At 68.1% G+C, this 56,987-nt stretch carries 50 protein-coding genes (1 of these 50 running past the window's edge); 22 read left to right on the top strand and 28 right to left on the bottom strand.

Features of this window, described 5'->3' with window-relative positions; translation table 11 throughout:
* Positions 1-934 carry the 5' portion of a serine hydroxymethyltransferase gene (locus tag H0X95_RS15435; RefSeq protein WP_006488995.1) on the bottom strand. Its footprint begins 341 nt before the window's first position, so the window shows 934 of its 1,275 coding nt (coding positions 1-934); its start codon is at positions 932-934; its stop codon lies beyond the left edge, outside the window.
* A 356-nt stretch (positions 935-1,290) separates the two neighbouring features.
* On the opposite strand from H0X95_RS15435, the gene H0X95_RS15430 reads away from it, so the two are divergent.
* The gene (locus tag H0X95_RS15430) at positions 1,291-2,406 is read left to right on the top strand and encodes a GlxA family transcriptional regulator (protein ID WP_077175816.1); all 1,116 of its coding nucleotides are present in this window, start codon (positions 1,291-1,293) and stop codon (positions 2,404-2,406) included.
* A gap of 60 nt (positions 2,407-2,466) precedes the next feature.
* Here the strand turns inward: H0X95_RS15430 and H0X95_RS15425 are convergent, their stop codons facing one another.
* Positions 2,467-3,876 (bottom strand): discoidin domain-containing protein, encoded by a 1,410-nt coding sequence (locus H0X95_RS15425; RefSeq protein ID WP_006498743.1) that lies wholly within the window; start codon positions 3,874-3,876, stop codon positions 2,467-2,469.
* A gap of 275 nt (positions 3,877-4,151) precedes the next feature.
* Between H0X95_RS15425 and H0X95_RS15420 the strand changes: the two genes are divergently transcribed.
* Positions 4,152-5,573 (top strand): aminotransferase-like domain-containing protein, encoded by a 1,422-nt coding sequence (locus tag H0X95_RS15420; RefSeq protein WP_006498742.1) that lies wholly within the window; start codon positions 4,152-4,154, stop codon positions 5,571-5,573.
* On the opposite strand, the gene H0X95_RS35960 is transcribed toward H0X95_RS15420, so the two are convergent.
* Positions 5,570-5,920, bottom strand: coding sequence for a hypothetical protein (locus tag H0X95_RS35960; protein ID WP_230878217.1), 351 nt, complete (start codon positions 5,918-5,920; stop codon positions 5,570-5,572). The two genes, H0X95_RS15420 and H0X95_RS35960, sit on opposite strands and share 4 nt — an antisense overlap.
* Here H0X95_RS35960 and H0X95_RS15415 point away from each other — a divergent pair.
* Both H0X95_RS15415 and H0X95_RS15410 read left to right on the top strand, forming a co-directional pair.
* A complete protein-coding gene (locus H0X95_RS15415) occupies positions 5,897-6,556 on the top strand; it encodes a hypothetical protein (RefSeq protein ID WP_264832967.1) in 660 nt (219 codons plus the stop codon). The genes H0X95_RS35960 and H0X95_RS15415 overlap by 24 nt on opposite strands.
* A 163-nt stretch (positions 6,557-6,719) precedes the next feature.
* Entirely contained in the window at positions 6,720-7,607 is an 888-nt protein-coding gene (locus H0X95_RS15410) for a DMT family transporter (protein ID WP_196446099.1), read from the top strand.
* Here the strand turns inward: H0X95_RS15410 and H0X95_RS15405 are convergent.
* The 9 genes from H0X95_RS15405 to H0X95_RS15365 all read right to left on the bottom strand — a co-directional run bounded on the left by H0X95_RS15405 (position 7,596) and on the right by H0X95_RS15365 (position 18,535).
* Positions 7,596-8,510 (bottom strand): LysR substrate-binding domain-containing protein, encoded by a 915-nt coding sequence (locus H0X95_RS15405; RefSeq protein ID WP_006488990.1) that lies wholly within the window; start codon positions 8,508-8,510, stop codon positions 7,596-7,598. The two genes, H0X95_RS15410 and H0X95_RS15405, sit on opposite strands and share 12 nt — an antisense overlap.
* A 153-nt stretch (positions 8,511-8,663) precedes the next feature.
* Positions 8,664-9,860 carry a formaldehyde dehydrogenase, glutathione-independent gene (gene fdhA, locus H0X95_RS15400; protein WP_006488979.1) on the bottom strand — a complete coding sequence of 399 codons (1,197 nt, stop codon included), beginning with the start codon at positions 9,858-9,860 and terminating at the stop codon, positions 8,664-8,666.
* A gap of 226 nt (positions 9,861-10,086) precedes the next feature.
* Positions 10,087-11,277, bottom strand: a complete 1,191-nt coding sequence (locus tag H0X95_RS15395; RefSeq protein WP_059721826.1) for an HlyD family secretion protein — start codon at positions 11,275-11,277, stop codon at positions 10,087-10,089.
* Positions 11,277-13,139: an efflux transporter outer membrane subunit gene (locus H0X95_RS15390; RefSeq protein ID WP_059721824.1), complete on the bottom strand. Its 1,863-nt coding sequence runs from the start codon at positions 13,137-13,139 to the stop codon at positions 11,277-11,279. Before H0X95_RS15390 ends, H0X95_RS15395 begins: the two co-directional genes overlap by 1 nt.
* A 2-nt stretch (positions 13,140-13,141) precedes the next feature.
* The gene (locus H0X95_RS15385) at positions 13,142-14,080 is read right to left on the bottom strand and encodes a glycosyltransferase family 2 protein (RefSeq protein ID WP_006482184.1); all 939 of its coding nucleotides are present in this window, start codon (positions 14,078-14,080) and stop codon (positions 13,142-13,144) included.
* Between the two features lie 10 nt (positions 14,081-14,090).
* Positions 14,091-15,698 (bottom strand): DHA2 family efflux MFS transporter permease subunit, encoded by a 1,608-nt coding sequence (locus tag H0X95_RS15380; RefSeq protein WP_059721823.1) that lies wholly within the window; start codon positions 15,696-15,698, stop codon positions 14,091-14,093.
* Positions 15,695-16,978, bottom strand: a complete 1,284-nt coding sequence (locus H0X95_RS15375) for a glycosyltransferase (RefSeq protein WP_196446098.1) — start codon at positions 16,976-16,978, stop codon at positions 15,695-15,697. Before H0X95_RS15375 ends, H0X95_RS15380 begins: the two co-directional genes overlap by 4 nt.
* A 17-nt stretch (positions 16,979-16,995) precedes the next feature.
* A complete protein-coding gene (locus tag H0X95_RS15370) occupies positions 16,996-17,565 on the bottom strand; it encodes a methyltransferase family protein (protein WP_006482692.1) in 570 nt (189 codons plus the stop codon).
* A gap of 67 nt (positions 17,566-17,632) precedes the next feature.
* Positions 17,633-18,535, bottom strand: coding sequence for an alpha/beta fold hydrolase (locus H0X95_RS15365; protein WP_006498732.1), 903 nt, complete (start codon positions 18,533-18,535; stop codon positions 17,633-17,635).
* A 721-nt stretch (positions 18,536-19,256) separates the two neighbouring features.
* Here H0X95_RS15365 and betI point away from each other — a divergent pair.
* From betI to betA, 3 genes are read left to right on the top strand one after another with little or no spacing between them, the layout of a single operon-like run.
* Positions 19,257-19,841 carry a transcriptional regulator BetI gene (gene betI, locus H0X95_RS15360; RefSeq protein WP_006482690.1) on the top strand — a complete coding sequence of 195 codons (585 nt, stop codon included), beginning with the start codon at positions 19,257-19,259 and terminating at the stop codon, positions 19,839-19,841.
* 32 nt (positions 19,842-19,873) lie between these two features.
* Complete coding sequence (gene betB, locus H0X95_RS15355; RefSeq protein WP_058903467.1) at positions 19,874-21,343, top strand: betaine-aldehyde dehydrogenase; 1,470 nt, start codon at positions 19,874-19,876, stop codon at positions 21,341-21,343.
* 16 nt (positions 21,344-21,359) lie between these two features.
* Positions 21,360-23,060 (top strand): choline dehydrogenase, encoded by a 1,701-nt coding sequence (gene betA / locus H0X95_RS15350; protein ID WP_006498730.1) that lies wholly within the window; start codon positions 21,360-21,362, stop codon positions 23,058-23,060.
* Positions 23,061-23,133: 73 nt separating this feature from the next.
* Here the strand turns inward: betA and H0X95_RS15345 are convergent, their stop codons facing one another.
* The 6 genes from H0X95_RS15345 to H0X95_RS15320 form a co-directional block, all read right to left on the bottom strand.
* Entirely contained in the window at positions 23,134-24,237 is a 1,104-nt protein-coding gene (locus H0X95_RS15345) for a hypothetical protein (protein WP_059721820.1), read from the bottom strand.
* 413 nt (positions 24,238-24,650) lie between these two features.
* A complete protein-coding gene (locus tag H0X95_RS15340; RefSeq protein ID WP_006480638.1) occupies positions 24,651-25,154 on the bottom strand; it encodes a hypothetical protein in 504 nt (167 codons plus the stop codon).
* Between the two features lie 121 nt (positions 25,155-25,275).
* On the bottom strand, positions 25,276-26,100 hold the full coding sequence (locus tag H0X95_RS15335; protein WP_006482693.1) for an OmpW/AlkL family protein: 825 nt from the start codon (positions 26,098-26,100) through the stop codon (positions 25,276-25,278).
* A 73-nt stretch (positions 26,101-26,173) separates the two neighbouring features.
* Positions 26,174-27,427, bottom strand: a complete 1,254-nt coding sequence (locus H0X95_RS15330) for a DUF2957 domain-containing protein (RefSeq protein WP_006482703.1) — start codon at positions 27,425-27,427, stop codon at positions 26,174-26,176.
* A 71-nt stretch (positions 27,428-27,498) separates the two neighbouring features.
* Entirely contained in the window at positions 27,499-29,097 is a 1,599-nt protein-coding gene (locus H0X95_RS15325) for a DUF2957 domain-containing protein (protein WP_059721818.1), read from the bottom strand.
* A gap of 629 nt (positions 29,098-29,726) precedes the next feature.
* Positions 29,727-30,023, bottom strand: coding sequence for a cupin domain-containing protein (locus H0X95_RS15320; RefSeq protein ID WP_006482698.1), 297 nt, complete (start codon positions 30,021-30,023; stop codon positions 29,727-29,729).
* A gap of 424 nt (positions 30,024-30,447) precedes the next feature.
* Here H0X95_RS15320 and H0X95_RS15315 point away from each other — a divergent pair, with 424 nt between their 5' ends.
* The 3 genes from H0X95_RS15315 to H0X95_RS15305 all read left to right on the top strand — a co-directional run bounded on the left by H0X95_RS15315 (position 30,448) and on the right by H0X95_RS15305 (position 33,741).
* Complete coding sequence (locus tag H0X95_RS15315) at positions 30,448-31,392, top strand: ABC transporter ATP-binding protein (protein WP_006481959.1); 945 nt, start codon at positions 30,448-30,450, stop codon at positions 31,390-31,392.
* A gap of 3 nt (positions 31,393-31,395) precedes the next feature.
* Positions 31,396-32,157: an ABC transporter permease gene (locus tag H0X95_RS15310; RefSeq protein ID WP_006481964.1), complete on the top strand. Its 762-nt coding sequence runs from the start codon at positions 31,396-31,398 to the stop codon at positions 32,155-32,157.
* Between the two features lie 159 nt (positions 32,158-32,316).
* Complete coding sequence (locus tag H0X95_RS15305) at positions 32,317-33,741, top strand: MFS transporter (RefSeq protein WP_059721816.1); 1,425 nt, start codon at positions 32,317-32,319, stop codon at positions 33,739-33,741.
* Positions 33,742-34,068: 327 nt separating this feature from the next.
* Here H0X95_RS15305 and H0X95_RS15300 read toward each other — a convergent pair whose 3' ends face one another.
* Positions 34,069-34,299, bottom strand: coding sequence for a hypothetical protein (locus tag H0X95_RS15300; protein ID WP_006481962.1), 231 nt, complete (start codon positions 34,297-34,299; stop codon positions 34,069-34,071).
* A 155-nt stretch (positions 34,300-34,454) separates the two neighbouring features.
* Between H0X95_RS15300 and H0X95_RS15295 the strand changes: the two genes are divergently transcribed.
* The 5 genes from H0X95_RS15295 to H0X95_RS15275 all read left to right on the top strand — a co-directional run bounded on the left by H0X95_RS15295 (position 34,455) and on the right by H0X95_RS15275 (position 39,435).
* Positions 34,455-36,221: an ATP-binding protein gene (locus H0X95_RS15295; protein ID WP_006481958.1), complete on the top strand. Its 1,767-nt coding sequence runs from the start codon at positions 34,455-34,457 to the stop codon at positions 36,219-36,221.
* Positions 36,222-36,381: 160 nt separating this feature from the next.
* Positions 36,382-36,813: a YciI family protein gene (locus H0X95_RS15290; protein ID WP_006481960.1), complete on the top strand. Its 432-nt coding sequence runs from the start codon at positions 36,382-36,384 to the stop codon at positions 36,811-36,813.
* 109 nt (positions 36,814-36,922) lie between these two features.
* Positions 36,923-37,729: a DinB family protein gene (locus tag H0X95_RS15285; RefSeq protein WP_059721814.1), complete on the top strand. Its 807-nt coding sequence runs from the start codon at positions 36,923-36,925 to the stop codon at positions 37,727-37,729.
* Positions 37,726-38,466, top strand: coding sequence for an alpha/beta fold hydrolase (locus H0X95_RS15280; protein WP_059721813.1), 741 nt, complete (start codon positions 37,726-37,728; stop codon positions 38,464-38,466). Before H0X95_RS15285 ends, H0X95_RS15280 begins: the two co-directional genes overlap by 4 nt.
* A gap of 108 nt (positions 38,467-38,574) precedes the next feature.
* The gene (locus tag H0X95_RS15275; RefSeq protein ID WP_006498721.1) at positions 38,575-39,435 is read left to right on the top strand and encodes an alpha/beta hydrolase; all 861 of its coding nucleotides are present in this window, start codon (positions 38,575-38,577) and stop codon (positions 39,433-39,435) included.
* 155 nt (positions 39,436-39,590) lie between these two features.
* Here H0X95_RS15275 and H0X95_RS15270 read toward each other — a convergent pair whose 3' ends face one another.
* On the bottom strand, positions 39,591-39,821 hold the full coding sequence (locus tag H0X95_RS15270; protein WP_006498720.1) for a hypothetical protein: 231 nt from the start codon (positions 39,819-39,821) through the stop codon (positions 39,591-39,593).
* Positions 39,822-40,028: 207 nt separating this feature from the next.
* Positions 40,029-40,928 (bottom strand): hypothetical protein, encoded by a 900-nt coding sequence (locus H0X95_RS15265; RefSeq protein WP_006485430.1) that lies wholly within the window; start codon positions 40,926-40,928, stop codon positions 40,029-40,031.
* A 78-nt stretch (positions 40,929-41,006) separates the two neighbouring features.
* On the opposite strand from H0X95_RS15265, the gene H0X95_RS15260 reads away from it, so the two are divergent.
* A complete protein-coding gene (locus H0X95_RS15260) occupies positions 41,007-41,345 on the top strand; it encodes a helix-turn-helix domain-containing protein (RefSeq protein WP_006493567.1) in 339 nt (112 codons plus the stop codon).
* 210 nt (positions 41,346-41,555) lie between these two features.
* Here the strand turns inward: H0X95_RS15260 and pqqE are convergent, their stop codons facing one another.
* The 6 genes from pqqE to H0X95_RS15230 all read right to left on the bottom strand — a co-directional run bounded on the left by pqqE (position 41,556) and on the right by H0X95_RS15230 (position 47,102).
* Positions 41,556-42,695 carry a pyrroloquinoline quinone biosynthesis protein PqqE gene (pqqE, locus tag H0X95_RS15255; RefSeq protein ID WP_059721811.1) on the bottom strand — a complete coding sequence of 380 codons (1,140 nt, stop codon included), beginning with the start codon at positions 42,693-42,695 and terminating at the stop codon, positions 41,556-41,558.
* A 1-nt stretch (position 42,696) separates the two neighbouring features.
* Positions 42,697-42,978 carry a pyrroloquinoline quinone biosynthesis peptide chaperone PqqD gene (gene pqqD, locus H0X95_RS15250; protein ID WP_006480620.1) on the bottom strand — a complete coding sequence of 94 codons (282 nt, stop codon included), beginning with the start codon at positions 42,976-42,978 and terminating at the stop codon, positions 42,697-42,699.
* Complete coding sequence (gene pqqC / locus H0X95_RS15245) at positions 42,978-43,694, bottom strand: pyrroloquinoline-quinone synthase PqqC (protein WP_043206078.1); 717 nt, start codon at positions 43,692-43,694, stop codon at positions 42,978-42,980. Before pqqC ends, pqqD begins: the two co-directional genes overlap by 1 nt.
* Positions 43,695-43,696: 2 nt before the next feature.
* Positions 43,697-44,620, bottom strand: coding sequence for a pyrroloquinoline quinone biosynthesis protein PqqB (gene pqqB, locus H0X95_RS15240; protein ID WP_006498717.1), 924 nt, complete (start codon positions 44,618-44,620; stop codon positions 43,697-43,699).
* Positions 44,621-44,681: 61 nt separating this feature from the next.
* Positions 44,682-44,756, bottom strand: a complete 75-nt coding sequence (gene pqqA, locus H0X95_RS15235; protein ID WP_006485436.1) for a pyrroloquinoline quinone precursor peptide PqqA — start codon at positions 44,754-44,756, stop codon at positions 44,682-44,684.
* Between the two features lie 315 nt (positions 44,757-45,071).
* Positions 45,072-47,102, bottom strand: coding sequence for a sigma-54-dependent Fis family transcriptional regulator (locus H0X95_RS15230; RefSeq protein ID WP_006498714.1), 2,031 nt, complete (start codon positions 47,100-47,102; stop codon positions 45,072-45,074).
* A gap of 305 nt (positions 47,103-47,407) precedes the next feature.
* Between H0X95_RS15230 and H0X95_RS15225 the strand changes: the two genes are divergently transcribed.
* Positions 47,408-48,424: an alpha/beta fold hydrolase gene (locus H0X95_RS15225; protein WP_059721809.1), complete on the top strand. Its 1,017-nt coding sequence runs from the start codon at positions 47,408-47,410 to the stop codon at positions 48,422-48,424.
* Positions 48,425-48,493: 69 nt separating this feature from the next.
* Here H0X95_RS15225 and H0X95_RS15220 read toward each other — a convergent pair whose 3' ends face one another.
* Positions 48,494-50,827 carry a TonB-dependent receptor gene (locus H0X95_RS15220; protein ID WP_059721807.1) on the bottom strand — a complete coding sequence of 778 codons (2,334 nt, stop codon included), beginning with the start codon at positions 50,825-50,827 and terminating at the stop codon, positions 48,494-48,496.
* Positions 50,828-51,258: 431 nt separating this feature from the next.
* Between H0X95_RS15220 and H0X95_RS15215 the strand changes: the two genes are divergently transcribed.
* The 5 genes from H0X95_RS15215 to H0X95_RS15195 form a co-directional block, all read left to right on the top strand.
* Positions 51,259-52,980 carry a methanol/ethanol family PQQ-dependent dehydrogenase gene (locus H0X95_RS15215; protein WP_059721806.1) on the top strand — a complete coding sequence of 574 codons (1,722 nt, stop codon included), beginning with the start codon at positions 51,259-51,261 and terminating at the stop codon, positions 52,978-52,980.
* An 80-nt stretch (positions 52,981-53,060) separates the two neighbouring features.
* Positions 53,061-54,257 carry a c-type cytochrome gene (locus H0X95_RS15210; protein WP_059721804.1) on the top strand — a complete coding sequence of 399 codons (1,197 nt, stop codon included), beginning with the start codon at positions 53,061-53,063 and terminating at the stop codon, positions 54,255-54,257.
* Between the two features lie 97 nt (positions 54,258-54,354).
* On the top strand, positions 54,355-54,669 hold the full coding sequence (locus tag H0X95_RS15205) for a high-potential iron-sulfur protein (RefSeq protein ID WP_006486122.1): 315 nt from the start codon (positions 54,355-54,357) through the stop codon (positions 54,667-54,669).
* Positions 54,653-56,539 carry a sigma-70 family RNA polymerase sigma factor gene (locus H0X95_RS15200; RefSeq protein WP_196446097.1) on the top strand — a complete coding sequence of 629 codons (1,887 nt, stop codon included), beginning with the start codon at positions 54,653-54,655 and terminating at the stop codon, positions 56,537-56,539. Before H0X95_RS15205 ends, H0X95_RS15200 begins: the two co-directional genes overlap by 17 nt.
* 248 nt (positions 56,540-56,787) lie before the next feature.
* The coding region (locus H0X95_RS15195) for an acetyl-coenzyme A synthetase N-terminal domain-containing protein (protein ID WP_321162007.1) at positions 56,788-56,987 on the top strand (200 nt) is incomplete at its 3' end.

The following is a 56,987-nucleotide window of genomic DNA, read 5'->3' as shown; positions in this document are numbered from 1 at the left end:
GATCGACGCCGCCGGCCTTCAGCACTTCGCCGAGCGCCTGCGCGTTCGCGAGCACGTTGTCGATGTAGGTCTTGAAGTCCGCGTGCAGCACCTCGCCGAACGCCACCGCCTTGCCGGCGATCACGTGCATCAGCGGGCCGCCTTGCAGGCCGGGGAACACGGCCGAGTTGATCTTCTTCGCGATCTCCTCGTCGTTGGTCAGCACGAAGCCGCCGCGCGGGCCGCGCAGCGTCTTGTGCGTGGTCGACGTGACGACGTGCGCGTGCTCGACCGGGTTCGCGTGGCGGCCCGCGGCGATCACGCCCGCGATGTGCGCCATGTCGACCATCAACTTCGCGCCGACGCTGTCGGCGATCGCACGAAAGCGTGCGAAGTCGAGCGCGCGCGGGTACGCCGAAAAGCCGGCGATGATGAGGTTCGGCTTGTGCTCGTGCGCGAGCGCCTCGACCTGGTCGTAATCGATCCGCATCGTGTCGCGGTTCACGCCGTACTGGACCGCGTTGAACCACTTGCCCGACAGCGCCGGCTTCGCGCCGTGCGTCAGGTGACCACCCGCGTCGAGCGACATGCCGAGCACCGTGTCGCCCGGCTTCGCCAGCGCGAGCATCACCGAGCCGTTCGCCTGCGCGCCCGAGTGCGGCTGTACGTTCGCATAGCCGGCGTTGAAGATCTGCTTCACGCGGTCGATCGCGAGCGCCTCGACTTCATCGGCGAATTCGCAGCCGCCGTAGTAGCGCTTGCCGGGATAGCCTTCCGCGTACTTGTTGGTCAGTACCGAGCCCTGCGCCTCGAGCACGGCGCGCGACACGATGTTTTCCGACGCGATCAGCTCGACCTGCGACTGCTGACGCTCGAGTTCCTTCAGGATGGCGCTGCGCACCGGCGCGTCGCGCTCGGCAAGGGGCTGCGAGAAGAAAGGCTGGGTGTTCGACATAGTGCGTCCGTGACGAAGAATAAAGGGCTGTAACCGAAGCTCAAGGCCCGCCGTGCCTGGGTTTCCCGCTCGTCCAGTGCAAGGCTGCCGACGGCTCTATTCTTGTCGTTCGGATTTTCGGCGGATTGATGAATTTAGACGCGTTCTTTGCCTTTTCCGCCATGCACGTCCGTTTTATACAAGTGACCGGTCGTGCTTTTCGGGATGACCTGCCGAAACGGTATCGATGATTCACCTATGGACACGCACACCGGCAGTGCGTTTGCCGCTCATTCGGGGTGCGGCTTGTCCCGGATACGGTGCAGTGCAGCATCGGCCTTACGCCCAGACAACGTATGGAGCTAGGGTTTAGCCGTATGGCACGCTTGTTGCGCTCGCTCACACAATACCGCAGCCCGATCCGTGCCCCGGGCGAAAAGCTATTAGAGATTCAAGGAACGCTCCCCATGTCGCCCGACCGCACAGCGTCGCTGTCCCACTTCGCGTTCATGCCTTTACCGAACTTCACGATGATCGCGTTCACCAATGCGATCGAGGTGCTTCGGATGGCGAACTACCTGAGCGGCCAGCCGCTCTACCGCTGGTCGGTGATCAGTCCGGACGGCGGCCCGGTCACGGCGAGCAACGGCCTCACGGTCGATACGGGCCCGGCCGAATGCGCGGGGCAACCCGACATCGTGTTCGTCTGCGGCGGCGTCGACGTGCAGCGTGCGACCACGCCTGCCCATCTTTCGACCCTGCGCCGCTTCGCGCGCGCGGGCATCCCGCTCGGCAGCCTGTGCACGGGCACCTATGCGCTCGCGAAGTCGGGGCTGCTCGCGGGCTACGCATGCGCGATCCACTGGGAGAACATGTCGGCGCTGAAGGAGGAGTTTCCGGACACGCGCTTCCTGAAGGAACTGTTCGTGATCGACCGCGACCGCATCACGTGCACGGGCGGCGTCGCGCCGCTCGACATGATGCTGAACCTGATCGCCGCGCGCGTCGGCACCGCACGCGTCACGCAGATCGCCGAGCAGTTCATCGTCGAACACGTGCGCGACACGAGCGCGCAGCAGCGCATGCCGCTCGTCGCGCGCCTCGGCTCGGCAAACAAGTCGTTGTTCGAAGTGATCGCGCTGATGGAGAACAACATCGAGGAGCCGCTGTCGCGCGAGGAACTCGCGCGGCTCGCGAACATGTCGCAGCGGCAGTTGCAGCGCCTCTTCCGCGAGCATCTCGGGATGACGCCGACGCACTACTACCTGACGTTGCGGCTGCGCCGCGCGCGCGAGCTGCTGCTGCAGACCGACATGTCGATCATGCACATCACGATGGCGTGCGGGTTCCAGTCGGCATGCCACTTCAGCAAGAGCTATCGCGACGCGTTCGGCGTCGCGCCGACGCGCGAGCGCCGCAAGCAGGTCGCGCCGCTCGCGCAGGGGGCGGCGAGTGCAGCGCCGGCGTTTCCGGCGCATGTGCTGCATGCGTGAAGCGGGCAGCATTTGAAGCAAAAAAAGCGGCCTTCAATCAAGGCCGCTTTTTGCTGGTACTTACGATCCCCACACCTGCATTTCATCGAGCGAGTACCCCCACTGCGTCGCCCGCTTCGTGCCGAGCATCCGCACGTAACGGCCCTGCCCGTTCAGGTTCGGCAGCGTCACATGGCCGTACGACACGCCGTTGCTCGTCGAGTAGATCGTCGTCCAGTTCGCATTGTCGTTCGACGTCTGGATCTGGTAGACGAGCGCGCCCGCGTCCCAGTACAGATCGATGCTGCTGATCGTCTTCGTCGCGCCGAGATCGACGGAGATCCACTGCGGATCGACGCCCGCGCCTTCCGGCGAATCCCAGCGCGTGCTCGTCGTGTTGCCGTCGAATGCCTTGTCCGGCGTGAGCGACGCGTTGTAGCTCGCCGACGCCGCGGCCGGCCGCCCCTGCGACAGCAGCGTGCGCGCCGCGGCCGGGCCGCCGTAGTAGTTCGCCCCGAGCTTCGCCTTCGTCGCATCCGCATTCACGCCGAACTGCGACAGGCTCCAGCGCTGGCCGGTCGACACGTCGCCGACGTAGAGCTGATAGCCGCCCGCCGTCGTCGACGAGAAGAACAGGTAGTTCGTACCACTGACAGGCGCCGGGTCCGAGTTGTTGCTCATGCAGTCGTTGAGCGCCAGCGCGCTCGGCGTCGACGCCGGGTCGGCCGTCTTCGCGTAGATCTGGTCGGCCCCGCCGCTGTCCTTCCAGCGCGCGTAGTACACCATGCCGTCCGCACGCACGGTCGGGTAGTACGTCTGCAGCCCGGCCGGACGATCGAACACGGCGGTGACGCCGGTCGCGATCGTGCGCTTCATCAGCCCCATGTTCGAGCCGGTGCCGGTCGCGTAGTACACGGCGCTCGCGTCCGGCGCGAGGAACGGCATCGAGTATTCGGCGCCGGCCGGCGCGTTCGTCAGGCTCACGATCGACGTGAACACCGGGCCCGCGCTCGTGTACGACAGCGTCGCCTGCTTGACGTCGCCGTTCTGCTTGAACACGAGCGTCTTGCCGTCCGCGCTGAACTTCGGGTCTTCGTTGCGCGTGGCGCCCGTGCTGTGCGTCATGTTGACGGGCGGCGTGCCGGCGCCGAGCTGCAGCATGAACACGTTCCATGCGCCGTTGCTGATCCCCATGAACGCGAGCCACTTGCCGTCGGGACTGAACACGCCGTTCATCGGATCGGTGATGCCCCACGCGCTCTTGCTGAGTTGCGTCAGCGTGCGGGCCGAGAAATCGTAGAGGAACAGCTGGCTCGTGCCGTCGCCGTACTTGACGTAGCTGTGATAGACGAGCTTGCCGGTCAGCGCGGCGGGGAACGTCGCATTCGGCTGGGCGGCGGGATTGTTGACGCAGGCTGCGGCTGCCACGCCGCTGAACAGGTTGAGGGCGAGGCCGGCCACGAGGCCCGCGACGAGGGTCTTCAATTTCACGCTGGATACTTCCGGGTAAGGTAAGGACTAGGACGGCCGCAGAAAAGGACCCGCGCGGAAAGCGCGGGCGCCACGGATCCGCCGTCGGGCAGCGTGAATTCCGTATCGGTCGGACATCGGGAACAAAACTTGCGGGAGTGTGCCTTCTGGTCAGACGAAAGAAAAGGATCAGAGGACGCCTGAAACATACGGATCAGCGATTTGGGGCGCGCTTGCACGTGACGGCTGCCGTACTACTCTTTGTCATCGAGGCCCGATCGGCCCGGGGGACAGGCATGAAGCGCTATGCGGTGCTGGCACAGACGATCGCCGACGCCATCCGGCGCGGCGACCTCGCGGCCGGCGCGCGCATCCCGACCGTGCGAGCGGCATGCCGCGCGTATCGCGTGAGTCCGTCCACCGTGTTTCGCGCGTACTACGCGCTCGAAAGCGAGGGCCTGATCGTCGCGCGGGCGCGCTCCGGCTATTTCGTGGCGAACCTGGCCGACAAGCACGTGCGGTTCGGCCACGATCCGCCGCGCAAGCCAGGTGCGGCACAAACCGGCGACGACGACGCGTTGTTCCGCCTGCTCGACTCGCTCAAATGCGACGACGTCGTGCCGCTCGGCTCGGCATTCGCGAGCTATTCGCTGTTCCCGATGAGCAGCCTGTGGCGTCACGTCGCGTCGGCCGCCCGCAACATGGACCGCGGCAAGCTATTGGCGGGCTTGCCGCCCGGCTACGACGCGCTGCGCCGCCAGATCGCGTTGCGTTACCTGAATGCGGGCGCGTCGCTGCCGCTGGAGGAGATCGTCATCACGACGGGAGCGATCGAGGCACTGACGCTCAGCCTGCAGGCGCTGACGCGCCCGGGCGACATCGTCGCGATCGAACGGCCGGCATTCCACGCGGTGCTGCAGGTCGTCCAGTGCCTGCACCTGAAGGCCGTCGAGATTCCGGTCGACCCGCGCACGGGGCTCGATCTCGACGCGCTCGCCGAAGCGCTCGACACGCATCCGGTGCGCGCGTGCTGGTTCATGACGTCGTTCCACAATCCGACCGGCGCGACGCTGACCGACGAGCGCAAGCGCGCGCTGATCGAGCTGCTCGCGTCGCGCGGCGTGCCGCTGATCGAGGACGACGTGTATGGCGAACTGCAGTTCGGCACGGCCCCCACGCGCCCCGCGAAACTGTATGACGACAGCGGGCTCGTCCTGCATTGCGGGTCGTTCTCGAAATGTCTCGCGCCCGGGTTCCGGATCGGCTGGGTCGCGGCCGGCCGCTTCGTGCGGCAGATCCGTCAGGCCAAAGGCGCGAGCGGGCCGGCCGCCGACGTACCCGCGCAGATGGCGATTTCGAGTTACCTGCGCGACGGCGCATACGACCGGTTCCTGCGCAAGCTGCGACGCAATCTCGCCGCGCACCAGGCTCAGATGCTGTCGGCCGTGCGCGCGTATTTTCCGGCTGACACCGAAGTGTTCGCGCCGCGCGGCGGATATTTTCTGTGGATCGAACTGCCGCCGCACATGGATGCGATGCACCTGTTCGACGACGCGATGGAGAGCGGTGTCAGCATCGCGCCCGGGCCGATCTTCTCCGCGACCGGCGGCTTTCGCCGCTATCTGCGGCTCAACTACGGGCGGCCGTGGACACCGGCCGTCGAGCGCGCGCTGGAGACGCTCGGCACGCTCGCGTCCCGGCAACGGCACGGCGGCTAGCACGAGACGGGCGGCACGAAATGTGCGGCACGCGACGCGCGACATGCGCCTTGCGTTTCACGCGCGAACGACCAAGAATGAAGCGGCAGGCAGCCGCGGACGAACGGGTTCCACGCGTCCGATGTTATGGAGAATGACATGAACACCGCATGCGAACGACCGCCGATGTGTAACCCGACGATGGCGCGCGCCGGTCGCTGACGATGCGCGTCCTGCCCAACCGGCGTGTCCGCGCGCGCGATGCCTGGCGGGCCGTGCTGAACACGCGCGCCGAATCGCGGCACGCCGCTTGCTGCCGCTGCCGCTGCCGCGAATGCGGTTTCGTGGCGTTCCGCGCGCTCGAGCATTGCCCCGTCTGCGGTCAGTGGAACTGGCCGTTCGAGTCGATTGGCCACACACCGGCCGACGCGCGTGCCGCGCATGCGCCGCGGTCGTTCCATACATGGTCGTCGCGCGTCGCCCGAGCGCTGCGCAACGCGGCTTTCCAGCGGCCGCGCGCATCGAGCGCGCCAATCCTGAGCATACTGACGCTCGTGCTGCTGGTCGGCGGCTACGTGATGGTCGACCAGACCTGCGAGGCCGATCCCGTCTGTCGGGGCTCCGGTGTGCCGGGCGCCGTCGCGACCGGAGCCGTACTTCAAGCGTCGAACGAGCCATTGATACCGGTCGTGCCGGCACCCGTCTACCCGTTTCATTCGACCGATGAAACGGCGGTGGCAGCCCGTCCGCCACTGGCCAATCCGCCACAGGACGCCCCGCTCGCCGGCAAACCCGCGCGCCGGATGGCGGTTGCACAGGCCGCGCCGTCGTTGCGCGCGCCTGACCGGACGCGCACCGGCGCGGTCCGCGTCGCCGACTGGAAAGGCAACCGCGACACCGCCCATCGCACGCGTGCGATCCGCCGCGTCAGCCTGCACACCGGGCGGACACGTCGCGCCGCGGCCAGCAACGCCGAACTCGCGAAGCTCTATCGCGGCCACTGAGCGCGCGATCCGGGCCCGCGTGCCCGTCGATTCAATTTTCTAAACCGCCCCTCACGAAACCTCGTTTGTGCCGCGACGGACGCATGACGTTCAATGGGTCATTCGCCCGCGCCGGCGCGTATCGCACGCCGGCGCAGTCCGATCCACCGAACGGAGTCTGTCGATGAATGCACTGCAGCTCGTGACCCTGGCTGCCATCTGGAGCGCGTCCTTCCTGTTCATGCGCATGGGCGCGCCGGAATTCGGCGTCGTCCCGCTGATCGCATTGCGCGTCGCGATCGCGGCCGTGCTGTTGTCCCCGGTGCTGCGCGATGCGCAAGCGCGGCACGAATTCCGCGCGCACGTCGTGCCGCTGTTCGTCGTCGGCATCGCGAACTCGGCGCTGCCATTCTGCCTGCTGACCTATGCGGCCCTGTTCGTGACGGCCGGCACCGATTCGATCCTGAATGCAACGACCCCGCTGTGGACCGCGATCGTCGCGTACGTGTGGCTGCGCGCGCCGCTGACGAAACCGCAGGCGATCGGCCTCGCGCTCGGCTTCGCCGGGGTCGTCGTGCTCGCCGGTTCGGCGCTCGGCACCGGCACGCCCGGCGCGCCGAGCGCGATCGCCGCCGCGATGCTCGCGACGCTGTCGTACGGGTTCGCGGCGCATTACTCGAAGCGCAAGCTCGCGAACGTGCGGCCGTTCGTGTCCGCGTTCGGCAGCCAGTTGTTCGCGGCCGTCGCACTCGTGCCGCTCGCGCTGCCGATGTGGCCGCACGGTCCCGTGCATGCGTCCGCATGGATCGCGGTGGTGTTGCTCGGCGCGATCTGCACGGCGGTGGCCTACCTGCTGTATTTCGGGCTGCTTCGCAGTGCGGGCGCGCAATACGCGGCGTCGGTCACGTTCCTGATTCCGGTCTTCGGCGTGGTGTGGGGCGCGATCTTCCTGCACGAGACGATCACCGTGCAGACGGTCGCCGGGTGCGCGATCATCCTGCTCGGCACGGCGCTCGCGACCGGCAAGCTCAAGGGCTTCGCCTCGGCTGCCGTGCGCGGGTCAAGCCAGTAGATCGGAGGCGTCGCGCTCGTCGCGGCCGATCTCCCGCGCCAGCCAGTCGCGGAACGCGGCGATCTTCCACTCGTGCTGGCGCACTTCGCTGCATACGACGTAATAAGAAAACTCGGTCGGCCAGGGCCGCGCCAGCACGCGAACCAGCCGCCCGGCCGCGACTTCGTCGCGCGCATAGATGTCGCGCACCAGCGCGATGCCCTGCCCGGCGACCGCGGCCCTGATCAGCAACGCATCCTCGCTGAAGCTCGCGCCGCGCGGCGCGCGTGCGTCCTCGATGCCCTGCGTGCGCAGCCACAGCACCCAGTCGGCGCGGTCGGCGTCCTGCAGCAGCGGGTACGACAGGCAATCGGCGGGGGCGTCGATCGGGCGCGCGGGATCCAGCAGTTGCGGGCTGCACACGGGCCACAGCTCCGGCGTCCAGATGCGGAACGATGCATGCCCGGGATAGCGGCCCAGCCCGTGCCGGATCGCGACGTCGACGTAGTCGCGGCGCAAGTCGACCAGTTGCGCGCGCGTCTCGACGGTGATTTCGATTTCGGGGTACGCGGCATGGAACGAACCGAGCCGCTGCACGAGCCACGTGTTCGCGAACGACGCGGTGGTCGTCACCGCGAGCCGGACGATGCGCCGGTTCGCGCCGTGCACGCTCGCCCACGCGGCCTCGATCTCGTTGAAGCCGCCGGCGAGCTGGTCGAACAGCGCGCGGCCGGTGCCGGTCAGCTCGAGTTCGCGGCCGGTGCGCTCGAACAGGCGCACGGCGAGGCGATCCTCGAGATTGCGGACATGCTGGCTGACGGCGCCCGGCGAAATGCAGAGCAGGTCGGCCGCCTGTTTCATGCTGCCGCAACGCGCCACTTCGACGAACGTGTGCAACGCGGCGAGGGGAAGTGACTTGGCCATCCGTGGAGCGCCGCCGCGCGGCGGTGGAGGGTTCGGGAACGGGCGATGATTATCGCAGCAATTGCGCGGCCCCGCCTTTGCTCCGGCAACGAAAACGGGCGGCCCGTTTCCGGAACCGCCCGCTTCGTGTGGCGCGTGTCGAACGCTAGTGCATCACGCCGCCAGCAACCCGTGCGGGTCGATGACGAATTTGCGCGGCGCGCCGCCGTCGAACTTCTTGTACCCTTCCGGCGCCTGATCGAGCGAGATCACTTCGACGTTGACGATCTTCGCGATCGGCAGCCGGTCGAACAGGATCGCCTGCATCAGGTTGCGGTTGTACTTGAGCACCGGCGTCTGGCCCGTGAAGAACGAATGCGACTTCGCCCAGCCGAGGCCGAAGCGGATGCTCAGGCTGCCGTGCTGCGCGGCCTTGTCCTTCGCGCCCGGATCGTCCGTCACGTACAGGCCCGGGATGCCGATCGCGCCGGCCGGGCGCGTGATTTCCATCAGCGAGTTCAGCACCGTCGCGGGCGCTTCCTCCGCATGGCCCGACGAGCCGTGGCCGTGCGCCTCGAAGCCGACGCAATCGACCGCGCAGTCGATCTCGGGCACGCCGAGGATCTGCTCGATCTGCTCGCCGAGCGACGCGTCCTTGGACAGATCGACCGTCTCGAACCCCATCGCCCGTGCATGCGCGAGACGTTCCGCGTTCATGTCGCCGACGATCGTCACGGCCGCGCCGAGCAGGCGCGCCGATGCGGCCGCCGCCATCCCGACCGGGCCCGCGCCCGCGATATAGACCGTCGAACCGGGTTTCACGCCGGCGCTCACCGCACCGTGATAACCGGTCGGCAGAATGTCGGACAGGCAGGTCAGGTCGCGGATCTTCGCCATCGCCTGGTCGCGATCCGGGAATTTCAGCAGGTTGAAATCGGCATACGGCACGAGCACGTACTCGGCCTGGCCGCCGATCCAGCCGCCCATGTCGACGTAGCCGTACGCGCCGCCGGCACGCGACGGGTTCACGTTCAGGCACACGCCCGTATGCGTGTCCTTGCACATCGCGCAGCGGCCGCACGCGACGTTGAACGGCACCGACACGAGATCGCCGAGCTTCAGCGTCTCGACGTCGCGGCCCACTTCGACCACTTCGCCGGTGATCTCGTGACCGAGCACGAGGCCGACCGGCGCGGTCGTCCGGCCGCGCACCATGTGCTGGTCGGAGCCGCAGATGTTCGTGCTGACCACTTTCAGGATCACGCCGTGGCCGATCGCGCGGCCGCTCGGGTCGACCATCTTCGGATAATCGATTTTCTGGACTTCGACCTGGCCCGGTCCAAGATAGACGACACCTCGATTGCTGCTCATCGTATTGTCTCCATGTCTCGTTGGATGGCGCCGCGGCGCGCCGGCCCTTGCGGCGCACGCGCAACGTGCTGTTCGAGAGTAGTCCGGGAGGCAGGGGCGCCGATGTCTCAAACGCGACATGCGTTTGATCGGCGCCGACATCGATGGCGGAAATACGAAAGTCGGGCGGGAATCTACCGGGGGTCGGACCGGCCCTTGCGGCCGGCCCAACCTCGACGGGCCGGCGCTACCCACCCTGATTCTCGCGGATGATCGCGGCGGCGGCCGCTTCCGCGTCGCTCGCGACGCCGTCGTGCACGCGCGTGCTGACGGCGGGCGTCGGCGGCTCGCTGTCGAGCGCGTGGCCGTTGCGGTCGTGCGTGTCGACCGTCGCGCGCATCGACAGCCCGACGCGCAGCGGATGCGCGGCGAGATCGCGCGGATCGATCGCGATCACGACCGGCACGCGCTGCACGACCTTGATCCAGTTGCCGGCCGCGTTCTGCGACGGCAGCATCGAGAACGCGCTGCCCGTGCCCGCCGAGAAGCCCTGCACGCGGCCGCGATAGGCGATGCGCGAGCCGTAGAGATCCGACACGACCTCGACCGGCTGCCCGACGCGCATGTGGCGGATCTGCCCTTCCTTGAAATTCGCCTCGATCCACAGCCGGTCGAGCTGCACGATCGACATCAGCGGCACGCCGGGCCCGACCTGCTGGCCGACCTGCACCGAGCGCTGCCCGACCGTGCCGTCGACGGGCGCGACGATCGTCGTGCGCTTCAGGTTCCGGTACGCGAGCTTGAACTGCGCGGCCGCCTGCACGACGGCCGGGCTTTCGTCGACGGGCAGCTTGCCGCCGAGCGCGCGCGCCGCGTCGAGCTGCGCCTGCGCGGCCGCAAGGTTCGCCTGCGCACCGGCCACGGCCGCGCGGGCCCGTGCCAGTTCTTCGGGCGCGACGATCTCGACCGATGCACCCGAACGCGCGGCGAGCGCGCGCTGCGCCAGCGACAGGTCGGCGCGCCGCGCATTCACGGCCTCGACGTACATCGTGTTCGAGATCTTCGCGTTCGCGACCTGGCGCACGGCCTGCGCGAGCTGCGCCTTCGCCTGCGCGAATGCGACGGACGCCTCGGTGTCGTCGAGCCGCACGAGCGTCTGCCCGGCGCGCACGGCCTGCGTATCGGCGACCACCACGTCGGTCACGGCGCCCGGGATCTGCGCGGCGACCTGCACGATGCTGCCCGCGACGTACGCGTCGTCGGTGTCTTCGTAATAGCGGTCGCTCAACAGCCAGTACGCGGTCCATGCGATCGCGGCCAGCAGCACGATCGCGAAGAACACGGTGAAGCGCTTGCGGCGCGTCGCGCGGCGCCCATCGAGGGCCGGGTCGTCCAGCGCGGCAGGCGGCGCGGCGGAATGAAGGTTGTCGTGGTGCATCAGTCGCTTTGCGTAACGATCAGACGATCGTGCTGGAAGACGGGAATCGCGGGCATCGGCGACGCGCTCCGCGCCGGACTCGCCGCGGCCGTGCGCGCGAGCACGGGCGTGCCGCGAGGCGCTGCGTCGGGACGGGTCGCGCCGATCGTCGACGGGCGCGCCGTGTCGTCGCGTCGCGCGGATTCAGGGGCGGGCGCGGCCCGCGTCGTGGCGAAGGCCGCCGACATCGCCGTGCTCGCCGTACTGGCCGCCGGCGAGTCGTTCGAAGGCCCCGCCACCGTCGCCCGGTTCGCGGCCACGGCAGTCGCGGCCCCGCGCCGGGCCGCCCCGCCGCGCGCCTGATGCACGGCCGGCGTCTGCGCCTGCGCGACCGTTGCGCCCGCATCGAACCCGCCACCCAGCGCGCCGATCAACCCCACGCGGAGCGTGCGCTGCTTGCCGAGCAACGCGATCATCTGCGTGCGCTCGTCGATCAGCGTGAGATCCGCGACATCGACGTCCTTCTGCATCAGCACGCCGCGCCGATGCCGATCCGCCGCGATCTGCACGATCTTCTGCGCGGCCGCGACCGCGTCCTGCTGCTGCGCGACGAGCGTCTGCGACGTCTGCAGCGACGTGACGAGTTGCGCGACCTGCCCGAGCGCGTCGTCGACGGTCTTGTTGTACAACCCGATCGCGACGTCGGCTTGCGCGACGTCCGCGCCGAGCTTCGCCTTCAGCCGGCCGCGATCGAAGATCGGCAGCGAAATCGCCGGGCCGACGGAGCCCGCGAGCGAATCGCGCGAGAACAGCGACGCGGGCGTCAGTGCGAACACACCGCCGAGCGCGACGAGGTTCACGTCCGGATAGAACTGCGCGCGTGTCGAGTCGGCATTCGCGAACGCGGCCTCGACCCGCAGCCGCGCGGCGACGATGTCGGGCCGGCGGCCGAGCAGATCGGCCGGCAGCCGCGCCGGCACCGCGCCGCCCGCGAACGCGCCGACGCGCGGCCGCTGCAGCGCGAGCCCGCGCTCCGGGCCACGGCCGGACAGCACGCCGAGTTGCAATTGCGCGAGCTTGATCTGCTCGTCGTTCAGCGCGATCTGTTCGAGCAGGCGGCTGCGCTTGATCGACGCATCGCTCGCGTCGTACGCGTTGTCGAGGCCGCGCGCGGTGCGCTCGCGCAGCACGGCCGTCACGCGCTGGCTGATCTTCAGCTTCTGCTGCAACAGGTCGCGCACCGCGTACGCCTGGTCGAGCTGGCAATACACGGTGACGATCGCGACGGCGAGCGTGAGCCGCACCTGCTCGGCCTCGACGCCGGCCGCGTCGCGCAACGACATCAGGCTCTTCGTCGCCGCGCGGTTCTTGCCCCACAGATCGAGCTGGTAGTTCAGCCCGACGAAGATCGACGACGGCGACACGTTCGGATCGCCGAAAATCTGCACCGGCACGCGATAGCCGCCGGCCGTCACGTCGGCGATGTCGCCGGGCTTCGGCATCCGTGCCCGGCTGATCGTCGCGCCGGCCGTGCCCGTCAAACCGGTCAGAGAATCGAATTGCTGAAGCTGTGCCTGCGCGATCCTCAGCCGCGCCTGCGCGACCTGCAGGTCGGGGTTGTGCTGCGACGCCTCGGCGACCAGATCGTCGAGTTGCGGATCCTGCAACTGCTTCACCCAGTCGGGCGCCGGCCACGCGCCGTTCGCGCCCGGGCCGGCGGTATGCACGAGCGCATCGTCGGCCGGCGCACGCAGCGACAGCGACGGCAGGAAGCCCGACGGCACGCATCCGCCCAGTGCGAGCATTGCCGCGGCGGCCGCCGCGATCAACGAACCGCCCTTCACGCCCCGCGGCACACCCGCCGCTTGCTTCGTCGGCTGCATCGTCACCCCTGTCGAACGCGCTGCGCCCGCGCGGCCAGACGCGGCCGCGTGCGCTCGAGCGGGCCGAGCCGGCCGAACAGGCCGTCCGCGACGCCGAACAGGATGCCGGCCAGCTTCGCGCGCTTGTCGCGCTCGACGAGCGCGATCTGCACGACCTGCCACACGGTCAGCAGGTTCGGCACGAGCGCCACCGGAAAGCGCAGCCCGTACTGCATCCCGAGCTGCACCGCATTGCGCGCGCTGTAGTAGCGCCGTTGCCACGAGTGATTCATCGACGTCATTTCAAAAGGGCCGATCGCGTGCCGCTGCTTCGCGCCGATCCGGTGCGGCAGCACCAGCGACGGCACGACGTAGAGCGGCACGTTGCGCGCCAGCGCGCGGAAGCTGTATTCGGTATCGACGTGATCGATGAACAGCGTCTCGTCGAACCGGCCGAGCACGTCGAACGCGTCGCGCGACACGACGCAGCCGGACGAGATCAGGAATGCGCAGCGCTGCATCGGCGTGCCCGGCTCGATGCGCAGGCGGCGCAAGCCGATGCCGTTGGTCGCGAGTTCGGGCAGGAAGCTGCGCGCGTTCTCGTCGAAGATGCGCGGGCCGGCCAGGAACGCGCGCCCCGCGAGCCCCGCGCAGACGTCGCGCATCGTCGGGAAATACGCGGCCGGCACCGACGAATCCTGGTCGAACAGCGCGACTGCGTCGACGCGGTCGCGAAACAGCGCCGCGAGCCCCGCGTTGTACGCCCCCGCGATGCCGCCGCGATTGCCGTGATGCAGCAGCGCGATGCCTTCGCGTGCGCACAGTTCACGAGCCCGCGCATCGGGCTGCGGCGTGTTGTCGACGACGAGCAGCGCGTCGCACGCGTGCCGCCATCCGCGCAGCGCGTCGAGCTGCGCGTCGCTCGGGTGATACAGGATCACGAGTGCGCCGAGTGTCGTCATGGTCCGCTCCTCAATGCCCGAACGACGCGGCCGCGCCGCGCTTGGGGCGCGTCAGCCACATCATCGCCGCGAGCGCGAGACACGTCATGCTCGCCATCCAGAACATGTCGTTGGTCGCCATCATGTAGGCCTGCTGCATCACGACGTGGTGCAGCGTCGTCAGCTCGCGCACGCCGTCCACGCCCATCGCGTTCAGCGCATGCACGAAGCGTTGCGTGTTCGCCGACGCATGCGTGACCGATTGCGACACGACGTCGTAGTGATAGGTCGCGCGGTTGTCCCACAGCGTCACGCTCATCGCGGTGCCGAACGCGGCCGACAGTGTGCGCAGGAAATTCGACAGGCTCGACGCGGCGGCGAGCCGGTCGTCCGGAATGCGCGACAGCGTCGCGGCGGTCAGCGGGATGAAGAAGCACGGCAGCCCGATGCCCTGGATCAACCCGGGTGCCGCGATCTGCGCGAACGTCATCTTCAGCGTGAAATGCGCGTCCCATGCGAGCACGGCGGCGAACACGAGAAAGCCGAACGTCGCGAGCACCCGCGCGTCGAAGCGGTGCGCATGCAGCCCGACGAGGATCGAGAACACGAGCGCGAGCACGCCGAGCGACGCGGTCGCGAGCCCCGCATGAAACGCGTTGTAGCCCATCACGGCCTGCATCCACAGCGGAAACACCACGCCGACCACGGAGAAGCTCATCATCCCGAGCGAGATGATCAGCACGCAGAACGAGAACGTGCGGTCGCGAAACAGGCTCAGGTCGACCACGGGATGCGCTTCGCCCGCTTCCCAGATCAGCAGCGACACGATCGCGAGCGCCGCGACCACCGCGAGCGTGACGATCAGCGGCGAATCGAACCAGCCGCGGTCGTGGCCGAGATCGAGCATCGCCTGCAGCGAGCCGACGCCGATCACGAGCAGCACGATGCCCGGCACGTCGATCGGGCCGGCCGCGCCGCGCTGCGCGTCGGGGCGCAGCATCGCGGTGCAGACCGCGAACGAGAACAGCCCGATCGGCAAATTGATCAGGAAGATCCACGGCCACGAGAAGTTGTCGACGATCCAGCCGCCGACCACCGGCCCGAAGATCGGCGCGAGCAGCACCGTCATCGCCCACAGCGCGAGCGCGATCGTGCGTTTGGTCGGCGCAAAGGTGCGCAGCAGGATCGTCTGCGACAGCGGCACCATCGGCCCCGAACACAATCCCTGCAGCGCGCGGCAGATCACGAGCACGTGCAGGTCGCGCGCGAGCCCGCACAGCAGCGACGTCAGCGTGAACAGCAGCACCGCGCCGACGAACAGCCGCAGCTCGCCGACGCGGCGGGCCAGCCAGCCGGTGAGCGGCACCGCGATCGCGGCCGCGACCGAATACGAACTGATCACCCACGTGCCCTGGCTGTTCGATACGCCGAGACTGCCCGAGATCGCCGGCACCGCGACGTTCGTCACGGTCGAGTCGAGCACCTCGATGAAGGTCGCGAGCGACAGCGCGAACGTCAGCAGCGCGAGCCGGATGCCGCTTACCGGCTGCGCGGCGGGCGCGGGCGCGGGCGCGGGCGCCGGCGCGTCGAACGCGGACGGCGCGACGGGCCCGTCGTGAAGCGGCGACGCGGCGCTCATGCGCCGGCCACCGCGACATCGGCCCGCGCGGCCAGGCGCCCGCGCCTGGGCACGAACCGTTCGATGAAACCGGCGGCCGCGTCGCAGCCGTCCGGCGCGGCCGCGAGCAGCGCGCGCGTACGTTCCGCATGCACCGCGAACGCGGGTTCGTCGAGTACGCGCGCGAGCGCCGCGCCGAGCCGCGCGCCGTCGAGCGGGCCGTCGACCCGCACGCCGCAGCCGTTTGCGACGACGCGCTGCGCGTTGTCGAACTGATCGTGCGCGAACGGCGTGACGACCTGCACGATGCCGGCTTCGCACGCGAGCGCCGCCGTGCCGATCCCGCCGTGATGCACGAGCGCGCGGCAACGCGGCAGCAACGTGCGCATCGGCACGAAGCGGCGCACGAGCAGCCGGTCGCCGCCGGGCGCCGCATCGTGCGGCGTCAGCAGGATGCCGCGCGCGCCGGTCGCGCGCAGCGCGTCCGCCACCGCACGCGCATACGCCGCATGATCGACGAGCGTCGACCCGGCCGTGAACACGACCGGGGCTTCGCCGGCCGCGAGAAACGCATCGAGTGCCACATCATCGTCGGGTGTCGCGATATCGTTGAACAACGGAAAACCGCTTTGCAGATGATTCGACGGCCAGTCGGGCTGCGGCGGCGCGAACCAGCCGGGGAACAGGCACAGCACGCCGTCGGTCGAATGCAGCCAGCGGCCGAGCACGCGCCGCGCGGGTGGCAGCCCGAGCTCGCGGCGTACCGCGTCGAGCGCGGGGCCGCACACGCGGTCGAGCACCTGCCGCTCGATCAGCGTCATCAGCGCCGATTTCACCGGCAGCGGCCAGCGCGCGGGAATCGTCAGGCGCGGGTGAGTGGGCGGCGCATGCGCGGACAGCAGTGTCGACGGCGACACCTGCACCGACACGTACGGCGTGCCGTGCAGTTCCTGCATGAAGCGCGCGGAGAACGCCCACAGCGTGCCGACCAGCACCGTGTCGGCATCGGCCAGCGCGCGCAGCGCATCGTAATGCGGGCGCAACGTCGGCGCGATCACCTGCCACAGCGTGCGGAACGACGTGCGCGGATCCCACAGCGCGGGGTTCGCCATCGCCACGTCGTATTCCGCCGCGGTGCCGACCGGCACGAACGCGAACCCGCAGCGGCGCACGGCCGCCTCGAACGGCGCATGCGTGCAGAACACGACGTCGTGACCGCGCGCGGCGAGCGTGCGCGCGATGCCGAGCAGCGGATGCACGTCGCCCGCCGAGCCGATCGCGGTCACGATCATCTTCGCCATCGCGCGCCTCGCGGGTGTCAGTAGAAGCCAGGGATCAGCGCCGCGACCTCGCGGCGGTACTGCGTATACGCCGGCCCGAAATATCCGGTCAGCCAGCTCTCCTCGACGCGCACCTTGTATGCGAGCGACGCGAACACGAGCAGCACGCCGATCGCACCGCGCCATTCGCCGCCGATCAGCGCGGCGCCGACCAGCGCGATCAGGCAGCCGGTGTAGATCGGATGACGCACGAGCGCATACGGCCCCGTGCGCACGAGTTCGTGGTTTTCCTTCAGCGTGACCGACACGCTCCAGTTCGTGCCGAGATGCAGCCGCGCCCACACCGAAAACAGCAGGCCGGCCACCAGCACCGCGAGCCCGCACTGCGCCTGCAGCCCGAAGCGCTGCCAGTCGGGCACGAGCGCCTGCCACGACGGATCGGGCAGGATGATCAGCGCGCCGCCGACGATCAGCGGAATCGACTGCAGCGTGCGCGAGCGCGACGCCTCCTTGCGCACGGTCGTCTTGACGCCCTGCGACGTGGCGATCCAGTACGCGAGCCACGCGGCCCACGGAACGACGATGGCGATGGTCTGAACGATATTCACGGCTGGCCTGCCTCGTTGGGATGGGAATTCGGATACGCGGGACGAACGCGATGCGCGGCGGATGGCGTCACGACGACAGCGCGTGCATCGGTGCGGGTATGCACGCCGGCGCGGTCGCACGTGCGATGCCGGCCGCGACGGACGCTTCGCCACAGAAGAAATCGAGCAACGCGGCACGGGTGTATTCGCGCTGCGCACGGCCTTCGATGTCGAGGAAGTGGCCGGCGTCCGGCACCGTCGCGAACCGCGCGCGCGCCACGTGCGCGCCGAGTTGCCGCACGTCGGCCGGCGTCGTGTATTCGTCGCGCTCGCCGTTCAGGAACAGCAGCTCGCAGCCGATGTTCGCGAATTCGCTGAAATAGCGCTCGGGCTGCAGCGACAGGATCTGGTCGACGTGGAACGCGACCTGGTCCTGCTCGTCGCGCGGCAGGCGCGTCAGATACCGGTAGTTGTACAGCTTCATGATGCGCGGCAGATAACGGCCGACGGTGTCGTTCAGCAACTGCGCGGCCTTCAGGTTCTCGCCGGCCGCGATGTGGTCGCGGGCGCGCGTCACGTAGTCGACCATCGCGTCGTTCAGGAACGGCGAGAACGAACAGATCGCCGCGCGCCGCACGCTCGGGCAGCCGCGCGCGAGCGCGAACAGCGACGCGACGCCGCCCCACGACACCGACACGAGGAACGACGGCGCGAAGTGCTCGACCAGGTATTGGAGGATCGCGGCTTCGTCGTCCTTGGTCAGGATGAAGCAGCCGGGATTGTGCTGGCGCGACTGCCCCGCATACGGCAGGTCGAAGCAGATCGTGTTCATCCGCTCGCCGAGATACTGGACGGTCTGGCCGAACGACGCGGTCGTCGCGAGCGCGCCGTTGACGAGCATCGCCGTGTCGAACGCCGGGTCGAACACGTTCCGTTCGACGTAGACCTTCAGACCATTCGGCAGCGGGACCACGTGTTTTTCGGTCGGCATCGTCGTTCTCCGGTGGATGCGGCGTCTCGACGTCGCGGCATGCTGCAGGTGCGCAATGGCTGGCGCCGGCCAGGCGCGCGATCCGTCCGCGCGGCCATTGCCGACGCACCGCGGCAATGACCGGCGGCGCCATTCATTCCTCGTAGTGCGGCGCCATACTAATACGGTCGATATTACTGACTCAAGTCATTCCAAAAATCCCTCTACTCGGCCCGGAAATACGCCGGATTCAAATTTTTTCATCAATTTCTATGGTATGCGGAATCCCAAAAAGAACGAACGCAATCGTTTGCGAGCAGTCCACGCCGGCATTCAAAAATCCGTAAATACGCATTGTTTTCAATCAATTACATCATTTCAATCGACCGATTGAAACGGTTTTTAGAAAACCGCGCATCTTCACAATCCGATTTGACAATTTCACATCGTGAATAATGTTGCAGATTTCGACACTCTTTCGATTTGTAATAGAAACAGGTGGGGAAACGGTCCATCGCATTGCGTCATTTTTTCATGAACCGTTTTAAACAGATTCAAACTTAATTAACGTTCTTTCAAGGCGTTTTTCCGCACCTGCACATGACGCTCGCGACGAACGACCGTGCCCCGTTTAGAACACCGCACCTCGTTCGGCCCCGATTTTTTGTTGATTGAACGATCAATAAAAAACCGATAAGCTCTCGACTTCCATGGACGGCCCGCCCGGGCGAAGGGAGTCGCGATGCCGAAAGTCGGAATGCGGGAGATACGCCGCGCACAGTTGATCGACGCCACGCTGCGCTCGATCGACGAAGCGGGCCTGCCCGGCACGACGCTCGCATCGGTCGCGCAACGCGCGAACATCTCGACGGGCATCGTCAGCCATTACTTCGGCGACAAGGACGGCCTGCTCGAAGCGACGATGCGACACGTGCTGCGCGACCTGTGGTCGGCCACCACGCGTCGCCGCGTCGCCGCACGCAAGGACCCGCGTTCGCGGTTGCGCGCGGTCGTCGCCGCGAACTTCGACGACACGCAGGTCAGCGCGCCGGTGATGAAGACGTGGCTCGCATTCTGGTCGCAGAGCATGCACGACCCGATGCTCAAGCGCCTGCAGCACGTGAACACGCGGCGCCTTCATTCGAACCTGTGCGCCGAGTTCGCGAAAGCATTGCCGCGGACGAAAGCGCGCGAAGCCGCCAGCGGCCTCGCCGCGCTGATCGACGGCCTGTGGCTGCGCGGCGCACTCGCCGGCGGCCCGATCGACACCCGAGCCGCGTTGAAGCTCGCCCACGATTACATCGACCTGCTGCTCGCGTCCGACTGACGCGTCACGCAGTCGCCCTCAAGGAGATCCTCATGTCCGTATACGGTTTGCAGCGCCTCTACATCGGCGGCGGTTACGTCGACGCCACCAGCGGCAAGACTTTCGACACCTTCGATCCCGCCACCGGCGAACTGCTCGCGCAGGTGCAGCAGGCGAGCGCGGCCGACGTCGACCGCGCCGTGGCGTCCGCTCGGGACGGCCAGCGCGAATGGGCCGCGATGACCGCGATGCAGCGCTCGCGCATCCTGCGCCGCGCGGTCGACCTGCTGCGCGAACGCAACGACGAACTCGCGGCCATCGAAACGCGCGACACCGGCAAGCCGATCGGCGAGACGCTCGCAGTCGACATCGTCACCGGCGCGGACGTGATCGAGTACTACGCGGGCCTCGCGACCGCGATCGAAGGGCTGCAGGTGCCGCTGCGCGCCGAGTCGTTCGTCTATACGCGCCGCGAGCCGCTCGGCGTGTGCGCGGGCATCGGCGCGTGGAACTACCCGATCCAGATCGCCTGCTGGAAGACGGCGCCCGCGCTCGCGGCCGGCAACGCAATGGTGTTCAAGCCGAGCGAAGTCACGCCGCTGACCGCGCTGAAGCTCGCGGAAATCTATACGGAAGCCGGCGTGCCGGCCGGCGTGTTCAACGTCGTGCAGGGCGACGGCTCGGTCGGCGCGCTGCTCACCGGCCATCCGGACATCGCGAAGGTGTCGTTCACCGGCGGCGTCGAAACCGGCAAGAAGGTGATGTCGCTGGCCGGCGCCTCGTCGCTGAAGGAAGTGACGATGGAGCTTGGCGGCAAGTCGCCGCTGATCGTGTTCGACGATGCGGACCTCGACCGCGCGGCCGACATCGCGGTCACCGCCAACTTCTTCAGCTCCGGCCAGGTCTGCACGAACGGCACGCGCGTGTTCGTGCACCGCTCGGTCAAGGACGCATTCACGCAGAAGGTGCTCGAACGCGTGAAACGCATCCGCGTCGGCAAGCCGACCGATGCCGACACCAACTTCGGCCCGCTCGTGTCGGCCGCGCAGCTCGACAAGGTGCTCGGCTTCATCGAGAGCGGCAAGGCCGAAGGCGCGAAGCTGCTCGCGGGCGGCACGCGCCTGACCGACGGCCACTTCGGCAGCGGCCAGTACGTCGCGCCGACCGTGTTCGGCGACTGCCGCGACGACATGAAGATCGTGCGCGAGGAGATTTTCGGGCCGGTGATGAGCATCCTCGATTTCGAATCGGAGGACGAAGTGATCGCGCGTGCGAACGACACGCACTACGGGCTCGCGGCCGGTGTCGTGACCGAGAACCTGTCGCGCGCGCACCGCACGATCCATCGCCTCGAAGCCGGCATCTGCTGGATCAACACGTGGGGCGAGTCGCCGGCAGAAATGCCGGTTGGCGGATACAAGCAATCCGGTGTCGGGCGCGAGAACGGCATCACGACGCTCGAGCACTACACTCGCATCAAGTCGGTGCAGGTCGAGCTCGGCCGCTACAACCCGGTGTTTTAAGACAAGGAGATCCGTCATGACGACACGCGAATACGACTACATCATCTGCGGCGCGGGTTCCGCGGGCAACGTGCTCGCAACGCGCCTGACGGAAGATCCGGACGTCACGGTGCTGCTGCTCGAAGCGGGCGGCCCCGACTACCGCTTCGACTTCCGCACGCAGATGCCGGCCGCCCTCGCCTATCCGCTGCAGGGCCGCCGCTACAACTGGGCGTACGAGACCGATCCCGAGCCGCACATGGACAACCGCCGGATGGAATGCGGCCGCGGCAAGGGGCTCGGCGGCTCGTCGCTGATCAACGGGATGTGCTACATCCGCGGCAATGCGCTCGACTACGACAACTGGTCGACGCACAAGGGCCTCGAGAACTGGACGTATCTCGACTGCCTGCCGTACTTCAAGAAAGCCGAGACGCGCGACGTCGGCCCGAACGACTATCACGGCGGCAGCGGCCCCGTGTCGGTCACGACCAGCAAGCCGGGCGTGAACCCGCTGTTCGAAGCGATGGTCGACGCAGGCGTGCAGGCCGGCTATCCGCGCACCGACGACCTGAACGGTTACCAGCAGGAAGGCTTCGGACCGATGGACCGCACCGTCACGCCGAAGGGCCGCCGCGCGAGCACCGCGCGCGGCTACCTCGACCAGGCGAAGGCGCGGCCGAACCTCGAGATCGTCACGCACGCGCTCGCCGACCGCATCCTGTTCGACGGCAAGCGCGCGTCGGGCGTCACCTACCTGCGCGGCAGCGAGCGCGCGACCGCGCATGCGCGTCGCGAAGTGCTCGTTTGCAGCGGCGCGATCGCATCGCCGCAACTGCTGCAGCGCTCGGGCGTCGGCCCCGGCGCATGGCTGAAGGCACTCGACATTCCCGTCGTGCTCGACCTGCCCGGCGTCGGCCAGAACCTGCAGGACCACCTGGAGATGTACATCCAGTACGAGTGCAAGGAGCCCGTCTCGCTGTACCCGGCGCTCAAGTGGTGGAACCAGCCGAAGATCGGCCTCGAATGGATGCTGAACGGCACGGGCCTCGGCGCGAGCAACCACTTCGAGGCGGGCGGCTTCATCCGCACGCGCGACGACGATCCGTGGCCCAACATCCAGTATCACTTCCTGCCGGTGGCGATCAACTACAACGGCTCGAACGCGATCGAGATGCACGGTTTCCAGGCGCACGTCGGCTCGATGCGTTCGCCAAGCCGCGGCCGCGTGAAGCTGCGCTCGCGCGATCCGAACGACCATCCGAGCATCCTGTTCAACTACATGGCCGAAGCGCTCGACTGGCGCGAGTTCCGCGATGCGATCCGCGCGACGCGCGAGATCATGCGACAGCCTGCGCTCGACCGCTATCGCGGCCGCGAGCTGAATCCGGGCGCCGACTGCAAGACCGACAAGGAACTCGACGCATTCGTGCGGGCCCGCGCCGAAACCGCATTCCATCCGTCGTGCTCGTGCAAGATGGGTTACGACGACATGGCGGTGGTCGATGAAGAAGGCCGCGTGCACGGACTCGAAGGGCTGCGCGTCGTCGACGCGTCGATCATGCCGATCATCACGACCGGCAACCTGAACGCGCCGACGATCATGATCGCCGAGAAGATCGCCGACAAGATCCGCGGCCGCACGCCGCTCGCGCGGGTCGACGTGCCGTACTTCGTCGCGAACGGCGCACCGGCGAGGAATGTCGCGAAGGCCGTGCGGCAACCCGAGACGGTCTGATGCAGGCAGGCGCCTGCCCGGGCGCCGCGATACCACCCGCGCGGCTCGCGGCGTTCTCGCCGCGAGCCGCATTTCATTGCGCCTTCTCGTTTGCGCTGCGTGGCCGGGCTGCCGAAACACCGCGCATCCGCTTGGCGCGGACGATCGGGTTCCTGCGCGACGTCAGGCTCATCGCGTCACGCAGGCGGTCGAATGCGACATCTTCCTTCACCCCGAAGCGGCTGACCGCCGGCCATGCGAGCACGTGGTCGAGCCACGTTTGCCATGTGTCGCCCCAAAACCGGTGGCCGATTTCCCGAACCGTGTCCGGCGCGGCGATCACGATGCCCGCCAGCAGGTAGCAGGCCCAGAAGCTGCCGGCGCCAACGAGTCGATCGAGCCGGCACACGGCAAGTGCAGCAAGCAGCCCGTCCTTCGACGCGAGATCGGTGCGATGCGTTCTGATCGCTTGCGCGACGAAGTTGTGCCGACCGCCGTACGCCTGAACGGAAACGCCGTTGCCCGCGGCGAGTTCGGCCGCGAACATCGCGAGTGCGGCCATCTCGTCGACGCGCGCCGCGTCGTCGCGCGGGCCGCATACGCGCAACACGGTCGCATCGATGACCGCGCCGGGACGAGTCGGTGTTGCCGCGATAGCGGCCAGCCTGTCTCTCAGGTTCTTTGCAGGCGGCGTCTCGCACCGCCCGTCATGTCGAGCCGCGATGCGCGCGCCCGAGTCGCGGCCTGCGCATTCGACGCCATCGGCAATCCGTTCAAGCGCGGCCCAGCCGACGTCGGGATCGTCGAACGTGCATGCACCGATCACGCCGTGCGCGGTGTCGAATACGGCACGCGAGCCGGGGCAGCAACGCTCGGCCTCGGCGAGTTGCTGGACCGAAGGCACATGCGAGCACGCGCCGGGCGGATCGGTCGGGTCGCATGCGCAACCGCCGCCGTCCGTCGCGATCCACGGGACGAGCCGATGAAGAACCGCAGTCGCTTCGCGGGAGAGGTTCGCGCCTGCGCCCGCACGGATCGCGTGCGAAGCGGCGACGGTCGCGTCGCCCACGCCGGTTGGCGCCATCGCGCAAACCGGCGTGTCGATATGGTCGATCAGGTACTGCAACCACGCGGCCGTGCGCAGCCGGTCGGGCGTCGCGCCGCGGGCATCGCCATACTTTGCTGGATCGGTCAGCATGGGTCGTCCGGGATGGTTCTGGTCAATTGGCCTGGTTTTGTTTCAATCGGATCGGGTGGCGCAATACACGCCACGCCGGCCCTGCAAGTCCGCCCGTATCGGATCGCGACACGGGCGGGCAACCGGCCGTCGCGCTGGTAAGCATGACGGCTCGCATGAATCGGAGATGCGGAAACTCGCGTATGCGCCGCGCGGTTCACATGCGCGGCGGGCGCCCCGCTTCGCGGCGCCTACTGCACGCGGCGCTTCGGCAATACATGGATGGCGGCATACACGACCACGCTGTCGGACGAATCCGGCCGCCGCGCCGATACGCGCGACGGCGCGAACCCATCGAAGCCGCGAAAACCCGCCGCGCATACCGCATGCACGGCCCTCGCGCGCGGCGGGTTCCCGCTTCGCTCGCGCGACGCTTACTGCACGTGGAACTTCGGCGACGTCAGGACCGTACCGGTCACCGTGCAGTCCGGCGTCAGCACGGAGTTGTTGAACGCCAGCGACGAGTTCGCGTCGCTCCACGCGGTCACGACCTTGCTCGGCCCGCAGGTGCCGAGCAGCGTGACGTTGACCTTCACGTTGTTGATCGACAGCTGCGTCGTGCTGTCGGCCTGCCCCGTCCACGGCGACGTGCTGCTCGCGCTGCCGCTGATCAGGCCGCACGTCGCGCCGCCCGCGAACGTCGTCGACGTGATGTTGACGATGCCGGTCGACGTGATCGTGCCGTTGAAGGTCGCGGTACAGCTGGCGTTGATCGATCCCTTGCTGAGATTCGTGAGCCCCGTCGCCGAGAACGGCTCGCCGTTCGGATTCATCGGCTGGCCGTCGGCACGCGAAACGGTGACGGCGAAAGCAGGCGCGGCCGAAACCGCGGTGAAAGCCACTGCAGCAACAAGCGATACGATTTTGCGAATGCTCATTTGAACTGCCCCCTCTCTTCACAAATGGCGGCACGCCGCCAGGAACGCGACCGTCCGGCCGGAACGATCCGGCCAGCCGGTCGCAGGAAGCCGCCGGCACGCGTCATGCGCGCCGGTCGGCTCAGAACTTGTAGGAAATCCCGACGAACGTGATCAGCGGATCGGCCTTCAACTTCGTGCGCGTGGTCGCGAGCGTCGACCCGTCGGCCGCCTTGATCACGAGCGACGAGTAGGTCTTCAGCGGCATGTACGTCAGCGTCGCCGTGAGCCCCCAGTGCTTGTCGATCGCGTAGCTCGCGCCGATGTTGTAGACCGGCGTGAACGACGACGACGCCTTGCCCTCCACCGACGTTGCCCCCGGCTTGCCGGCGCCGGCGGCGAGCACGCTGCCGAGGTTCTCGTTGATGTCCCTCGCGAAGTTGCCATTCAGTTCGATGTTGCTGAACCAGCTGTAGGCCACGCCGATCCCGACGAACGGACGAAACTTCGCCGTCGACGAATTGAAGTAGTACTGCAGAATGATCGTCGGGCTCCACTGCCGCGCGTTCTTCACGGCCGGCTGGTTCGCCGGATTGTCCATGTTGACCGAACCGAGCGCGCCGGCCGGGCCAGGCGGCTTGATCACCCCGTGTCCGGTCAGCGTGAATTCCGGCGGCACGCCGAGCACCGACGTCACCGCGATGTGATCGGTGAAGAAGTGCGTGAGCGTGAGGCCGACCGTATCGGCGTTGTTGACCGTCAGGCTCGTGCCCGGCGACGTGAACGAACCGGGCAGGCGCAACGGTCCGTTGATCGGCATGTTCGCAAGATTCGTCGTCAGCCCGTTGGTCGAATCCTGCGGCATGATGTGCAGCCAGCCCAGCGTCGCGACGTTGTCGCCCGCCTGCTGGGCCGATGCGAGCGTCGATACGCCTGCGACGACACCCGCGACAATCAGCTTCTTCATGAAGTCTCCCCCTCATTCTGTCCGGGCGCCGCGCCTTCGCGCGCGGCGCCGCCGTGTCTCCATCCACACGCGGTCACTGCACGAACGCGCCGACCGTGAAGTACGGGTTGCTCGTATCGGCCATGTCGAGGAACCCGAACACGCCGCCGGTGAACACGAACTTGCCGGTCGCTGGCCCCGACGCCGCATCCGCATGCACGGTCGTCACGACGCCCGGCACCTTCTGCGTGTAGTCGAGGTTCAGCGCGCGCGTGAGCGCGGCCTGCGATGCGTTGAACGGATCGAGCAGCGTGGCCTGCGCGCCAACGAGCGCGGTCGCGCGGTAGTTGAACGCGCTGTCGACGCCCGTGTACTCGCCGTCCTGCGAGCCCTGCGCGATCGCCGTCCGCGGGCTCAGGAACGAGATCCCCGATTCGTCGTCCGCGCTCGGCGGGCCTTGCGTGAGGTCCGCGTTCGCGGCGCCGGTGCGGATGAAGATCGGCACGAGCTGGTTGCGCAGCTTGCCGACGATCAGGATCCCCTTGCCGGCCTTCGCCGGATCGAGCGCGGCGAGCGTCGGTGGAATCTGCGGCTGGTAGTTCAGCGACTGGAATGCCGGCGCATCGGGGCGCAGCGTGAACGGCTGATTCACCGTCGCGCTCGACGCAAGCGGCTGCCCGCCGTTCTTCTTGCCGAAGTTGTCGGTTTCCGTGTAGCTGCCATCCGCGTTGATCGTCACCTGCTGGTCGAGCGCCACCGGCTGGAAGTTCTGCGACGGCACCTGGTGATAGCCGAGCTGGTTGTACGTGCCGGCGATCTTCGTCAGGTCGGTTTCCAGCGACGAGAAGCTGATGAACGGGTAGTACGGGAACGTCGTCTTCGTGATCTTGCCGACGCCGATCACGCCGTCGAACTGGATCGTCGCGCCGGGGATCGCGCCGCCCAGCACGCCTTCGCCGAGGAACAGCCGCGCGGGCCGGCTCGGGTCGAGGCTCGCGTTCTGCATCCGGAACGTGCACTGGTTCAGCTTCACCGTCGGCAGCCCCGTCTCGTCGGCCAGCGTGCCGTCGACCACGTTCGCGGGCGCGGTGTCGCGCGTCGGCTGCACGGTACCGGTGGTGGCGGGCACCGGCGACGCGAGGTAGGTCATCCGGTACGTCATCTTCGTCGTGTCGAGCTGCACCTTCACGAGCTCGCCCGACCCGGAGCCGCCGATGAACACCGTGTTGTAGTCGATCGTCTGCGGGCACAGCCGGACCACCGGCGCGGGCGGCGGGTCGCCGTCACCGCCGCAGGCGGCCAGCACGGGCGCGAGCGACGCCGCGACCATCCAATGTTTCACATTCATAGGAATCCTCTTGAAATTCGATTCACCGGCGGCGACGCATGCGCCGCCGGTGTGACGTGTTCAATGCGGGGTTACTGGACGAACGCGCCGATCGTGAAGAACGGGTTGACCTTGTTGTTGTTGACGACCATCGCGTAGACGTTGCCGGCCGTCACGAGCCAGCCCGTGTCGCCCTTGCCGAAGATCGCCGCGTTGCCGTTCGCGCCCTTCGCGTTGAAGTCCTGCGCGGCCGTCACCTTGATCTTGCCGGGCGTGGCCTGCGTATAGTCCAGCGCGAACTGCGAGGTGACCGACGACGTCTGCGGATCGATGAACGCCGCGGTACTGCCCTGGAACAGCGTGGACGTATAGTTCGCGGCCAGCGTCGACACCGCGGTGCCGTCGTTGCAACTGCCGGCTACCGAATAGAAGGCGTTGTTGGCGAAGATGCCGGGCAGGTCCGGGTGCGGCACGTTGGGGTTGAAGCTCGGCCCCGCCGACGCCAACTTGTTCCCCTGGCCGCTGGATGTCACGATGCCGCATGCAGAGGCGCTGGTCGCGCCGATGTACCCGCCCTTCAGGGAGTTCGCGGCAATCGCTTTCGTCGACGACAGCATCGAGATGCCGACTTCGGCATCGGCGACCGATGCGAGCAGATTGACCGTATCGACGTGCGTGTAGCCGACACGAATCACGATCGGCACCAGTACGCCGTTCAGCCTGCCGACGATCATGATGCCTTTCGCCTGGCTCGGTGCAATGATCAGCGTCGAGCCCTGTCCCGCGATCGGATACCCTGCCCCGCCGGCCGGATTGCTCACGAACACATTGTCCGCCGATCCGTCCGCGTTCTTGCGCAGCGCCCACGGCGTCCCGGTCGTCTGACACGAGTAGTCGCTGCCCTGCGTGATCGAACACGAACCGTCCGCGTTCAACGTCTGATTCCAGTTGACGACGTCGGATTCCCAGCCGACCGCCCCGGTCGGGCTCTGACCGTCACCGCCGATGGGCGACAGATGGATGCCTACCTCGTTGTAGTTGCCCGCCACTTTCCTGAAGTCCGTCTCCGTGTCGGTGAAGCCGATGAACGGATAGAAATCGAAGGTGCGCGACGGTACGACGCCGAGCGTGATGCCCGGAAGCAGCGGGATACCGGCGAACGCAATCGTCGCCCCCGGAATCCCGCCGCCCACCACGCCATTGCCGACGAACAGCATCGGCGGGTCGGCGCGGTTGATCGTCACCGAATACGCGCCGTCGCTCGTCGCGCCGCTGTCGAGCACGAACGCGCAACGGTTCTGCTCGGCCGTCGGGAGATTAGTCGGATGATGGAATGCACCGCTGATCGTCAGGCCCGCGCGCGTGTTGTTGACTTGCCCCGCCGAGGTCGGCACCGACGATTCGATGAACTGCAGCTGGTAGGTGAGCTTCGTCGTGTCGAACTTCACCTTCACGTATTCGCCGCTGCCGGCGCCGCCCGTGTACGTCGTCGTGTAATCGAGCGCGTCGGGACACAGCTTCGTCACGACGGGCGGCGTCGTGTCGGCGCCGCTCGGCCCGCAGGCGCTACCCGAGCACTGCGGCACGGTGATCGGCCCCGGATCGTCGCCGCCGCCGCAACCGGCGACGAACGGCAGCGCCAGTACCGCGCACGACAGGACCGCCTTCCGCCATTCAGGAATGCAAATCATCAACCCCTCCTTTTCAGGTACGACAAGTCTCGTCCGGCCGGGCTGCATGGCCCGCCGGTTGGTATCGCGCCGCCGCACGAAGGCGCGGCGCATGACGATGCACGCAAGGCCGCCGCGATGCCGGTCAGGCAGATGCGGCACATGCCGCGGCGGCAGACGAGCGCGCTCCCGCAGCGCCGTCATGCGGCACGGCGCCGTCGGAACGATCGAAACGGAAAGTAGCTTGTCGCTACGGTTCGCCGCTACACGGCGTGGTGACGAGGCAGGCACGCGACCTGCGTCGCGCCTGCATTCAGCGAAAAATCGGGAAACGGCAGTCCGGCTGGCCCCGCGGATAGGCGTCTCATGGTGTGGTCTCCATACGTACGCTTGATTCGTTATCGTGATGCGTCGTTTGTCGAGACTATGATCGGACCATTCCCACAAGTAAATGGATGCAGAGTTCCAAACGGATGAAACCGCGCGATCCTAGCGTTCATACGGTATTTGACAGATTTTCAAACAGCCTTCATTTTATTTGCTCAGACAAATACACGGACCATGGAACACGCGTTTGAACGACGGACGACAATCCGCGCCGAGCCAGGCCAGCCGGCCCTCGGCGGCCCGCACGCATGTTGCGGCGCACCTCATACGTCGATGATCGCGAGCGTGCCGTGGCTGCCGGGCAGCACCGCGTGGCGCGTGCCGGCGCGCGCGAGATACATCTGCCCGGCGCCGACCACGACCGTTTCCGCCTCGACCTCGAGCCTCAGCGTGCCGTCGAGCACCAGCAGCCCCTCGTTGTAGTCGTGCACTTCCGCTTCGTAAGGCTGCGCATCCATGCGCAGCACCTTGATCCGGGCCGGCCCGACTTCGCCGACGATCGTGGATTTCCATGCGGCGGCCTGCGCGTCCGCCACGGACTTGAAATCGATCAAAGACATGCGCCCCGCTCCGTATCACCGTGAAAGGCACGCATTATCGCGAGCGCCACGCGTGCCGTCCCGGTACGGCGCGAGGGACGGCAGGCAGCACAGTCGGCCCGCCCGTCGAGCGGCAACGCGCTCGCGGCCCGATTCGCGGAAAACCATCCGGATTATTCGCATCATTCAAATAAAACGCCAAATCGTTGAGCGATATCACCGCAATTCCCGCAAATCCGGCGCCAGTCCAGCCCAGCCTTTCCATCAGAATGCATTTCGATCTGCCGATTGCTAATATGGCGGTCCCGCGATCCCGCACTACCCTGCCGTTCGACATGACGCCCGTTCGCCATGCCGTCCCCGGTCCCGGCCGCTTCGCAGCGGCGGCGGCGCCGGGCACGCGCGGCGCCCGCCGTCGCGCCGGGCGGCCGTGCCATCCGTGAGCATGCAACCGATCCTTTCCGTCTCCGACCTCTCCAAGACTTACGCGTCCGGCTTCCAGGCGCTGAAGCACGTGACCCTCGACATCCGCCCCGGCGAGATCTTCGCGCTGCTCGGGCCGAACGGCGCCGGCAAGACGACGCTGATCGGCTCGATCTGCGGCATCGTCACGCCGACCGAAGGCCGCGTGACGGTCGGCGGCCACGACATCCGCGATCAATACCGCGCGGCCCGCGAAATGATCGGCCTCGTGCCGCAGGAGCTGACCACCGACGCGTTCGAAACCGTCTGGGCCACCGTGTCGTTCAGCCGCGGCCTGTTCGGCAAGGCGCCCGATCCCGCGTACATCGAGAAGACGCTGAAGGCGCTGTCGCTGTGGGACAAGCGCGACAACAAGCTGATGACGCTGTCGGGCGGCATGAAGCGCCGCGTGATGATCGCGAAGGCGCTGTCGCATGAGCCGCGCATCCTGTTCCTCGACGAACCCACGGCCGGCGTCGACGTCGAACTGCGCCGCGACATGTGGAAGCTCGTCGATTCGCTGCGCGAAAGCGGCGTGACGATCCTGCTGACCACGCACTACATCGAGGAAGCCGAAGAGATGGCCGACCGGATCGGCATCATCCTCGGCGGCGAGCTCGTGCTCGTCGAGGAAAAGCGCGAACTGATGCGCAAGCTCGGCAAGAAGCAGCTGACCGTGCAACTCGAGCAGCCGCTCGCGGAGGTGCCGCCCGCGCTCGCGCCGTTCGGTCTCGAACGCGCGGAAGACGGCGCCGCGCTCGTCTATACGTACGACTCGCAGCGCGACGACGCGAGCATCGCGAAGCTGATCAACGCGCTCGGCTCGGCCGGCATCGGCTTTCGCGACCTGCACACGACGCAGAGCTCGCTGGAGGACATTTTCGTCAGCCTGATCGACAACCGCCGCAACGGCGTGCAAGGAGCCTGACCCATGAACTGGCATGGAATCCGCGCGATCTACCGCGCAGAAATGGCCCGCACGCGCCGCACGCTGATGCAGAGCATCATCGCGCCGGTGATCTCGACGTCGCTGTATTTCGTCGTGTTCGGCTCCGCGATCGGCTCGCGCATCAGCGACGTGAACGGCATCGGCTACGGGTCGTTCATCGTGCCGGGCCTCGTGATGCTGTCGCTGCTGTCGCAGAGCATCTCGAACGCGTCGTTCGGCATCTACTTCCCGCGCTTCACCGGCACGATCTACGAGATCCTGTCCGCGCCCGTGTCGTACTGGGAGATCGTGATCGCGTACGTCGGCGCGGCCGCATCGAAGTCGATCCTGCTCGGCGTGATCATCCTCGCCACGGCCGGCCTGTTCGTGCCGCTGCACATCCTGCATCCGTTCTGGATGGTGCTGTTCCTGGTGCTGACGGCCGTCACGTTCAGCCTGTTCGGCTTCGTGATCGGCATCTGGGCCGACAGCTTCGAGAAACTGCAGCTCGTGCCGCTGCTGATCATCACGCCGCTCACCTTCTTGGGCGGCAGCTTCTACTCGGTCGACATGCTGCCGCCAGCGTGGCGCGTGGTCACGCTGTTCAACCCGATCGTCTACCTGATCAGCGGCTTTCGCTGGTCGTTCTACGGGATCGCCGACGTGCACGTGTGGATCAGCCTCGCCGCGACCGCGCTGTTCCTCGTGATCCTGCTCGCGATCGTCGCGTGGATGTTCCGCACCGGCTACAAGCTGAAGAACTGACGCGAGCGGGCGTCGCGCGCCGCCCGCCGATGACGCATTTCGGCAAGCGGGCGGCGCTTTTCCTCCGATGCGGCAGTTTGTGGTCGCGTCTACTGAATACGAAGCATCGGGGCCCTCGAGCATGCGCTGCGCGGCCCCTTTTTCATTTCAGAGGACGCCATGCCCGCCGCCACCGCTCCCGCCTCCGCCGCCGCCCGGCTCGAACGCCTGCCGTTCTCCGGCTATCACAAGCGCATCTTCTTCATCATCGCGATCGCGTTCTTCTTCGATTCGGTCGACCTCGGCACGATGACGTTCGTGCTCGGCTCGATTCGCAAGGAGTTCGGGCTGTCGACCGCGGCCGCCGGCCTCGTCGCGAGCGCGAGCTTCTTCGGGATGGTGCTCGGCGCGGCCGTCGCCGGCCTGCTCGCCGACCGTTTCGGCCGTCGGCCGGTGTTCCAGTGGAGCATGGTGCTGTGGGGCGCCGCGTCGTACCTGTGCTCGACCGCGCAGAGCGTCGACGCGTTGATCGTCTATCGCGTGTTGCTCGGCATCGGGATGGGGATGGAGTTTCCGGTCGCGCAGACGCTGCTGTCCGAATTCGTGCCGACCGAGAAACGCGGCCGCCTGATCGCGCTGATGGACGGCTTCTGGCCGCTCGGCTTCATCACGGCCGGCATCGTCGCGTATTTCGTGCTGCCGCAGTTCGGCTGGCGCACCGTGTTCGCGCTGCTCGCGATTCCGGCCGTGTTCGTGCTCGTCGTACGCCGCATCGTGCCGGAATCGCCGCGCTGGCTCGAACATGCGGGCCGGCACGCGGAAGCCGACACGGTGATGCACTCGATCGAGGCGAAGGTGATGCGCTCGGCCAGCGTCACGACGCTGCCGCCGCCGTCGCGGCTCGCCGAGCCGGCCGCCGCACGCGGTCGCGGCGCGCTGCGCGAGATCTGGAGCGGCGTGTACCGTCGCCGCACGGTGATGGTGTGGCTGCTGTGGTTCTTCGCGCTGCTCGGCTTCTACGGCCTCACGTCCTGGCTCGGCGCGCTGCTGCAGCAGGCCGGCTTCGAAGTCACGAAGTCGGTGTTCTACACGGTGCTGATCTCGCTCGGCGGCGTGCCGGGCTTCCTGTGCGCCGCGTGGCTCGTCGAACGCTGGGGCCGCAAGCCGACCTGCATCGCATCGCTGATCGGCGGCGGTGCGATGGCGTACGCATACGGCCAGAGCGCGCTGTACGGCGGCAGCACGACGCTGCTGATCGTCACGGGCCTCGCGATGCAGTTCTTCCTGTTCGGGATGTGGGCGGCGCTGTACACGTACACGCCCGAGCTGTACGGCACCGGCGCACGCGCGACCGGTTCGGGCTTCGCGTCGGCGATCGGTCGCATCGGTTCGCTGATCGGGCCTTACGTGGTCGGCGTCGTGTTGCCGGTGTTCGGCCAGGGCGGCGTGTTCACGCTCGGCGCGCTGTCGTTCGTCGCGGCGGCCATCGCCGTGTGGACACTGGGAATCGAGACGAAGGGCCTCGCGCTGGAGCAACTGGCGGCAGGCGACGACGCGGGCGGCAGCGGCCGGTATCCGGCGACGGCGGCGGACAAGGCGTCCTGATCACCGGCCTGGCCCGCGTACACGCTGCTGCTGTCGTCGGACATCTTGATGCGTTTCGGCGACGAGGAAACGGACGACCCGCTGCCGGCGATCGTCGATTCGATCGCACGCTCGGCCTACCTGCCGTCGCTCCCGCACCTGGCGAGCGCGCTGGATCCACGCGCTCGATCTCGACATCGCCCTGCCGATGCACGGCCCGGTGATCGCGCACGACATCCCGCGCGTGCTCGCCGGCGCGCTCGCTCATCGCGAAGCCGCGCCGCGTAAGCCGCGGCGGCGGTCTTCCGGCGGCGCGACGGCCGGGGCCGGGGCCGGGGCCGGGGCCGGTCAGGCGCCGGCGACGATGAACTCTTCGGCCGCCTTGCGCTGAACTGCGGCCATCACCGCCAGTTCGCGCTTGCTGCGCGCGTCGCCGGACACGACGCCCGTCGCGTGCTTGGCCTTCGCACCCAGCGGGAAAAAGACGAACGACGCGCCGGCCGGGGCCGCCGGCTCCGCACGCAGGCGTTTGTTCAGAATCTTCAGGTACTTCTTCTTCGAGACTTCCTTAGCAGCCATGGCGCCCTCCGCGTAAACGTGGTGTGGACCAGCATACCAGTTTTGCCGAGGCGCTCCGTGACAGCGGCCGCGCGGATCGATCTGCTCTAAAATGGACCACGCTTACGCGACCTGCCGCACCGCCCGCGGCCGCATGTCCTCATCGGAGCGCTTCCATGCATGTCGAGTTGTTCGCGCAGCATCACGCTTGCCCCGGCTGGCAGGGCGACATGGCCCGACGCATTACCGCATTCGACTGGTCGGCCACCGGGCTGGGCCCGATCGACGGCTGGTCCGCCAGCCTCGTCGCGGCAGTCCGCGCTGTGCTTGCCTCGCCGCTGCCGCTGGTGATGCTGTGGGGCCGCCCCGGCTACATGATCTACAACGACGCGTATGCCGGGTTCGCCGGCGGCCGCCATCCGTATCTGCTCGGCCAGCCGGTCGAACTCGGCTGGCCCGAAGTCGCCGATTTCAACCGCAACGTGATGAACACCTGTCTCGCCGGCGGCACGCTGTCCTATCGCGACAAGGCGCTCGTGCTGCTGCGCAGCGGCCGCCCCGAAGACGTGTGGATGGATCTGCACTACAGCCCGCTGCCCGACGACGACGGCGCGCCGGGCGGCGTGCTCGCCGTCGTCGTCGAGACCACCGAGCGCGTGCTCGCCACGCGCCATCGCGATCGCGCGGAAGCGGCGCTGCAGGCATCCAATGCCGAGCTGCGCAACCTGACCGAAACGCTCGAACAGCGCGTGACCGACGCGATCGCCGAGCGCGCGGCGATCGAGGAACAGTTGCGTCACGCGCAGAAGATGGAAGCGATCGGCAGCCTGACCGGCGGCATCGCGCACGACTTCAACAACGTGCTGCAGGTGATCAGCGGCAACCTGCAGATCCTCTCCGTCGAACTCGGCGCGCATGCGAGCGCGCAGCCACGGATCGAGAACGCGAACAACGCCGTGCGGCGCGGCGCGCAACTGGCGTCGCACCTGCTCGCGTTCGCGCGACGCCAGCCGCTTGCGCCGACCACGCTGAACCCGTGCCGGCTGATCGACGGCATGCACGAGATGCTGCACCACGCGCTCGGCGAAGCGGTGCGAATCGTCCCCGCGCTGTCGCCCGACGTGGGCAACGTACTCGCCGACCGGCACCAGCTCGAAAACGCACTGCTGAACCTCGCGATCAACGCGCGCGATGCGATGCGCGGCGGCGGCACGCTGACGATCGCCGCATACAACAGCACGCAGCCCGGCCCCGCGGCCGGCACGCGCCGCGCGCCGATGCCGCCCGGCGAATACGTGACGTTCGAGATCGCCGACACGGGTGTCGGCATGACGGCCGACGTGCTCGAACGCGTCTTCGAACCCTTCTTCACGACCAAGCCGGACGGCGAAGGCACCGGGCTCGGGCTCAGCATGGTGTTCGGCTTCGTCAAGCAGAGCGGCGGCCACGTGTCGATCGACAGCACGCCCGGCCAGGGCACCACCGTGCGCCTCACGTTTCCGCGCTGCCACGAGGCGGCCGACGAGCCTGCCCGCACGCCGCAGCACGACGCGATGCGCGGCCGCGAAACGATCCTCGTCGTCGAGGACGATGCGGATGTCCGGCTGACGGTGGTCGACATGCTCGCGCAGCTCGGCTACAAGGTCATCACGGCGTCCGACGGCGAAGCCGCGCTGCGCGTGCTCGACAGCGAGACGCCGATCGATCTGCTGTTTACCGACGTGATCATGCCGGGCCGCGTGAAGGGCGGCGAACTCGGACGCCGCGCCGCGCTGCGCAAGCCGCCGTTGCCGGTGCTGTTCACCTCGGGCTACACACGCGACGAGATCTTCCATGCGGGGCGGCTCGACCCCGGCGTGATGCTGCTTGGCAAACCTTACCGGCGCGACGAACTCGCCGCGCGGATCCGCAGCGTGCTCGATGCGCAGGCCGACGCGGCCTGACGCATTGCCGACACGGCGCCCCTCGCCATTCCGATCGCCGCTGAATTTTTTTACCCGCGATGTCGATTCGCGTCGCCGTCGCGCGTCGTGTTGTCGTAACCGATCGTTTTGCCGTCGCACCGCCGGCAAACGTCCTATTCACGTTCAAGGAGATACGACAATGCGCGTCATGGTCATCGTCAAAGCCACCGCCGATTCGGAATCCGGCCAAATGCCCGACACCGAAATCATGGCCGAAATGGGCCGCTTCAATGAAGAACTCGTGAAAGCCGGCATCCTGCTCGCCGCCGACGGGTTGCGCCCGAGCAGCCACGGCAAACGCGTGCACTTTTCCGGCAAGAGCCGCGCCGTCATCGACGGCCCGTTCGCCGAAACGAAGGAACTCGTCGCCGGCTACTGGCTGTGGCAAGTGAAATCGATGGAAGAAGCGGTCGAATGGGTGAAGCGCTGCCCGAACCCGATGCCCGGCGACTCCGACATCGAGATCCGCCCGCTGTTCGAGGCGGAAGATTTCGGCGACGCATTCACGCCGGAGTTGCAGGAGCAGGAGGCGCGGATGCGTGCGGAGGTCGACGCCCGGCAGAAGTCCTGAACCGCAAGCGGGCGGCGCACGCGAATCTCGCACGCGCCCGGACGAGCCCGTTGACGAAGCCCTGCCGAGTAACGTATCGTTTTGTCACGTTACTCGGCAGGGCTTCGTCATGCATTCCCGTTTCGACCGTTTCCGCTCGACCGCGCTCGGCGCCCAGCTCGAAGCGCTGATCGAGCAGCCCGAGCGCTATCTCGAGTTCGCGGCGCTGTCGCGCGTCGGCGTCGCCGCGATCGGCGCGATCCAGGACGAGATCGTACGCAAATTCCCCGAAGTCGAAGCCGACACGACGGCCCGCCAGTTCTGCGGCGCGATGGTCGCCGACGTGATGCGTCGCCACGGCCATGAGGTCGTGCAGGCGCGCGGGCGGCTCGGCGGCGCGCTGTTCAGCTACGGCGCGGTGTTCGCCGCGCACCCGCAGCGGCTGCCGTTCGCCGACGTCGTCGCCGCGCTGGCCCGCATGCCCGCCCGGCTCGCCGCCCGTGCCGCGCATGTACCGGCGGCGCTGGCCACGCGCCGCCCGGCCGGCACCGGCTTCTCGCTCGTCGAACATGCGTGCCACCTGCGCGATCTCGATGCGGTGTTCGCCGCACGCATCGACGCCGTGCGCACGGCCGAGCTGCCCGTGATCGAATCCGTCGACGGCACCGCGCTCGCCACGCAACGCGACTATCTCGCGCAGCCGCTCGATCTCGCCGTCGCGGCGTTCCGCAGCGGCCGCGCCGCGCTGTGCGCCACCGCGGCCGCGCTGGACCCATCGCAACTCGCACGCTGCGGGCTGCGCGACGGCATTCGCCGGATGTCGCTCGACGAACTCGTGCGCGAGTTGCTCGACCACGACCGCACGCACCTGCTCGAGCTCGACGAACTGCTCGCCGAACTCGAATTGCCGCCGCTTCCTTCCGCACACGCCGCATGATCCAGCCCACGCCCGTCGTCTTCATTCACGGCTTCATCGGCACGTTCGACGTGCGCGGATGGCACGGCCCGCATCTGTGCCCCGACCTGCTCGGCTACGGCGCGCATCGCGCCACGCCGCCCGACGCGATCTCGCTTGCCGCGCAGGTCGAGCACGTGCGGCAAACCGTCGAGATGCACGTCGGCATGCGGCCGGTCGATGTCGTCGGCCATTCGGTCGGCGGCGCGATCGCGATGCTGTTCGCGCATGCGCACCCCGAACGCGTGCGGCGCATCGTCAACGTCGAAGGCAATTTCACGCTCGACGATGCGTTCTGGTCCGCATCGGTCGGGCGCATGACGCCCGACGAAGCCGACGCGATGCTCGACGGCCTGCGCGCGGCGCCGCTCGACTGGCTGCGCGGCGCGATCGACGCACCGTCGCCGAGTCAGCTCGACGACGCACGCCGCTGGCTCGCGCATCAGCCGGCATCGACGCTGCGCGCGATGGGCCGCTCGGTGGTCGAGACGACCGGCGACGCGGGTTACCTGCCGGCGCTCGCGCAAGTGTTCGAGCGTCATCCGGTCTGGCTGATCGCCGGCGAACGCTCGCGCGCGGGCTGGCACGTGCCCGAATACGCGCTCGCCCGCTGCGCCGGCTTCGACACGATCGCCGGCTGCGGCCACCTGATCGCGGCCGAGCGGCCCGATGCGTTGCGCGCCGCCCTCGCGCGCATCGTATGCAAGCCGGCCGCCTGACAACCCGTAGGATTCACCGAAATATGGTTGAAAGGCGCGGTTGCTAGAGTCGTCGCAACAGGGTTTTCCCGGCATCCGGCCGGACTGGGTCGACACATGCAAGGATCGATGCGCCTGGCACGTACCTTCTGGCTGCTTCTGCTGCTCGCCGTCACGCCCCCTGCGTTCGCATTCCATGCGCGGGTCGTCGCGATCCCGAGCGCCGCGATGAGCGAGACGCTCAAGGCCACCATCGTGCTGCCCGACGATTACGCGCGCGACAACCACGGCGAACGCTACCCCGTCGTGTATCTGCTGCACGGCTCGGGCGGCGACCATACCGACTGGACGTCGAACACGCACATCGCCGCGCTGGCCGACCGCTACCGCGTGATCCTCGTGATGCCCGACGGCGGACATGAAAGCTGGTACATCGACAGCCCGTTCGATTCGGGCAGCCGCTACGAGACCTTCATCGGCGACGAAGTCGTGTCCTACGTCGACCTGCATTTCCGCACGATCGCGACCCAGCACGCGCGCGCGATCACCGGGCTCAGCATGGGCGGCTTCGGCGCGCTGCGCATCGCGCTCGACCGCCCCGACACCTTCGGCGCGGTCGGCAGCATCAGCGGCGCGGTCGATCCGCGCTGCTGCACGGAGGAGCCGGGGATCGCCCACGTGTTCGGCGATCCCGACCGCCATCCGTCGTTCTGGAACCGCAACGTGATCGTCGAAAGCGCGCGGTCATTCGTGCGCGCGCATCTCGACCTGACGATCGATTGCGGCCGCGACGATGCCTTCGTCGGCTCGAACCGCACGCTGCACGAACGGCTCGTCGCGCTCGGCGTGCCGCACGACTATGCGGAGCGGCCAGGCGGCCATACGTGGGACTACTGGGCGAACGCGATCCGCTATCAGATGCGGTTCTTCGCGACGTCGTTCCAGCATCGCGGCTACGCGTTCGTGCCACGCCCGCCGCGCCGGGCATGACGCGCGCGGGCTGAGGCGCGGCTACCGCCTGAGGCGGCAAAGCCTGACGTCGAAAGTCGAAACGGGATGACGAACCGGCATGCCGCGCAGCGCGCCCGGCAAGAAGATGAACGCGCGTCGCCCGACGCGCGCGGCAAACGAAAGCGGCGAGCCGGTCAGTTGTCGTGCGCGGTGTCCGCGCCGACGACGCGATCGAAGAATTCCTGTGCACGCGCCAGCTCGTCGAGCGCGCGATCGAGACGCGACATCGCGCGTGCGTATTCGGCCGACGAGCCGTCGTCGTCGCTTTCGCCGCGCACCGCGCGAAACGCCTGATCGACGTTGCGCGTCGCTTCGACGAAGCGTTGTGCGGCTCGTGCTTCCGGCGAACAGATGTGGGTCGACATCGACACTCCTCCCTCAGGATTGCAGTGTGAAGCACGCCGACGCTCAGTGTGCGTGGTACGCATGTCGGCGGCGTGAACCACGACCCGTCGCGTGTCGACGCATCGGCCGCCGCACCGCGCGCTTCGTGCCGATTGTCCCTCCGCGCTCGCCGATCCGCTACGGCGAGATTGCAACAAATTCTTGCGCGAACGGCTCCGCGCGTGGCGTCACGCGCGCCCGACGCGCGGATGCGCCAGCCCCGCGAACGCGGCCGCCTCGCCCGGCGACAGGTCGAACAGATCGCCGGTGAGATCGCGCGGATGCTCGGCCGCCGGCCGGTTGCGCAGGCGCGCGACGTGGGTGGGCGGCACATACGCGGCCGCCGTTTCGAGCGGCGGCACGTCGAACAGATCGCGCGTGACGCCGCGCACGGCATCCGTCGGCGAACGGCCGCGCAAGCGCGCGACCAGCTCGACGAAGCGATCGAAATCGCCCGCGCGCGTGGCCTTGTTCACTTCCGCGAGATCGCGCGCCTTCAGCACGCACGGCTGCGCGAGCCGCACGAAATACGGTGCTTCGAGCTCGACCGACAGCGCGAGCGGATAGCTCTTGCCCGTCTGCTCCTTCGCCCGCCCGATGCAGTCGACCACGGCCGCTCCTTGCGCGGCGCCCAGCGGCTTGCCGGTGCTCACGCTGCGCAGGTGGTCGGGAAACACGCGCAACTGCGTGCCGACCGTCAGCGCGGTGGACGACGCGCACACGAGCGCGTAGTGCTGCTCGCGCCGCCGGCCCGACGGCAACGTCGAGCGGCTGGCGATGAACGTATGCGGCGGCAACGGCCGCACCTGGCCGCTTGCGTCGACCCAAGCATTCCACAGCAGCGCGTCCTTGCGCTCGCCCGCGCGCGGACGCGACGCGACCGGCGAAAACAGCGCGAGCAGCGAACCCGTGCGATGCGCGGCGACTTGCGCGCTGCTGCCGAGCGGCTGGTTGATGCCCCACAGAAAACGCCCGCCCCCGAGCCGGCGCTCCCATTCCTTGCGGAGCACGACGGTCGGCAGTTCCTCGCCGGACTCGGTACCGATCTTGGTCCAGCAGAACGTGGGAGGGAGGTGTTTCAGTGTCATCAACTTTCTCGGGATACAGCCTCGCTGGTGACAGCAAGCCCATTCAACAGCCGTAACTGTATAGGTATAATGCATCGCATGGAAGCCCCGGACCAAGATTTTCCCGTTCAAGACCTGTTGCGCCGCCTGCTGGCAGATACACGCTCGTCCAGCGAAATCGCGCGACTTTCCGGGGTCAGCCAGCCCACCGTGTCGCGCCTTCGGCTGTCGAACGGGCGCCGGCTGCGCCGCAGCGCGCCATTCAACAAGCTATGCAGTTTCTACGGTGTCGACACGGAGCCGTCACGCCGCCGGTACAACGACCTGCTGCGCGACGCGATCGTCGACGCGTGGGACGGCTCGGACGAGCACGGGCGCGCGCTGCTGGTCGTGATTCAGGGGCTGAAGGATTTGCAGGCGAAGGCGGATGACGGGTAATGGCGGCGACGGGCCCCGTCATTCATCGAGATTGAACGTGATCGGCACGCGCGCCCGGATCGGCGACGGCGCGCCGTTCTCTACATGCGTGGCGCAGCGGCTCGTGAGCCACGCATCGCGCAGCACCGCATCGAAGCGCGGATAGCCGCTGCCGGCGGCAGCGACACGCGCGGCGACGACGCGGCCTGCCGTCGTCCCGGCCGTGCCCCGTCAACCGTCGCACGTCACGCCGCATTGCGCGAGCGAATTCTCCCTGCTGCGAAAAACCAGCGGCCGTTCGTCGGGCGGCGCGCGCCGGCGCGCGAACTGCACGGCCTGTTCGACCTGGCCGTGATGGGCGGATTTCGCGCACACCGGATCGGCTTCGTTCGGATCGCCGGCCAGCAGGTACGCCTGACACCGGCAACCGCCGTGATCCGCATGCCGCTCGTCGCACGTCCGACACGGCTCGCGCATCCAGTCGTCGCCGCGAAACGCGTTGAACGCGTCGCTGTCGTACCAGATGTCCCGCAGCGAGCGGTCGCGCACGTTCGGCAACGCGAGCCCCGGCAGCGACCGCGCGGCATGGCACGGCAGCGCGGTGCCGTCCGGCGCGACGCCGAGGAACACCGAGCCCCAGCCGTTCATGCAGGCCTTCGGGCGGCGCTCGAAATAGTCGGGCACGACGAACAGGATCTTGCAGCGCTCGCCGATCAGCTTGCGATAGCGGTTGACCGTATCCTCGGCCTCGCGCACCTGCTCGACGGTCGGCATCAACTGGTCGCGATTGAGCATCGCCCAGCCGTAGTACTGCGTGTTCGCGAGTTCCAGGTAATCGGCGCCGAGATCGAGCGCCATCTCGATGATCTGCCCCACGTGCGGCAGGTTGTAGCGATGCAGCACGCAGTTGAGCACCATCGGATAGCCGTGCGCCTTGATCAGCCGCGCCACGTCGCGCTTCAGTTCGAACGTGCGTGTGCTGGTCAGGAAATCGTTCAGCTCGCGCGTCGAATCCTGCAGCGACAACTGGATGTGGTCGAGCCCGGCGGCCTTGAGCCGCTCGATGCGCGCGACGTTCAGCCCGATGCCCGACGTGATCAGATTCGTATAGAAGCCGAGCCCGCGCGCATGCGCGACGAGCGTCTCGAGGTCGCCGCGCTGCAGCGGCTCACCGCCCGAGAAGCCGATCTGCGCGGCGCCGAGCGCGCGCGCGTCGCCGATGACCGTGCGCCACGCGTCGGTGTCGAGTTCCGCGCCGTGCGTCGCGAAGTCGACCGGGTTGTAGCAGAACGCGCAGTGCAGCGGGCAGCGGTACGTGAGTTCCGCGAGCAGCCACAGCGGCGCGGACGGACGGGGGGTGTCGGGCGTCATGTCAGTCCAGCCAGCCGCGCAGTCGCGCATGATCGAGAAAACGGTAGACGTCGGTCGCGAGATCCGACTGCATGAACAGGCGCTCGAGCTCGCCGATGATGTCGTCCAGTTCGCGCGTGCCGTCGCAGCGCGCGAGAATCTCGCCCGCGCTCGGGTTGAGCTTGACCATGCCCTCCGGATAGAGCAGCACGTACGCATCCTGGGCCGCCTCCCATTGCAGGCGGTACATGCCCCTGAGGCAGGGGCGCAGCGGCACGCCGCTGGCGGCTTCGATCGCGTTCATCACGGGTAGGCCTTTTCGACGGCGTCGAGCATCGACCACAGGATGTCGAGCTTGAATTGCAGAATGCCGAGCGCGCGCTGCTGCGCGTCCGGTGTCGTGAAATGCGCGAGCGTGACCGCGAGCCCATGCTCGACGTCGCGCTGCGCGAGCGGCACGCGGCTGCGGAAGTAATGCAGCCCGGCCGGCTCGATCCACGGGTAATGCGACGGCCAGCCGGCGAGCCGGTCGAGATGGATCTGCGGCGCGAACATCTCGGTCAGCGACGAGCACACGGCTTCCTGCCACGGCGCGCGCCGCGCGAAGTTCACGTACGCGTCCACCGCGAAACGCACGCCGGGCAGCACGTGTTCGAGCGACCACAGTTCGTCGCGCGTCAGGCCGCACGCTTCGCCGAGCCGCACCCACGCCTCGATGCCGCCTGCGTTGTCGCCCTGCCCGTCGTGGTCGATCAGCCGCTGGATCCAGCGGCGCCGCGTGTCGCGATCGGGACAGTTCGACAGGATCGCCGCATCCTTGAGCGGAATGCAGATCTGGTAGTAGAAGCGGTTCGCGACCCAGCCGCGGATCTGCGCGGGCGAACAGGCGCCGCTGTTGAGCCGCCGGTTGAACGGATGATGGATGTGATAGCGCGATTCGAGCGCACGCAGGCGCGCCTCGAATTCGGTCGCGGTCCAGGGCGTCGCGTGCAACGCCGTAGCGGGGATCGGTGCGTTCATCGTCAGACCTGGAATTGCATGCCGTCGTGCGCGACGTCGATGCCGTGCGCGCGCAGGTGCGCGTGCTCGACGGAATGCGGATCGAGAATCGGGTTCGTGTTGTTGATGTGCGTGAGCACCTTGCGCGTTCGCGCAGGCAGCGTGTCGAGCCAGTCGATCATGCCGGGCTGCCCGTGTTCCGCGCACTGCGCGAGATGCCCCATGTCGGCCGCATGCTTGTGCGACAGGCCGAGATCGATCATCTCGGTCCCGGTCCAGAACGTGCCGTCCACCAGCACGAGATCGGCGCCGTCCATGGCCGCGCGTACCTCGTCGGTGACCGACGCGAGCCCCGGCGCATAGAACGCGCGCCGCCCGCTCGCGACGTCCTCGATCGACAGCGCGATGTTGTCGCCGGGTGCGGCCGACGCACGCCGCGGCGAATAAGGCGGCGGCTTGCTGTCGACCGCGATCGCGGTGAACCGGATCCCGCTCGCCGCCGGCACCGCGAACGGCTCGCCGGGCGCGATCGTATGCGCGGCGACGCCGCAGTAATGGCCGAGCAGCGGCACGAGCGGCAAGCCGGTCGACAGGTCGTCGAGCACCGGCGCGCTCGCGTAGAGCGGCAGCGGCGTCGAGCGCTCGCGCAGCATCAGCAGGCCCGTCACGTGATCGATCTGCGCGTCGCACAGCACGACGGCGGCGATGCCGCTGTCGCGGATCGCGCGTGCCGGTTGCAGGTCCGGGTCCGCGCGCAACTGGGAAAGAATGTCGGGCGACGCATTGACGAGGACCCAGTCGATGCCGTCGTCGCTGACCGCGATCGACGACTGCGTGCGCGGCAGCACGTGGCCGCTTCCGCTGCGTGCACGGCGGCAGTTCGCGCAATTGCAGTTCCATTGCGGCAGCCCGCCGCCGGCTCCCGAGCCGAGTATCTTGATCTTCATGGGCGTCAGCTCCCGAGGCCGCCCGCGCCGACCACGGCGAAACGGGCGGCACGCACGGCGATCAGCGGTTGGCGATGTACATCGTGATTTCGAAGCCGAAGCGCAGGTCGGTGTAAGACGGTGTCGTCCACTGCATGGTGTGTCTCCTGTTGAGTTGATGAGTTGATGTGTTGCCGGATGAATCGAACGACCGCGGCAATCGAGCGGTCGGTTCCTCTTCAGCAAGGAGCGTGCCGAAGCGGTATTTCGGCGGCGCCGCGGCGGTAGACGGCCGTCTTCCGGGCATCGGCGCGGAAACCTTACGAATCGCCGACACGATTCGCGCGAATGCGGTCCGCCACCCCGGCGACGCGATGTCCGCGAGTGGTGACAGGTGTTGAATCGTTGAACACCGGTGTTGCAACTTGACACACCGGCTGTGACAGGTCGCGCACGGCGCGACGGCCGCGCGTCAGCTCTCTTCCGACGGATGGCGTCCCGCGTCGGCGGCCGGCATCTTCCGGTAGATCGTGTTGCGCGACACGCCGAGCGCGCGCGCCGCGGCGGACACGTTGCCGCCATGACGCGCGAGCGCGGCGGCGATCGCGGACGCGGCGACGTCCTGCAGGCGCGCGTCGGCGAGCGGCAACGCGTCCGCGACGCCAGGCCCGGCGCTCGCCGCGGCAAGCGAATCGGGCGCCGCCTGCACGGGCTGCGCATCGCCGCGCCGCAGGTCGTCGAAGAAATCGTCCGGCAGGTGCTCGCGGCGGATTTCGCCGTCGTCGTCGACCATCGCGGCCGCCGTGCGCAGCAGGTTGCCGAGCTGGCGGAAGTTGCCCGGCCACGTGCAGCGCACGAACAACTCCATCACGTCCGGCGCGACCGACAGCGGCGGCCGGCCCGGGCCCGCGAACGCTTCCCGCTGCAGCATCTTCTGCACGACGACCGCGAGATCGGTGCGGTCGCGCAACGGCGGCAGGCGCACCACGAGGCCGTTCAGCCGGTAGTAGAGATCCTCGCGAAAACGGTTCTGCGCGATCATGTCGCGCAAATCGCGGTGCGTCGCGCAGATGATCGCGATGTCCACGGCGATCGTCTTCGTCGACCCGAGCGGGTTGACGAGGCGCTCCTGCAGCACGCGCAGCAGCCGCACCTGCAGCGGATACGGCATGTCGCCGATCTCGTCGAGGAACAGCGTGCCGCCGTTCGCCTGCAGCAGCTTGCCGATCGCGCCCTTGCGGCGCGCGCCGGTGAACGCGCCTTCCTCGTAACCGAACAGCTCGGACTCGATCAGCGTCTCCGGAATCGATGCGCAATTGACCGCGACGAACGGCGCGTCGCGCCGCGGCGAGTCGTTGTGGATCGCCTGCGCGAGCAGCTCCTTGCCGGTGCCGGTCTCGCCGGTGATCAGGATCGGGATGTCCTTGCCGATCACCTTGCGCACCTTCGCGATCACGCACGCGACCTGCGCATCGCCGGTGTCGAGATAGTTGAGCCGCGACAGGCCGGCCGACGTGCCCGCCGCCGGCGCGGGCACCGCGTTCGCGCGCGCGGCCGGCGCCGCCGCGTCGTGCACGTCGGTCGGCCGGCTGCCTTCGGCGAGCGTCGCGCGGCGAAAGTGCACGCGCGCGCAGACCACCGCGCCGTTGCCGAGATTCAGCATCAGGTGCCGGTCGGTGCTCGCGCGCATGCGGTCGATCAGCTGCGCGCTGGTGACGTCGAACAGCGACGACAGCGTGTGCGCGCGCAGCGCGGCGAGCGGCATGCCGAGCTGGAACTGCGCGCTGCGATTGGCCGACAGGAAGCGGCCGTCGGCCGTGAACGCGACGATCCCCTCCATCAGCGTGCCGAGGAACTCCGGGCGGCCATGGAACGACACCTGCAGCGTTTCCTGAAAGGTCGTCGTAAACAGATGATTCTCGATCATCTGCACCGACATCTTCGCGAGCGCCATCGTGTGCTGGTGATAGCTGCGGTGGTCGCCCGTCACGTCGAGCACGCCGATCGCGTCGCCGTACGGATCGAGGATCGGCACGCTCGAACAGGTCAGGAAGCGGTTCGCGGCCAGGAAGTGCTGGTCGCCGTGGACGACCATCGGACACAGCTCGGCCAGCGCCGTGCCGATCGCGTTGGTGCCCTGGCGACTCTCCGCCCAGTTCGCGCCGGGACGCAGCGCGACCTTCTCCGCGCGGCGCAGGAAATCGTCGTCGCCGATCGAATGCAGGATCAGCCCTTCCGCATCGGTCAGCACGATCATGCTCTGCGTGTTGACGATCTGCTCATGCAGCGTCTCCATCACCGGCATCGCGTGCACGCACAGCACCCGGCTCTGCTCGCGCTTGAGCACCAGTGCCGCGTTCGACAGCACGTCGTAGTCGGGCCGTGCCGATACCTGCAGGCCGAACGTCTCCGAGCGCTCGTGGGCCTTCTGGATCGACGGCGCGGGCCAGCCAGCGGGATGCGCGGCCCGTGATCCGGCCGCCTGCTCTACGTCATCGCGCATTGTCTCCTCCGGGGGATCCTTCCGGTCAACTGCCGGACTCTTTGCCGTCGTTGCAAGCAAGCATCGGGCCACACCGGCGCCGCGGCATACATTGAAAGCTCGATGTAATGAATCGTCCGGGCAGAGCGTGTCGCGTCGCGCGACGGCCAGGCCTTCGTGATACCGTGATTTCCCGACGCGTGACTACCCGTGCGAATCCGGATCTTCGCGGCTGACGCGTTTCTGGCTCGCTTCTCGCTTTGTCGCAGGGCAAGCCCGGCCACCGCCACGCCGCCGATGACTCCCCCCTCTCGTACCCTATCGACATGACGCGTCGCCCGACTCGATCCACGCCATCGCCCGCGCCGCGGGCCTTGCCCGATACCCCAGCGTCATCGGCCACGCCCGCGCGCCGGCACCTGCACCGCGACGCGCAATCGATCGCCTTCGCCGTGGCCGGCGCCGCGCAGGGCCACCCGGTCGTCGTGCTGCACGGCGGCCCCGGCAGCGGCAGCCAGGCCGGCATCCTGCGGCTGTTCGACCTCAGCCGCTTGCGCGTCGTGCTCGTCGACCAGCGCGGCGCGGGTGCGTCGGGGCCGCGCGGCGGCACGCGCCACAACACCACCGCCCGGCTGATCGCGGATCTGGAGGCGGTGCGCGAGCAGCTCGGCATTGCACGCTGGGGAGTCGTCGGCGGATCGTGGGGCGCGGCGCTCGCGCTCGCATATGCGGGCACGCATCCGGCGCGGGTCTCGGGCGTCGTGCTGCGCGGCCTGTTCCTGACGTCGCGACGCGAAATCCGCGGACTCTTCATGACGTCCCGCACGCGTGCGCCGCGCGAGTGGCGGCGCCTGCATGCAGCGGCCGGCGGCGGCCGGCCGGATCGCCTGCTGTCGCGCTGCGCTGCCGGGCTGCGCCCGGGCGCGAACACAGCCCGCCAGCGCGCAGTGGCGCTCGCGTGGCACGCATACGAAAGCGCGATCCTCGCATCAGTGCGAACGCGCCGCTCGCCCGCCCGCACGATCCGTTCGAACCAGACCGTCGGCCGTCTGATCGACAAATACCGGGTTCAAGCGCACTACCTGCAACATGACTGCTGGCTGGGCGAGCGCCGCGTGCTCGCGCTCGCGCGACGCGCCGCGCAAGCCGGCGTGCCGCTGTTCGCCGCGCACGGGAGGCACGATCCCGTGTGCCCGGTCGGCAACGTCGAACGTCTCGCGCGGGCCACACCCGAAGCGGAAATCGAACGCGTGCAGGCCGGGCATCTGGCAAGCGACCCGGCATTGGCGCGCAGCGTCGCACGCGCCGTCAATGCGATGTTCGCGACGGTGCCGCTCACGTGACGGCCCCGCGCCCGTTCGTGTCATGACGCGACGACACACGCAAGCGCGCCACACGCGATCGCGCGCCGCTCAATCCCACGCGTAGCGCACGCCGACCCACGCGCCGCGCGGCGCACCCGGCCCGACGAACTGTTCGTTCACCGGACGGGCGCCGTCGAATGTATGGTTCGGCCCGTTGAAGAAATTCTGGCCGAGTGCGCCGAAGCTCGCGTAGCGCTTGTCGAGCAGGTTCGTCACGCTCGCGAACACCTCGAACCGCTTCGTGATCCGGTAACGCATGTCGAGATCGACCAGCACGTAGCCGGCAAGCCGGCCGTTCACGTCCCCGTTGTTCTCGTCGCCGCGTGCATACACGCCGCCGCGCCAGGTCACGTTCGCGCCGATGTCCCACGCGGGCGTCGCCGCGTAGTCGAGCCGCAGTTTCACCGTATGCGCGGGAATGCCGGGGATGCGATCGCCCGGCTTGACCGTCACGTTGCCGTTCGCGTCGGCCGTCGAATTCGCCGGGCTGTGTTCGGTCCACGACGATCGGTAGGTTGCGTCGACATAGCTGTACGACAGCCCGACACCGAGCGGGCCGACCCGCGTGCGGCCGGCGAGCTCGATACCCTGCCGCCGCGTATCGCCGACGTTGCGGAAGTAGCCCTGTGCGCTGGCCGGGCTGCTGATGAACTGGATATCGTCGGTCAGCGTCGTGCGGTAGGCTGCGGCGCTCCAGGTCGTCGCCGCGCCGATGCGGCCGCGCATGCCGGCCTCGAACGTCTTCGAGATCACCGGCTCGAGCGGCGGGTCGGCGATGAAGTCGTTCGGCAGCGAGCACGGCGCGGCCGGGTCCGCGCACGCGAGCTCGATCGCGGTCGGCGAACGCATGCCTTCGTTGTACGTCGCATAGGCGGTCAAGCCCGGCACCGGGTTCCAGTTGAGTCCGACAGCCGGGTTGAAGCGCGAGAACACATGGCTGCCGTCGAGCAGCGGCTGCACGCCGCTCTCGTCGCCGATCCGCGCTTTCGACCAGTCGTAGCGGCCCGACAGCGTCAGCGTCCAGTGCGGCGTCAGCGACAGCGCATCGCTCAGGTACACACCGACGTTCGCATTGCGCGTCTTCGCGCTGGTCTGCGGAACGAAATCGCCGATGCCGATCGCCGCGCGCGCATCGGTAAACGATGCGTCCTGCGACGACGCGACGTAGCTCGAATTCGCGACATCGGCCGAGACGCCCGCGACCAGCCGGTTCGCCATCCCGCCCAGCTTGCCGAGCAGCGTGAGTTGCACGCTGCCGCCGTAGCTGTCGGTGACGATCGTCGATTGCGCATTGCTGCCCTGCACCGTATCGATCGCGCCGTCCTCGTCCACCGATCCGTAATCCGTATTGTTGTTGCTGCTCGTGTTGGTGTTGCGCAGGTGCCGGTAGTACGCGTTGCCGCTCAGCTCGACGTGCTCGCCGAAAAATCGCTCGCCCGACAGTGTCAGGTAGCCGGCGCTGTTGCGGTTACGGTCCGGATACGTATACGCCTGCTTCCGGTTGTCGAGGAACGAGCGCGGGATCGTCTGGGTGCCGGACAGCGTGTTGTCCGCGCCGCCCGCGGCAATCGACAGCGTCGTGTCCGCATCGGTGTAGCGCAGCTTGCCGAACGCCTGCCGCACGCGGCTCGCGTTATGGTCGGCCCAGCCGCCGTCGTTCGCGACGTTCGCGGTCGCGTAGTAGTCGAGGTTCGAGCCGATCGTGCCGCCCTGCTCGACGCTGGCGGTCTTGCGGCCCCATGAGCCGCCCGACACCTCCGCTTCGCCGCCCGGGTTCGACCTGCCGTTCTTCGTCGTGATCGCGAGCGCACCGCCGAGCGTGTTGAGCCCGTACACCGGGTTCGAGCCCGGAATCAGCTGCACGCGGTCGATCGCCTGCATGGGCAGGATGTCCCAGTTCACGACGTCGCCGAACGGCTCGTTCACGCGCACGCCGTCGACGAACACCGACAACCCCTGCGGCGTGCCGAGCAGCGGCGACGCGGCGAAGCCGCGATAGTTGACGTCCGCCTGATACGGGTTGCCCTGTGCGTCCGAGATCGTCACGCTCGGCAGGTTCGCGGCGAAGAAATCGGCGAGCGTCGCGCGGTGCTGCGCGTCGAGTTCCGCCGCGCGCACCGTCTGCACGTTCGCCGGCACCTTCGACAGCGGCGTGCCGATCCCGGGCAGCGGCGTCGTGCCGACGACGACCACCGCGGGCAGCACGACGGCCGGCGGCTCGGCCGGCGCAATCGTGCCGCCGTCCGCCGGCTGCTGCGCGCGCACGCTGCCGGGCGGCAAACCGAACAGCGCCAACGTGCCAACGGTCACGCCAACGCATCGCGCACGCCGGCCATGCCGCATCGCGCCGTACCACCCGGCGGCCTTTGGTCTCCTGATCATTCCGTTGTCTCCGCACTTTTATTCCGCCGGCGCGTGCGATGCACCGCACGGCGACGGGTTGTCGCGAAGCCGGCGTGCGAGAACCGTGCCAGCACCGCGAGCATGAACGGTGCACGCCGCGCCGCGCATCACTCGGGTACGCGATGCGCGCGACCGGCGCGCCGCTGTCCGGCCGACTGCGCCACCTGTCATGTTTGGCAACACTTCACGCGCGACGGTGTACCTGAATGCAACACCTGCGTCGACGTCGCCGCGCACGCCGTCGCTCGACGCATCGCCTGCGATGCGCCGGTGTGCCGCACCGTACCGGCTTCCGGCCGCGATGGCATGCGACTTGCGTAACGGGCAGGGCACTCGGCCCGGAAACCCCAACCGTGCCGGCGCGACGCAACGTTCGCGGCGGTGCGACCACAATGACCCAGGAGACAACCATGAAGAAACTCTCGGCTTCAGCGAGCCGGCTGGCGACGATCGGAATCGCGGTGGCGGCCGCCGTCGCGCTGACCCCCGGCCTCGTCGAAGCGGCCGCGGACTACCCGGCCGTGACCTACCAGCGCCTGACCGATGCACACGGCGACCCGGGCTGGCTGACCTACTACCGCACCTACGACGGCCGCTCGCATTCTCCGCTCAAGCAGATCGACGCGTCGAACGCGAAGGATCTCAAGCAGGTGTGGGCGTACAAGTTCCCCGCCGACCTGAAGCAGGGCTTCGAGGCCACGCCGATCGTCAACGGCAACTATCTGTTCGTGACGACGCCGAAGGACAACGTCTACGCATTCGATGCGAAGACCGGCAAGCAGTTGTGGAAATACGAGCCGAAGCTCGGCGCGGCCTCGTTCAAGACCGCGTGCTGCGACGTCGTCAACCGCGGCGTCGCGCTGTACGGCAAGAACGTCTACATCGCGATGCTGAACGGCGAAGTCGCGGCGCTCGACGCGCAGACCGGCAATCTCGTGTGGAAGAAGCAGATGTTCGAGCCGGGCCTCGGCTACGCGTTCTCGCTCGCGCCGCTCGCGATCGACGGCGCGATCATCGTCGGCACGTCCGGCGGCGAATACGGGATTCGCGGCTACATCGCCGCGCTGAATCCGGAGGACGGCTCGCAGGTCTGGAAACGCTACACGATCCCCGCCGCCGGCGAAAAGGGCGCGGAAACCTGGCCCGACGGCATGCAGAGCCATGGCGGCGGCGCCGCATGGCTCACGGGCACGTACGACGCCGCGTCGCGCACGCTGTACTGGGGGGTCGGCAACCCCGGCCCGTGGCTCGCGGCGCTGCGCCCGGGCGACAACCTGTATTCCGACTCGCTGCTCGCGCTCGATGCGAAGAGCGGCAACCTGAAGTGGCACTACCAGTACACGAACAACGACACGTGGGACTACGACGGCGTGAACGCGGCCGTCCTCGCGGACATCAAGTACAAGGGCAAGGACTACGACGCGATCATCCACGCCGACCGCAACGGCTTCTTCCACGCGATCGACCGCACGACCGGCAAGCTGATCTACGCGACGCCGTTCGTGAAGGCATTGTCGGTCACCGGCTACACGGAAGACGGCAAGCCGATCCAGGACGCGTCGAAGTTCCCGAAGGCCGGCACGACGATCGAGACGTGCCCGAGCTTCCTCGGCGGCAAGAACTGGTGGTCGATCTCGTACGACCAGGAACGCAACATCGCGGTCGTGCCGGCGCTGCATGCGTGCATGAGCCTGACCGGCAAGTCGGTCAGCTACATGGAAGGCCTGCCGTACCTCGGCGAAGGCTTCGAGATCAAGCCCGAACCGGGCAGCGAAGGCTACGGCGAGCTGACGGCCATCGACGTGAACACCGGCAAGAAGCTGTGGAGCCACTGGTCGAAGAAACCGTGGAACGGCGGCGTCGCGACCACCGCGAGCGGTCTCGCGTTCAGCGGCTCGCTCGACGGCCACCTGTACGCGTTCGACACGGCGACCGGCAAGGTGCTGTGGGAAAGCCCGCAACTGGCGAGCGGCATCATTTCGCAGCCGTCGGTGTACGAGGTCGACGGCAAGGAGTATGTCGCGGTGCTCGCCGGCTACGGCGGCGCGAACCCGATCTGGGGCGGCCCGATGGCCGACATCGCGAAGGACGTTCCGCGCGGCGGCACGCTCTACGTGTTCGCGCTGAACTGACCCGGCGCCACGCCCGAGTCGCGCCCGCATGCGCCCGATGCGGGCGCGACGCCCCACCCGCTTCAACCGGAAACACGACCATGAATACTCGTCTCACTTCCGTTGCCGTCGCCAGTCTGCTCGCCGTGGGCGTGGCGCTGACACCGGCAACCGCATCGGCCGGCGTGCGCATCTGCACGCTGCCTGGCAGCCCGACCACCACGCTCGATCGCGCCGTCGCGCGCGAAGTGTTCCGCACCGCGGGCATCGCCGCGACCTTCAACACACGTGGCGTCGACGACAACGGCGACGACGACGGCATCTCCGCCAGCGAACTGACGAAATCGCTCGAACGCGACTGCGACGTGATCGCCGGCTTCCCGCGTTCGGCCATCGCCGATGCGTCGGGATCGAAGATGACGTTCTCGCGGGGCTATCTGCGCTCCGGCTACGTCAGCGTGTCGCTGCGCGATGCGCCCGCGCCGTCCGGCGCGAAGGAAACGATCGCGGCCACCTACGGCAGCCCGTCGCAGCTGATCGCCGCGCAGCAGACGAATGCCCGCTTCGATCTCGAGAACACGAGCGAGAAAACGATCGGCGCGCTCGCCGCGGGCCGCGCGCAACGCGCGATCGTCTGGTATCCGAGCGTCGTCGCGTACGAGCGTGCGCATCCGAAACAACGGTTCCAGGTGGCGGCGACGTCGTCGCCGTACTCCGACTGGCAACTGTCGTTCGCGTTCGGGCCGGGCAAGGACGCGCTGCAAAAGCGCATCGACGCCACGCTGTCGCAACTGAGCGGCAACGGCCGCCTCGCGTCGCTCACGCGCGGCTGGACGCTACCCGACGGCATCGCGCAAGCCGCCGCCTCGCGCGTGCCCGGCCGGTTTCTCGACGGCGCGATCGCGTCCGCGCAGCGGCCCGGCTTCATCAAGGTGTCGACGAGCGAAGGCAGCGGCGTCCCGTCGTTCGACCAGGCTCAGGTCCAGCACGGCAAGAAGCTCTACGGCGATGCGTGCGCGAAATGCCACGGCGACCAGCTCGAGGGCAATACCGCACCCGCGCTGAGCGGGGAATCGTTCGCGCCCGAAGGCAAGTCGCACATCACGGTCGGCGGCATCTTCCTGTACATGTCGAGCAACATGCCGGCCGATCGCCCCGGCAAGATGACCGCACAGGAATACGAGGATCTGATGGCGTTCCTGCTTTATTCGAACGGCTACGACGCGTCGAAGAGCAAGCTGACCGCCGAGATCGCCAACGCGTCGAAGGCGCCGCTGATCGCCGGACCGCGCAAGTAACCGCTCCACCCGCTTTCGTTTCGATCGACCGCCGCGCCGGGCAACATGCCCGGCGCGCGGGCCGGGCTTTTTCGTTCATTTCATTCAGGACCGCATCATGATCTCCCGTCATCGCAGAACCTTCTTCGTGCAGGCCGCCGGCCTGTGCGCCGCGCTCGCGGCCGGCACGCGCGCATTCGCCGCCGCTCCGCCCGTCGACGAAAACGACGCGACGGCGAAGACGCTCGGCTACCGCGCCAAGGCGACGACCGTCGACGCCGGCAAGTTCCCGAAGTACCAGGCCGGCCAGACGTGTGCGAACTGCCGCTTCTACAAGGCCGCCGCGGGCGAATCCTCGGGGACGTGCCCGATGTTCGCGGGCAAGACGGTTGCCGCGGAAGGCTGGTGCAACGTCTATGCCAAGCTCGCTTGACGCCGGGCCCGCTCGCGAACGCGACGGCGCGCCGTCGCCGTGTCGCGGCGCCCACGCCGACCGCGCCGCGCATCTGCATGCGCTGATCGCGCTGGGCATCGATCGCGGCTACGTGACGCACGGCGAAATCGCCGATGCGTTGCCCGACGACGCGACCGACGGCGCGGATGTGGACGCCGCCGCGTCGATGCTGCGCGAGCTCGGCATCGACGTACGCGAGCATGCCGGCGCGCACACCGCATGGACGCTCGACCGTCATTTCGCGCAAGTGACGGAAGTCGCGTCGCCGCTCGCCGACGCATCGACGCCGCTCGTGGCCGACGATCTGCTCGCGGGCCGGACCAACGACCCGATCCGGCTCTATCTGCGGGAAATGAGCGCGACGCCGCTGCTCGAACGCGACGAAGAGATCGCGCTCGCGGTTCGTCTCGAAAGCGGCCGCGCGGCATGCATCGACGCGTTGAGCCGCGATCCGGCGGCACTCGCCGCCGTCGCGGCGATCGCGGACGACATCCGCGCCGGCAAGGTGGCGGCGTCGGTTTACGTGACGGGGTTTGCCGGCGATGCCGAATCGGCCGCAAGTGCGCCGACGACGTTACCCGACGATCCACGCATGGCCTCACCCGCGCCCGACGACGACGCAGGCGTTGCCCTCGACAGCCCCGCATGGCGCGATACGGTCGTCGAAGCACTCGAACGCGCCGGTGCACCGGCATCGGCGATGCAGCACGCATTGCACGCGGACGGCTTCGCGTCCACCGCTTACCGGGCGCGGCTGCGCGAGGCGGCCGCGTCGACCGGCCGCATCCGCTTCACCTCGCGCGCGATCGAGCGTATCAGGCAAGCGAACGGCGAGCGCGCGACTCAGGCGCGCACGCTCGAAAAACGGCTCGTCGACACGCTGGTCGCCACGGGCATCCCGCTCGATGCCGCGCGCCACGAACTCTTCGCGCCGTGCGACGACGTACGCGCATGGCTGCACACATGCAGCGCCGCGCATCCCGACTGCGCCGCCACCCTAGCCCGCCACGCACCGGCGCTGATCGACGCGCGCGGCGCGCTCGCTCGCCTCGCGGCGCAGTCTCCGTTGCCGCTCGACATCGCGATCGCGCTCGACGCGCGGCTCTCGCGGATCGAGCGCGCGATGCAGCCCGCGAGAACGAAGCTGTTCCAGAGCAATCTGCGGCTCGTCGTGTCGGTCGCCAAACGCTATGCCGACCGCGGCCTGCCGTTCGCCGATCTGATCCAGGAAGGCAATATCGGCCTGATGAAGGCCGTCGATCGCTACGATCACCGGCGCGGCTTCAAATTCTCGACGTATGCGACGTGGTGGATCCGGCAGGCGATCACGCATGCGCTCGCCGATCTGGGGCGCACGATCCGCGTGCCCGCACATACGGTCGATTCGCTCAACAAGCTGTCACGGCTCGCGCGCATCCATCGGCAACGGACCGGCGACGTCGCCGACGCACGAGCGCTCTCCACGCAGATGCGGCTGCCGGTCGACAAGGTGCGCGAGCTGATGAGCATCGTGCGCGAGCCGATCTCCGCCGACCTGCCGGTTTCGCCCGATCACGACCTCACGTTGTGCGACGTCACGATCGACGCCGTCGCGCCGACGCCGGAAGAAGCCGCGAGCGCCGGTCAGTTGCGCGCGGCGGTTGCCGAGCTGATCGACAGCCTGCCGGTACGCGAAGCGTGGATTCTGCGCCTGCGGTACGGCATCGACGTCGACAACGAGTATTCGCTGCGCGAGATCGGCCGGCAACTGAACCTGTCGGCCGAGCGCGTTCGTCAGCTCGAGGTATCGGCGCTCGAACGCATCCGGCAATTCAGGCACGCACCGGCACTTCGCTCGTTGCTCGCCTGACGCGGCGGTGCCGGACGATCACCCGCCGGCTCGCCTCAACTGCTCAGGACTGCAACACGACCTGCTGCATTTCTGAACGCCGCGCCGCATCGCGCTACCGTCCGCGATGCCGCCGCTTAGCCGGGAGCGGGCGCGACACGCCGGACTGTCGCGGCTTGCGCCGCATGCCCCCATCCGTCACGCGACTGGCACGCATGTTGCGTTTTCCCGAGCGCCGTCAGGAATCACATGAACGCATGGAGACACGCTTGTCCAAGATCGAATCGGTTCTTCACGAAACCCGTCAGTTCGCGCCGCCCGCGGCGCTCGAGAAGACGGCGACCATTTCCGGCATGCCGGCCTATCGCGCGCTCGTCGCCGAGGCCGAGCAGGATTACGAAGGCTTCTGGGCGCGTCTCGCGCGCGAAGGCCTCACGTGGCACAAGCCGTTCACGAAGGTGCTCGACGA

The organism is Burkholderia sp. 9779_493, from assembly GCF_015712215.1.
GTDB classification, from domain to species: domain Bacteria; phylum Pseudomonadota; class Gammaproteobacteria; order Burkholderiales; family Burkholderiaceae; genus Burkholderia; species Burkholderia cenocepacia.
Note: the sequence above shows the minus strand (reverse complement) of the source record. Positions and strands in the feature narration are given on the sequence as shown.

What these genes read in the sequence shown, in the direction of transcription:
- H0X95_RS15300 (WP_006481962.1), bottom strand. Translation starts at nt 34,299, where the DNA reads ATGGCTGCTAAGGAAGTCTCGAAGAAGAAGTACCTGAAGATTCTGAAC.
- H0X95_RS15325 (WP_059721818.1), bottom strand. Translation starts at nt 29,097, where the DNA reads ATGATTTGCATTCCTGAATGGCGGAAGGCGGTCCTGTCGTGCGCGGTA.
- H0X95_RS15380 (WP_059721823.1), bottom strand. Translation starts at nt 15,698, where the DNA reads ATGAGCGCCGCGTCGCCGCTTCACGACGGGCCCGTCGCGCCGTCCGCG.
- pqqD (WP_006480620.1), bottom strand. Translation starts at nt 42,978, where the DNA reads ATGAACGCGATCGAAGCCGCCAGCGGCGTGCCGCTGCGCCCCTGCCTC.
- H0X95_RS35960 (WP_230878217.1), bottom strand. Translation starts at nt 5,920, where the DNA reads ATGCTCGAGCGCGCGGAACGCCACGAAACCGCATTCGCGGCAGCGGCA.
- H0X95_RS15375 (WP_196446098.1), bottom strand. Translation starts at nt 16,978, where the DNA reads ATGGCGAAGATGATCGTGACCGCGATCGGCTCGGCGGGCGACGTGCAT.
- H0X95_RS15365 (WP_006498732.1), bottom strand. Translation starts at nt 18,535, where the DNA reads ATGCCGACCGAAAAACACGTGGTCCCGCTGCCGAATGGTCTGAAGGTC.
- H0X95_RS15430 (WP_077175816.1), top strand. Translation starts at nt 1,291, where the DNA reads ATGGCACGCTTGTTGCGCTCGCTCACACAATACCGCAGCCCGATCCGT.
- H0X95_RS15340 (WP_006480638.1), bottom strand. Translation starts at nt 25,154, where the DNA reads ATGAGCATTCGCAAAATCGTATCGCTTGTTGCTGCAGTGGCTTTCACC.
- H0X95_RS15330 (WP_006482703.1), bottom strand. Translation starts at nt 27,427, where the DNA reads ATGAATGTGAAACATTGGATGGTCGCGGCGTCGCTCGCGCCCGTGCTG.
- H0X95_RS15220 (WP_059721807.1), bottom strand. Translation starts at nt 50,827, where the DNA reads ATGATCAGGAGACCAAAGGCCGCCGGGTGGTACGGCGCGATGCGGCAT.
- H0X95_RS15225 (WP_059721809.1), top strand. Translation starts at nt 47,408, where the DNA reads ATGACGCGTCGCCCGACTCGATCCACGCCATCGCCCGCGCCGCGGGCC.
- betA (WP_006498730.1), top strand. Translation starts at nt 21,360, where the DNA reads ATGACGACACGCGAATACGACTACATCATCTGCGGCGCGGGTTCCGCG.
- H0X95_RS15405 (WP_006488990.1), bottom strand. Translation starts at nt 8,510, where the DNA reads ATGGCCAAGTCACTTCCCCTCGCCGCGTTGCACACGTTCGTCGAAGTG.
- H0X95_RS15390 (WP_059721824.1), bottom strand. Translation starts at nt 13,139, where the DNA reads ATGCAGCCGACGAAGCAAGCGGCGGGTGTGCCGCGGGGCGTGAAGGGC.
- H0X95_RS15305 (WP_059721816.1), top strand. Translation starts at nt 32,317, where the DNA reads ATGCCCGCCGCCACCGCTCCCGCCTCCGCCGCCGCCCGGCTCGAACGC.
- H0X95_RS15265 (WP_006485430.1), bottom strand. Translation starts at nt 40,928, where the DNA reads ATGACACTGAAACACCTCCCTCCCACGTTCTGCTGGACCAAGATCGGT.
- pqqC (WP_043206078.1), bottom strand. Translation starts at nt 43,694, where the DNA reads ATGAACGCACCGATCCCCGCTACGGCGTTGCACGCGACGCCCTGGACC.
- H0X95_RS15270 (WP_006498720.1), bottom strand. Translation starts at nt 39,821, where the DNA reads ATGTCGACCCACATCTGTTCGCCGGAAGCACGAGCCGCACAACGCTTC.
- pqqE (WP_059721811.1), bottom strand. Translation starts at nt 42,695, where the DNA reads ATGACGCCCGACACCCCCCGTCCGTCCGCGCCGCTGTGGCTGCTCGCG.
- betI (WP_006482690.1), top strand. Translation starts at nt 19,257, where the DNA reads ATGCCGAAAGTCGGAATGCGGGAGATACGCCGCGCACAGTTGATCGAC.
- H0X95_RS15385 (WP_006482184.1), bottom strand. Translation starts at nt 14,080, where the DNA reads ATGACGACACTCGGCGCACTCGTGATCCTGTATCACCCGAGCGACGCG.
- H0X95_RS15205 (WP_006486122.1), top strand. Translation starts at nt 54,355, where the DNA reads ATGATCTCCCGTCATCGCAGAACCTTCTTCGTGCAGGCCGCCGGCCTG.
- betB (WP_058903467.1), top strand. Translation starts at nt 19,874, where the DNA reads ATGTCCGTATACGGTTTGCAGCGCCTCTACATCGGCGGCGGTTACGTC.
- H0X95_RS15290 (WP_006481960.1), top strand. Translation starts at nt 36,382, where the DNA reads ATGCGCGTCATGGTCATCGTCAAAGCCACCGCCGATTCGGAATCCGGC.
- H0X95_RS15275 (WP_006498721.1), top strand. Translation starts at nt 38,575, where the DNA reads ATGCGCCTGGCACGTACCTTCTGGCTGCTTCTGCTGCTCGCCGTCACG.
- H0X95_RS15215 (WP_059721806.1), top strand. Translation starts at nt 51,259, where the DNA reads ATGAAGAAACTCTCGGCTTCAGCGAGCCGGCTGGCGACGATCGGAATC.
- H0X95_RS15310 (WP_006481964.1), top strand. Translation starts at nt 31,396, where the DNA reads ATGAACTGGCATGGAATCCGCGCGATCTACCGCGCAGAAATGGCCCGC.
- H0X95_RS15210 (WP_059721804.1), top strand. Translation starts at nt 53,061, where the DNA reads ATGAATACTCGTCTCACTTCCGTTGCCGTCGCCAGTCTGCTCGCCGTG.
- H0X95_RS15420 (WP_006498742.1), top strand. Translation starts at nt 4,152, where the DNA reads ATGAAGCGCTATGCGGTGCTGGCACAGACGATCGCCGACGCCATCCGG.
- pqqB (WP_006498717.1), bottom strand. Translation starts at nt 44,620, where the DNA reads ATGAAGATCAAGATACTCGGCTCGGGAGCCGGCGGCGGGCTGCCGCAA.
- fdhA (WP_006488979.1), bottom strand. Translation starts at nt 9,860, where the DNA reads ATGAGCAGCAATCGAGGTGTCGTCTATCTTGGACCGGGCCAGGTCGAA.
- H0X95_RS15395 (WP_059721826.1), bottom strand. Translation starts at nt 11,277, where the DNA reads ATGCACCACGACAACCTTCATTCCGCCGCGCCGCCTGCCGCGCTGGAC.
- H0X95_RS15335 (WP_006482693.1), bottom strand. Translation starts at nt 26,100, where the DNA reads ATGAAGAAGCTGATTGTCGCGGGTGTCGTCGCAGGCGTATCGACGCTC.
- H0X95_RS15285 (WP_059721814.1), top strand. Translation starts at nt 36,923, where the DNA reads ATGCATTCCCGTTTCGACCGTTTCCGCTCGACCGCGCTCGGCGCCCAG.
- H0X95_RS15200 (WP_196446097.1), top strand. Translation starts at nt 54,653, where the DNA reads ATGCCAAGCTCGCTTGACGCCGGGCCCGCTCGCGAACGCGACGGCGCG.
- H0X95_RS15345 (WP_059721820.1), bottom strand. Translation starts at nt 24,237, where the DNA reads ATGCTGACCGATCCAGCAAAGTATGGCGATGCCCGCGGCGCGACGCCC.
- H0X95_RS15410 (WP_196446099.1), top strand. Translation starts at nt 6,720, where the DNA reads ATGAATGCACTGCAGCTCGTGACCCTGGCTGCCATCTGGAGCGCGTCC.
- H0X95_RS15315 (WP_006481959.1), top strand. Translation starts at nt 30,448, where the DNA reads ATGCAACCGATCCTTTCCGTCTCCGACCTCTCCAAGACTTACGCGTCC.
- H0X95_RS15280 (WP_059721813.1), top strand. Translation starts at nt 37,726, where the DNA reads ATGATCCAGCCCACGCCCGTCGTCTTCATTCACGGCTTCATCGGCACG.
- H0X95_RS15260 (WP_006493567.1), top strand. Translation starts at nt 41,007, where the DNA reads ATGGAAGCCCCGGACCAAGATTTTCCCGTTCAAGACCTGTTGCGCCGC.
- H0X95_RS15295 (WP_006481958.1), top strand. Translation starts at nt 34,455, where the DNA reads ATGCATGTCGAGTTGTTCGCGCAGCATCACGCTTGCCCCGGCTGGCAG.
- H0X95_RS15230 (WP_006498714.1), bottom strand. Translation starts at nt 47,102, where the DNA reads ATGCGCGATGACGTAGAGCAGGCGGCCGGATCACGGGCCGCGCATCCC.
- H0X95_RS15320 (WP_006482698.1), bottom strand. Translation starts at nt 30,023, where the DNA reads ATGTCTTTGATCGATTTCAAGTCCGTGGCGGACGCGCAGGCCGCCGCA.